Below are 57,671 nucleotides of genomic sequence, written 5' to 3'. Positions count from 1 at the left end.
AATTCCAGATTGAGGTAAGGCGTAGAATGGTGATCGCGGTAAGTTTTATTGTAGCAGTTGACAAAGAAACGCCAGTGATCGTCGCTCGCATCGTATCCGGTCAACCATTGAAAATGGATACCGGCGGCGTGGACTTTCCGTCGCTCCTGCCTGATGTTCTTGCGTTTGCCATGACTCATCCCCTCCAGAAATGCTTCGAAATTCTCGTAATTCTCCCCCATCCGATTTTTCCAGTGGAATTGGATGCCATGCCGCAACGTCATTCCCGCTTCCTCCATTTCGCGCGCTTCATGCTCTCGCGGGAACAGGCAATGGAAAGACGAAATCACCGTCTCCGCGTTTCTGTCTTTCGTCATTTTCAATGCGGCCGAGACAAGCAAGGCGCGATGCTCCGCGGTCTCCGCCATCAGCCGTCGTCCCGTCACAGGGCTGAAAGGGACTGCGCTCAGCAGCTTGGGGTAATAAGGGTAACCGTAGCGCCGGTAGGCGTCCGCCCAAGCCCAATCGAATACGTACTCTCCGTAGGAATGGCTCTTCATATAAAGTGGTAGCGCGCCACGCAGGGCCTGGCCTTCCCACAATGTGATGAATTGCGGTAACCAACCGGTTTTTTTTGAAACACACCCGGTTTCATGCAAGGCGGAAAAGAATTCATGCCGCAGAAACGGATCATCTCCCGCAAGCGCGTTCCATGCCGCAACAGAAATGCTGTCAAGTGTATCGATTATCTTAATTTGAAGTTCTGGAATCATGAAGAATTTTCAGGCACATTTCCGCTCGCATAAAATGCGATGGAATTTCTCCAATAGTAGTAGGGTGTCAATAAGCGGAGCATTGCACGGTATGTCAATTTTCATATTCAAGCACATTTTCATAGCCCTTCGCCAGCTACGATATATCGGGAAGACTCTTGCGGTGCAATGCGCTCTGCTTATTGGCGCCCTACGAGGTCGTACATTGTTAAAGTGGAAAGGATGGCGAGCGGCTGCGAGGCCCGTGAAGGATGGCCATTCTGGTATGATCCGACAGTTTTTCAATGAAAAGATAGCGGAATCTGCCCCAAACCATGAAGCTCGCCATTGCCCAGATCAACTGCATCGTCGGCGACCTTAGCGGTAATACCGGAAAGGTTCTCGATTACGCCCGCCGCGCAAAGAATGCGGGAGCCAAATTGGTCATCACACCCGAGCTGGCTGTGTCAGGGTACCCGCCTGAAGACCTGTTATTGCGCGAGGGATTCCATCTCGCCTGCAGAGATGCGCTTGCTGATCTGGCCAAGGAAATATACGGTATAACGCTGCTGGTGGGACATCCCCATGTTGCCGGCAACAACCTCTACAACGCGGCTTCGGTGATACGCGACGGTAAAATTATCGCCACGTATCTCAAGAATCAGCTTCCCAATGACAGCGTATTCGACGAGCGACGTTATTTCGAACCCGGCTGCGATTCCTGCATATTCAATCTTGAAGGGATAAAATTCGGCGTCAACATTTGTCAGGATATTTGGCAAGAAGACCCGGCCATGCGCGCCAGGGAGGCGGGAGCGGACGTTCTGCTGGTACTGAACGCTTCCCCTTACCACATGCGCAAGCAGGTTCTGCGCTACCAGATCGTGCGCCAATGCATCAGTGAAACAGCAATACCCATCATCTATGCCAACTTGGTGGGTGGTCAGGATGAACTGATATTCGACGGCGCCTCTTTTGCCATGAATGACAAGGGGGAAGTTACGCATCAGTTTGATGAGTTCAGGGAAACCCTGGGCTTGGTCGAATTGCAAAATGGCGCTCCCGTACCAGGGGAAATCGCACCGCCGCAAGCTTTGGAAGCGAGCGTTTACCAGGCGCTGTGTCTCGGCCTCAAGGATTATATTGGAAAGAATGGCATCCGGGGCGTACTGCTGGGGCTTTCCGGCGGGGTGGATTCGGCGCTTACAATGGCAATTGCGGTGGATGCACTGGGCGCCGATACAGTGCAGGCAGTAATGATGCCGTCTCGGTTTACCGCCGACATCAGCTTATCCGATGCGCGCACGATCGCCAAAACATTGAATGTGCGTTACAGCGAGCTCCCCATCGGGCCCATTTTCGGAAAATTCGGGGACACACTGGAGAGGGAGTTCAGGGAGCCGCAGCAGCAAAACACTCCTGACATCACGGAGGAAAACTTGCAAGCGCGTATACGCGGCAGCCTGCTGATGGCATTATCGAACAAATACGGTTCTATTGTTCTTACCACGGGCAATAAATCCGAAATAGCGGTAGGCTACTGTACTCTGTACGGCGATATGGCAGGCGGCTTCGCAGTATTGAAGGATATCAGCAAAACCATGGTGTACCGCCTTTGCCGTTATCGCAATACGCTGGGACATGTTATCCCGGAACGTGTTATCAGCCGTGCTCCTTCGGCGGAATTGCGTCCTGACCAGACCGATCAGGACAGCCTGCCGCCTTACGAGGTACTTGATGCCATTGTCGAAGCTTACGTGGAGCATGACATTTCGTTGCAGGATATTATCGGGATGAATTATGCAGAAGCCGATGTACGGCGGGTGGTACAACTTATCCGCCTGAATGAATATAAACGCCGCCAGTCTCCGCCGGGCATCCGCGTTACCCAGAGAGGCTTCGGTAAGGATTGGCGTTACCCGATTACATCAAAATACCGAGACGAATTTTAGTAGCCGTGAACCGGGATTAAAGCCTTTAGAACCTCGTATAATCACTCGGGCGCACAACTGCGGCACAACCGTGCTTCCGTTTTCCTGGAAAAAATAGATCCGAATTAGAGGAATGCATCATGAAAAAAATCGAGGCCATCATCAAGCCCTTCAAGCTCGACGAAGTATGCGAGGCCCTCAATGAGATCGGTGTAAGCGGATTGACAGTCACTGAAGTCAAAGGGTTCGGCAGGCAGAAGGGCCACACCGAGCTCTATCGGGGCGCAGAGTATGTAGTGGATTTTCTGCCGAAAATAAAGATTGAAATAGTGGCGGCTGAAACACTGGTGGAGAGCATTATCGAGACAATTGTTCACACTGCGCGTACTGGCAAGATAGGCGATGGCAAGATTTTCGTCACCAGTATTGAGCAGGTGGTGAGAATACGTACGGGTGAGACGGATGATACAGCGATCTAGCCGCACATATCTATTTCCCCATACAACAACCGGCCTGAGGTGCGTTCGTAAATCGGCCTCCTTTTTATATCGCGTTGATCGCGTATGGCGCGGCATCGCATCCACAAATAATCCATATTTCCCATTCCAGGGTCTGTCGTCGCACGCACGGTGGAACTTCGCCTGCGAACAGCTATCTTATCCACATGAAATTTCGCTATTTGACGGCTATTCTGCCAATGCTGTTTACGGCAAACGGCTTTGCTGGAGAACTGCCTAATCTGGGCGACGTATCGCAGGCGACCATTTCGCCGCGCCAGGAGCGGGAACTGGGCTTGCAAATCATGTCCGAGATTCGCGCTGATCCGGCATATCTCGACGATGCGGAAATCGCCGGTTATCTCACCAATCTCGGCAATCGGTTGATTCTCAGTTCGGACGAGGCCCATCCCGATCAGGAGTTCGAGTTCTTTGCCCTGCAAGATTCCACGATCAACGCGTTTGCGCTGCCCGGCGGCTTCATGGGCTTCAATAGCGGGCTTATCCTGACTGCGCAAGCGGAATCGGAACTGGCGGGCGTCATGGCGCACGAAATTGCGCACGTCACCCAGAAACATCTCGCGCGCATGATCTCGGGACAAAAATACAGCATGCTGACTTCCCTGGTGGCGGCAGCGTTGGCGATCCTGGCTTCGCGTTCAAACCCCCAGGCGGGACAGGCTATTCTTGTTGGCTCGCAGGCCCATCGAATTCAGTCGCAATTGGATTTTACCCGCGCCCATGAGAAAGAGGCCGATCGTATCGGCTTGAGCATTCTGATGAGTGCCGGTCTTGACCCGCACGGGATGTCGACGTTTTTCGAACGTCTGCAAAGGGCTGGACGATTCCGGGAGAATGGCGCACCTTCATATTTGCGTACCCACCCAATCACTTATGAGCGCATCGCGGATATTGAGAGCCGCATTCATGATATCCCTTACCGGCAAATTCCCGACAGCCTCGATTTCCAATTGGTGCGAGCCAAGCTGCGCGCTTCGCTGGAGAGTCCAAGGGAGGCGGTAGAACATTTTGACTCCGTGTTGCAGGATAAACGTTATAGCAATGAAGCCGTGGAGCGCTACGGACTAATCAATGCCTTGTTGCGGGACCGAAAGTACGTACGCGCGGATAAAGAATTAGCGCAACTGTATGAAGATTTGCAGTCCGACGCCGATGAGGCGTTGGAGCATCCGCACCTGGATGCAACCCCGCGGATTGCACATCGGACCCCCCTGCCAGCCGCCATGATTGAGACTCTTGCGGCGCGTGCGAGGCTCGCTATGGGACAACCTGCTGAAGCTCTCGACATTTACAAAGCTGCGCCACGGCTGGCGCCTCGGCAGCGCCCATTAAAATACAAACCCGCTGACACGGATGAAACAGTGGAAAATCATCGGCTTGGCGCGACGATCCAGATTACGCGTAAAACGCCGCAGCCAAGCGCAATGATTGAGACCCTTGCGGCCCGCGTCAAACTTGCAGTGGGACAATACGCGGAAGCCCTCGATATTTATAAAGCTGCGCTACGAATATATCCACAGCACCGGGCATTAATCTATGACTATGCCGATGCGCTGCTACGCGGCAATAACGCCGATGCGGCGCTCAAATTTGTTAGTCAGCAACTGCAGTTTACGCCCAATGACATACGCCTTTACCGGCTGCAGGCGCAAAGCTATGGAGCGCTTGGGGATATGATGATGCAGCATCGCGCGCAAGCGGAAGTCTACACGCGGCAGGGGAAAATCCACGCTGCCATTGAACAGCTGCAGATTGCTTTGAGAGGCGACGACGGGGACTTCTACCAGAAATCCAGCGCGGAGGCGCGCCTTAAGGAATTACGCGTACTGGCCGCCGATGAGAAAAAAGAGAATTGAAGTTCGGTAACGCATTGATCGCTGTCTTCCGGGAAAGGGGCGACAACAAATGCGATCTGGCCGGTGTCTATCCAGGGCCAGGTTTTCCTACCCTGCAGCATGATTTTATAAACTCCCTTATAAGCTCCCCATATTCAGGTAATATCCGGCTTTCATTTTTTACCGCCCGGCGCCGGATGTCCCCCAGTTCCTTTGGTCAGGTATGACGTTTAACCCGCGCATGAGGCTGTATACGGTAGTCGCAGCGCTGCTGTTGGCCGCGGTTGGCGTGTGGTACTGGAAGGCAGGAACGGAACCCGGGCAGGAACACTACAAAACCCAGGCAGCCGACCACGGAGAGGTTGTACAAAACATTTCGGCCAACGGCACGCTCAACCCCGTCGTGCTGGTGAATGTCGGTACCCAGGTATCAGGCACCGTGTTCAAGCTGCTTGCCGACTTCAATGACCGGGTCGAAGCGGGGCATATACTGGCGGAACTTGATCCGGCGCTGTTTCAGGCCCAATTGCAGCAGGCACAGGCCAATGTGGTAAATGCCCGAACTGCCCTGAAACTGGCAAACAACAAAATGACCCGTAACCGCGCCCTTGTGGAACAGGGTTTTATTTCTCCCGAAGCGCTGGACGCGGTCGAACAACAGCTGGAAACAGCTCGCGCCCAGCTAGCGGTAAGCGAGGCCCAGCTAGCGCGGGACCGTACCAATCTCAATTACAGTGTGATCCGTTCACCCATTTCCGGCGTTGTCATCGCGCGCAACGTTGATATTGGGCAGACTGTGGCCGCCAGCTTCCAGACGCCTACCTTGTTTCAGATTGCAAAGGATTTGCGCCACATGCAGATCGATACCAACGTGGCGGAGGCTGACATCGGCCAGCTGCATCTCGGCCAACCGGTAAGTTTCACGGTGGATGCTTTTCAGGAGCGGGAGTTTACGGGTACGGTAAAACAGGTGCGCCTCAATCCCACAATTCAGCATAATGTCGTTTCATACAATGTCGTGGTTGCAGTGACCAACGACGATGGGGTATTGCTTCCTGGCATGACCGCCAATGTGCGCTTCACCGTCAAGCATAAAAAAGATGTATTGCGGGTTCCCAACGCTGCGCTGCGCTATAAGCCACCGGAGGCCGATACGAATTCAGCAACGACGGCTGCCGGGCAGCCGGGTAAGCGTGTGGTCTACCGGCTGGAAGCGGGCAAGCCCATTCCCATCAGCGTCAAAACTGGCATTGCCGATAACAACTTTACCGAAATCCTGCAAGGTGAAATCAAGGAAGGCGATAAACTGATCACTCGCGAAATCGTCGACAAGGAAAAATCCGGCAGTAAACTCAGATTCAGAATGTTCTAGGAACCTCTGAACAAGTCCTTCGTGGAGCGCGTTGCTGGTAAAATCGGGATGATCAGAAGGCGCACGACGCAGGTCGTAGCTAGTCTACGATGCCAAGGAGTGCCACGCAGTGAGCGCCCGATTTTGCCAGTAACCCAAAGGGACGGCGGCCTTGCGGGCGGTCTGCGTTGTCAGGCTCATAGCGAAGGGAATGGCCATTCACGTCCTCGCCTTTCGCGCATTCCATCCCGCAAACCCGCCGTCGCGCCCATGCAAGACTTATTCAGAGATTCCTCAATGACACCGCTTCGGCATCATGCGTCCAGTGAACCGCTGATCAAGGTAGAGAATCTTTGCAAAATTTATAGCCTGGAGAATGGCGGCAATGGGACGGTCAACAGCCAAGTTCTATTCGATGTCAGCCTCACTATCAATCGCGGCGAATTCGTCGCTATCATGGGACACTCGGGCTCAGGCAAGTCCACTCTGATGAATATACTCGGGTGCCTCGATACGCCCACCAGCGGCAGCTATTGGCTTAACGGCCGCGATATCGCAAAGCTTTCGGACGATGAACTTGCGCGCGTGCGGAATCGAAATATCGGTTTCGTATTTCAGGGGTTCAACCTGCTGAAACGCATGACAGCGCTGGATAACGTTGCGGCGCCGCTACTCTATGCCGGCGTAAGCCGTTCGGAAAGCCGTAAGCGTGCGCTCGAACGATTGCAGCAGACCGGCTTGGGGAAATTCGCCGCGTATCAGCCCAATCAGCTTTCCGGCGGACAGCAGCAGCGCGTCGCCATCAGCCGCGCACTGGTCAATAATCCGCAGCTTATCCTTGCGGATGAGCCTACCGGGAATCTCGACACCCAAACCAGCGGTGAGATCATGACGATTTTTCAGCAACTGAATCGCGAGCAAGGCATCACCATCGTGCTCGTGACGCATGAGGATGATATCGCCGCCTGCACCCGGCGGCTGGTTCGCGTCAAGGATGGGCGAGTGGTGCACGATGACGAAGTACCCGCATGAACTTCTTTGCCATCATCGGCGAAGCGCTACGGGCGTTACGGCTCAATCGCCTGCGCACCGGATTGACCATGCTCGGCATGATCATTGGCGTCGCGGCGGTAGTGTTGATGCTCGCTATCGGTCAAGGCGCCCAGACAACGGTCAACCAGGCTATCGCCTCGATGGGCAGTAATCTGTTTATTGTGTTACCAGGCGCCACTTCTTCCGGCGCTTTGCGTTCCGGCAGCGGCAGCGTGCAAACCCTGACGATCAGCGATGCACAGGCCATCGCCGGCCTGCCCTCCATCAAGACGACCGTCCCGCTTATCACCGGCACCGCGCAACTGAATTATGGCGCCAATAACTGGAGCACCGTGGTTACCGGCGTCACGCCCGATTATTTTGAGGTGCGGGATTGGGCGATGGAAAGCGGCGAGATTTTTTCCGATGCCAATCTGAGGGCTGCCGCTCGCGTGGCAATTCTCGGTTCCACTACCGCAAAAAACCTGTTTGGCGAGGAAGACCCGACGGGCAAAATCGTACGTATCAAGAACAGCCCCTTTCAGGTCGCCGGTGTGCTGGTAGCGAAGGGGCAGAGCCTGGATGGACGCGATCAGGACGATAGCGTTTTCGTTCCCGTTACAACCGGGCAGCGCCAGATTTTCGGCACCCAGTTTCCAGGATCAATACAGTTCATGATGGTACAAGCCCGGTCGGCGGAAGTGATGGAAGAAGCGGAAATCGAGATTAACCGTCTGTTGCTTCAGCGCCATCGTATCGCGGAAGGCATGGAAAACGATTTCACCGTGCGCAACCTGGCGGCACTTGCCGCCGTTGCAACCGGTGCCGCCAAGGTCATGTCGTTGATGCTCGGTGCAATCGCCTCGGTATCGCTGCTGGTCGGGGGCATTGGCATCATGAATATCATGCTGGTATCGGTAACGGAACGTACCCGGGAGATCGGCATCCGCATGGCCATCGGCGCAAACCGCCGCGCCATCCTCACACAATTTTTGCTGGAAGCACTGGTGATCTGCATCCTGGGGGGGCTGGCGGGCATCGCAATCGGCATCGGCGGCGCGTGGGCAGTGAGCCGCGCAGCTGATATGGTGGTGGTAATCACATTTGGCATGGTTGCCCTGGCGTTCGCCTTCGCCTCCGCAGTGGGGATATTTTTCGGGTTTTATCCGGCGAAAAAGGCAGCCGCTTTGAAACCAGTGGAGGCGTTGCGGTATGAATAACGCCATCAGTGCAACTTAACAGCCCACTTTGTATTAGGTAAGATAGTTTTGCCAGACAGTATTAATCTTGGGTTAAGTGCAGGACTTTTTATGCTGGGACAGGCGCTCGATCTCCGGCATAGTTGTAGCAATCGCGGCAAAGAAAATGCGGTTACACGCATGACCTTTACTACACGCTGCTACCCTGCCTTTTCGGGACCGTTTCACGCATCTTGACTCAACCAATAACGAAAGGATCCGCCATGAAAAGAGCGCTAGTCCCTCACACACATGGACGCGCTGCGCTTATTGCTAGCGCTCTGCTGTTTGCCGGATGCGCCACGCAAGACCATGTGTCTGCGCCGGCAGCGCGGTCTTCGTCCCAATCGACGTCCGGGTTGGAGCTGATACACACAGACCGCACTCCACGAACCGCCCGACTGGAACAGCTTGGCGAGCTGAATTTTGCCGTTTCATGCAACGTTGCCGCGCAGCAGGAGTTCAATCGGGCGATGGCATTGTTCCATTCGTTCTGGTTCGATCCGGCCAAGGCATCCTTCGCCAAAGTCCTGCGGCATGATCCCGAGTGCGGCATGGCATACTGGGGCATTTCCATCGTGTCCATGGGCAATCCCTTCACCTGGCCGACGAATCCGAGTGCCTCCAAAGCTGGCGCCCCGGCTGCGGCGGAGGCGAATCGAGCTGGCGCCAAGAGCGAGCGCGAACGCGACTACATCGCTGCCTTGGGCACGTTCTTCAAGGACTGGGAGACCACCGAATTTCGGCCTCGCGCCATCGCCTTCGAGAAGGCGATGGAAGGCGTGGCGGCGAAGTATCCCAAGGACGAGGAGGCACAGATCCTCTACGCGCTGGCGCTCAACATTACGGCGCTGCCCACGGACAAGAGCTTCGCAAATCAGCTCAAGGCGGCGGCAATCCTGGAGCCTCTGTTCAAGAAGTACCCCCATCATCCCGGTGTGGCCCACTACCTGATCCATACCTATGACTATGCGGAACTGGCAGAAAAAGGACTTCCCGCGGCGCGTGCCTACGGCGCCATCGCGCCTACCGTGCCCCATGTACTGCACATGCCCTCGCACATCTTCTCGCGTGTTGGCCTGTGGAAGGAAATGGTGGACGCCAATCGCGCCTCCTATCTCGCCGCCAAGGGTGAGCTGAAGGAAAAGACGCTGGGCATCGGCGCCTATGACGCGCTACATGCAATGGACTACATGGTTTTCGGCCAGCTCCAGCAGGCACAGGACAAGGCGGCGAAGCAACTGGTGGACGAGGCCGGTGCGATCCGCAAGGTGAATGTGGAAAATGTGGTCGCAGCCTATGCCTTCGCCGCCATGCCCGCCCGCTACGCGCTCGAGCGCGGCGACTGGGCGCAAGCCGCGAAGCTGACTCTCTCCCCGTCCGACCTCACCTGGAGCAAGTTCCCTCAAGCGGAGGGTATTCTGGTATTCGCCCGCGGGCTGGGAGCGGCGCGTAGCGGCGACGTCGCGGCCGCCCGTAGGGACGTGGACCGACTGCAGGCGCTCAAGGAGGCGCTGAGCGCGGCTAAGGATGCCTACTGGGCGAGCCAAGCCGACTTCCAGATCAAGGCTGTCAATGGGTGGATTGCGCTTGCCGACAAACGCAACGAGGAGGCGCTACAGCTTATGCGTGCCGCCGCGGAAGCCGAAGAGGCGAGCGACAAGCACCCTGTGACACCGGGGAACGTCGTGCCCTCGCGCGAGTTGCTGGGCGAGATGCTCCTGGCGCTCGGGCGGCCCAAACAGGCGTTCGCCGAATTTGAGCACTCCCTAAAGCGGGATCCGAACCGGTTCCGTGGCATTTATGGCGCTGCCCGCGCCGCGGAAGCCGCCGGCAACCCTCAGGTCGCTCGCGAGTACTACGTCAAACTACAGGCCTTGACCATCGCTCGTGATACGGAGCGTCCTGAGCTCGCCCATGCCAAGGCGTTTCTATCGATGAGATAAAGGCGTCGTATTACGAAGCTAGATGCTCGGACGCTTGACATCTCTATCAAAATCAGATCCAAGTTTATTACTTTTGACTACTCCACTGTCACCGATTTCGCCAGATTCCGTGGCTTATCCACATCGGTGCCTTTTTGCAGCGCAACGTGGTAGGCGAGCAATTGAAGTGGGATAGTATGGAGAATGGGGCTAAGCAGCCCGGCATGTTCCGCCAGGCGAATGACATGAATGCCTTCGCTCTCCTGAATGCGGGAATCGGCATCAGCGAGAACGTAGAGCTCACCGCCGCGAGCGCGGACTTCCTGTAGATTGGATTTGAGTTTTTCCAGCAGGGCGTCGTTGGGAGCAATAGCAACCACCGGCATGTCCTTGTCCACCAGCGCGAGGGGACCATGTTTCAGTTCTCCGGCGGCGTAGGCTTCTGCGTGGATGTAAGAAATCTCCTTGAGCTTGAGCGCGCCTTCCATGGCGATGGGATAATGCATGCCGCGTCCGAGAAACAAGGCGTGGTTTTTTTGAGCAAATCCTTCAGCCCAAGCCTTGACTTGGGGTTCCACCTGCAACGCGTGCTGTAGCGCGACAGGCAAGTGCCGCAGGGCAGCGATCATCTCACGTTCACCCTCGCCCGATAGTTTGCCGCGCAATTTTGCCAATGTCATGGTAAGCAGCATCAGCGCAGCCAGCTGCGTGGTGAATGCCTTGGTCGAGGCCACGCCGATTTCCGGCCCGGCACGGGTGAGGAAGCGTAGATCCGTCTGCCGTACCAGGGCGCTTTCCGCGACATTGCAGATAGCGAGGCTGTAACGATGGCCCAACAACTTGGCATAGCTGAGCGCGGCCAGCGTGTCCGCTGTTTCCCCCGATTGGGATATTCCTACCACTAGCGCGTTGGGATTGGCGACCGGATCACGGTAGCGGTATTCACTGGCGATTTCGACATTGCAAGGTAATCCCGACAACGTTTCCAGCCAGTAGCGGGCAACCAGTCCCGCATGGTAGCTGGTGCCGCAGGCGAGTATCAGAATGCTGTCGGTATCTTTAAAGATATTCTCCGCTTCGCTTCCAAACAATCGTGGAGAAATGGAAGATGCATTAAGCACCATTTCCAGCGTATTCGCCACCACTCCCGGCTGCTCGAATATTTCTTTCTGCATGAAATGGGCATAAGGTCCCATTTCCACCGCTTCGTTGGTCAGTTCACTTTCGTGCACGGGGCGCGCCACTTCCTTGCGCGTACCGTCGCGTAGATTGACAATGCGGTAGCCGTCGCGGCGCAGCTCGGCCACGTCGCCTTCTTCCAGATAGATCATGTGCCGCGTCACCTGCAACAAAGCGGAGGCGTCGGAGGCGGCATAATTGCCGGATTCACCCAGCCCCAGCAATAAAGGCGCACCGTTGCGGGAAACGACGATGCGCTCCGGCCGCGACTCTTCCATGACGGCGATTGCGTAAGCGCCTTGTAATTCAGCTACTGAATGACATACTGCTTCAAATAAATCCGGATTTTCTTTCAGCTTGGATGTAATGAGGTGAGCGATCACTTCGGTATCCGTATCGGAAACGAATGCAAACCCTAAAGCCTGCAGGCGCTGACGCAGCGCCTCATGATTTTCGATGATGCCATTATGCACCACCGCCACTTTCGAAATTTCACCGGAAAAATGTGGATGAGCGTTGCGCTCGGAAGGCGCGCCGTGAGTAGCCCAGCGGGTGTGAGCGATGCCAACTTCACCATGAAAATGCTGCTCGTCCGCCAGTTTGCTGAGTTCCGCAACCCGGCCGGTTGTGCGCAGACGGTGCAGTCCCCCGTTCATCAGCGCCAGCCCCGCTGAATCATAACCACGGTATTCGAGACGGCGCAAACCTTCCAGCAAGGTGGGGACAATGTTACTTCTGGCTACCGCACCGACTATTCCGCACATTGATGGATTTCCTCTCTGCTTCGCTCCAGGGAATGACAAGGTTGAGAAGATTTTGCCACTTCATATTTCATTTCTCGCCCTTCACTTTTTTAACCGGCCGCGTCCATCCGTCGATACTGACTTGCTTGGCGCGTGACAGCGTCAGCGTCTCCGGCGGTGTATCTTTGGTAATTGTCGAGCCCGCGCCAATGGTGGAGCCTTGCGCAACCTTCACCGGCGCAACCAATTGCGTATCGGAACCAACAAAAACGTCATCCTCGATAATCGTCTGGTATTTGTTGGCGCCATCGTAGTTGCAGGTGATCGTTCCGGCGCCGATGTTGACGTTTTTGCCGACTACGGAGTCGCCGATGTAGCTCAGATGATTCGCCTTGCTGCCGACGGCAATGGTGCTATTTTTGACTTCGACGAAATTCCCGACATGCACATCGTCGGCAAGCCTGGTTCCGGGACGGATACGAGCATACGGTCCAATGCGGCAGTTTTTCCCGATTTCGGCGGTGTCGATCAGGCTGAACGGTGCGATTGCCGATCCTGCGGCAATCTTGACATTTTTCAGTATGCTGTGAGCACCCACTTTCACGCCGTCATCCAATTGTACATGACCCTCGAAGATGCAGTTGATATCAATCTCCACATCCCTGCCACACACAAGCTGGCCACGGACATCAATGCGGGACGAATCAGCCAGGGTTACCCCTTGTTCCAATAATTCTTTTGCGCACTCATTCTGATAAATGCGCTCAAGCGCCACCAACTGAGTTTTACTATTGATGCCGATTGTTTCCCATGCGTAATCCGGCTGCGTGGCATCTACCTTGACGCCATCCTTGACCGCCATCGCGACAATGTCGGTCAGGTAATACTCCTTTTGAGCATTCTTGTTTTCCAGCTTGTGCAACCAGCCGTGGAGATACTGGTTTGGAACCGCCATGATGCCGGTATTGATCTCGCGGACCTGCCGCTGTGCGTTACTGGCATCTTTCTCCTCGACAATAGCGGCAATTCCGCCTGTTTTACTGTTCCGCACGATTCTACCGTAGCCGGATGGATCCTCCAGATCCACCGTCAGCAGCGCAAGAGTTTTTGATTCCGCCGCTGCGATCAATTTCTTCAGGGTTTCGATGCCGGTCAACGGCACATCGCCATACAACACCAGCGTCAGGCCGTCGTTGTCCAGATGCGGCAGTGCTTGCATGAGCGCGTGACCGGTGCCCAACTGCGGCACCTGTTTCACCCAGATAAGCGTCTCGTCGCAGATCGCCTGGGGCACGGCCTCGCCGCCATGTCCATAGACAACACAAATTCTCCGTGGCGACAGTGAACGGGCAGTATCGAGGACATGGCCGAGCAAGGGTTTTCCGGCCAGCGGATGTAAAACCTTGGGCAGTGTGGAGTACATGCGCTTGCCGAGCCCGGCAGCCAGGATGACGATATGTAGTTTAGACATTTAATGAAGAGTGATGAAGAACCTCGGCCGCTGAGGCAACCGGGCGCATGGTTATTGCCGCTTATTGTCGCCTATGATCAGGCGGGCGACGGTATGTCTGCCCGGCAAAAACAGACCGAGAAAGCTTCATGCCAGGAAATTGAATAAGGCTAATTTATCACATGGCGCCTTCAAAATCCAAGTTATTGATCTGCGAGCAAGCAGTACAAACGCCATACCGGCAGATGCGGAGGCTGCATCCGTAGCCGGAAGGTTCTCCCTGCGCGGCTTGTTCCGACCAACAAAAAAGGCGGCCACGGCCGCCTTTACGAGAAACCGGATACGGGGGTCAATGCCCGCGTTTTCGCAGTTTCTGAATTGCCGCCAATTGTGCAATAGCCTGGCTGAGTTCGGCCTGCGCTCTGGCATAGTCCATCGCGGAGGATCGGTCTTTCAGCGCTTCTTCCGCCCGTTTCTTGGCTTCAATGGCTTTCAGCTCGTCAAGATTTGCACCGCGCACGGCGGTGTCGGCAAGGATGGTTACCACGTCCGGCTGTATTTCCAGCATGCCGCCCGAAACGTAGACTAATTCCTCGTCCTGCAGCGGCGCCTTGATGCGTACCGAACCCGGCTTGATTCGGGTCAGCATGGGCGTATGCTGCGGATAAATGCCAACCTCGCCCGCTTCCGCCGGAGCCACCAGGAACTCAGCGGGGCCGGAATAGATGGATTCCTCCGCGCTGACAATATCCACGTGAAACACGCCCATTTTTCTTTCCATTACCGATTGATCGATGGCTTATGTATGTTTACAAAGCCAGTTTATGAAACATTTCTATTGTAAGGTTTTGGCTTTCTCGACCGCTTCATCTATCCCGCCGACCATGTAGAATGCCTGCTCCGGCAGGTGATCATAATCACCCGCGACGATGCCTTTAAAACCTTTAATGGTTTCTTTCAGCGACACATATTTGCCCGGCGAGCCGGTGAATACTTCCGCCACATTAAAGGGCTGCGAAAGAAAGCGCTGAATCTTGCGTGCGCGCGCCACCGCCAGCTTATCTTCGGGAGACAGCTCATCCATTCCCAGGATCGCGATGATGTCGCGCAACTCCTTGTAGCGCTGCAGAGTCTGCTGCACATCGCGCGCGGTATTGTAGTGCTCTTCGCCAACCACCAGGGGATCGAGCTGACGCGAGGTGGAATCGAGCGGGTCCACCGCTGGATATATCCCAAGCGAGGCGATGTCGCGCGATAGCACGACGGTCGCATCCAAGTGGCCGAAAGTCGTGGCAGGCGATGGATCGGTCAAATCATCCGCTGGGACATAGACGGCCTGGATCGAGGTGATGGAACCGGATTTGGTCGAAGTGATGCGCTCCTGCAGACGCCCCATTTCCTCTGCCAGCGTCGGCTGGTAACCCACCGCGGACGGCATCCGGCCAAGCAGTGCCGATACCTCGGTACCCGCCAGGGTAAACCGGTAGATATTGTCTACAAACAGCAATACGTCGCGGCCTTCGTCGCGAAAGAATTCCGCCATGGTGAGGCCGGTCAGTGCCACGCGCAACCGGTTACCGGGCGGCTCGTTCATTTGACCATAAACCAGCGCCACTTTGTCCAGCACATTGGATTCTTTCATTTCGTGGTAGAAATCGTTCCCTTCCCGGGTTCGCTCGCCCACACCGGCAAATACCGAAAAGCCACTGTGCTCAATGGCGATGTTACGGATCAATTCCATCATGTTCACGGTCTTGCCCACGCCCGCGCCGCCAAACAGCCCTACCTTGCCGCCCTTGGCAAAGGGACAGACTAAATCGATCACCTTGATACCGGTCTCCAGCAACTCGGTAGACGCGGACAGCTCGTCGAATGCCGGCGCTTTCCGGTGTATGGACATGTTCTTTTCCGCGCCGATGGGGCCCATCTCGTCAATTGGCCTTCCCAGCACGTCCATGATGCGACCCAGCGTCTTGGTGCCGACCGGCACCAGGATCTGGTCGCCGGTGTTGGTGACCATCATGCCGCGGCGGAGTCCATCCGACGATCCAAGCGCAATCGTACGTACCACACCGTCGCCCAACTGCTGCTGCACCTCGAGGGTCAACTCCGTCCCCTCCAGGACCAGTGCGTCATACACTTTTGGCATCGCTTCGCGTGCAAACTCGACGTCCACCACTGCGCCGATACACTGAACAATTTTTCCTTGGCTCATGTTGTTCCCTAATTGCTGAATCAAAATATTTAAACCGCTGCCGCACCGCCCACGATTTCCGACAATTCCTTGGTAATGGAGGCCTGGCGTGATTTATTGTAAATCAACGTCAGTTCGTCTATCACATTACCGGCGTTATCCGACGCGGCCTTCATTGCGACCATTCTCGCCGATTGTTCGGATGCCATATTTTCCGTCAATGCCTGGTAAATCAGCGCCTCCACGTACCGTACCATGATGTCGTCAATCACCGGCTTGGCCTCGGGCTCGTAAATATAGTCCCACACGCCTCGCTGCCCCTTGGGGCCTTCGCCTCCTCTGAGGCGTTCATCGGAGAGCGGGAGCAACTGCTCCATCACTGGTTCCTGTTTCATCGTATTGATAAAGCGGGTGTAAAAAATATACACGCGATCGAAGCGATCCTGCGTGTATCCGTCCAGCATGATCTTTACCGCGCCGATCAGTTTCTCCAGATCCGGCGTATCTCCCAGGCCGATAACATGCGAGACTACATTGGCGCCAAACCGGTTCATAAATCCAAAACCCTTGTTGCCGATACAGCACGACTCGATCTGTTCACCCTCAGCTTCCCACGCTTTCATTTTGCCCACCGCCATGCGCAGCACGTTGGTATTGAGTCCACCGCACAAACCTTTGTCGGACGTCACCACGACAATGCCGATACGCTTGACCGTATCCCGCTCTATCAGAAACGGATGACGGTATTCGGTGTTCGCCCGGCTCATGTGCGCGGCGACGTTCCGTATTTTTTCGCCATAGGGGCGTGCCTTTTTCATGCGCTCCTGCGCCTTGCGCATTTTGGAGGCCGCCACCATTTCCATGGCACGCGTGATCTTCTGCGTGTTTTTTACGCTTTTGATCTTGTTACGTATTTCTCTACTGCCAGCCATCGGTTAGTACGTTCCGTTCTTCTTGAAATCCTGAATCGCGGCATCGAGTTCTTTCTCGGTGGCTGCGTCGAGGTCTTTGGTGGTTTCTATTTTTTCCATGATGGCGCCATACTTGCCGCGTATGTAACCTTTCAACGCCGACTCGAACGCCAGCGCACGCTTGACTTCAACATCGTCCAGATACCCCTTGTTGACGGCGAACAGCGTAAGCGCCATTTCAGATACGCTCAAGGTGGCATACTGCGCCTGCTTCATCAACTCCGTCACCATTTTGCCGCGTTCCAGTTGCTTGCGGGTAGCCTCATCAAGATCAGAGGCGAATTGTGCGAATGCCGCAAGCTCGCGATATTGTGCCAATGCAAGGCGTACCCCGCCGCCAAGTTTTTTGATAACCTTTGTCTGGGCAGCGCCACCCACCCGCGACACCGATACCCCCGCATTGATCGCGGGACGGATACCAGCATTGAACAAATCGGTTTCCAGAAAAATCTGGCCGTCGGTAATCGAAATCACATTGGTGGGAACGAAGGCGGTTACATCGCCTGCTTGAGTCTCGATCACCGGAAGCGCGGTAAGCGAGCCCGTTTTACCTTTAACCGCTCCATTGGTAGCTTTCTCCACGTAGGCCGCGCTGACTCGCGCAGCACGTTCCAGCAACCGTGAGTGCAGGTAAAACACGTCCCCGGGATAAGCTTCCCGCCCGGGAGGGCGTCGCAGGAGTAGTGAAATCTGGCGGTAGGCCCATGCCTGCTTGGTCAGATCGTCATAAATAATGAGGGCATCTTCGCCCTTATCGCGAAAATATTCGCCCATGGTGCATCCGGAATAAGGTGCGATAAATTGCATCGCCGCCGATTCCGAGGCGGTAGCCGCCACCACGATCGTATAGCCCATTGCCCCATGCTCTTCCAGCTTGCGCACTACGTTGGCGATGGATGAGGCTTTCTGCCCGATCGCGACGTAGATGCAAACCATGTTCTCGCCCTTCTGGTTGATGATCGCGTCTATCGCCACCGCCGTCTTGCCTGTCTGGCGATCGCCGATGATTAATTCCCGCTGGCCACGCCCAACGGGAACCATGGCATCAATCGATTTGAGCCCGGTCTGCACCGGCTGGTTCACGGACTGGCGCCATATGACCCCTGGTGCGATTTTTTCGATCGGCTCGGAGCGCTGGGTCGTTATCGGGCCCTTGCCGTCGATCGGTTGCCCAAGCGCATTGACTACCCGGCCCAGCAACTCTTCACCGACTGGAACCTCCAGGATACGCCCCGTACATTTGACGGTATCGCCTTCGGTAATATGCTCGTATGACCCCATAATCACCGCGCCAACTGAGTCGCGCTCGAGATTAAGTGCGAGACCGAATGTATTGCCGGGGAATTCCAGCATTTCTCCCTGCATCACATCGGAAAGGCCATGGACACGCACGATGCCGTCTGTCACGGAAACGATGGTGCCTTGGGTGCGGACTTCCGCGGAGGTGGCAAGTCCCTCAATTCTGCTTTTAATCAGTTCACTGATTTCGGATGGATTTAACTGCATTTATAACTCCTAGCTTTTAAGGGCAACAGCCATGGCTTCCAGTTTGCCGCGCACGGACGCGTCGAGCACTTCGTCGCCGATTTCAACTTTCACTCCACCTATCAATTCCGGATCGATACTTACCTTGGCTTCTATTTTGCGCTTGAACTTGACTTCAAGGTTGGCGACCAGATCTTTCAATTGCGCATCATTCATGGCAAATGCTGAAGTGATCTTGGCTCCCAGAACACCTTCATGCTGGGTCTTGAGCTGCTCGAACAACTCGCTCACTTCAGGCAATACCTGGAGCCGGCCATTTTCCGCCAGCAGCAAAACAAAATTGCGGCCTTCGTCGTTGAGCTTGTCACCGCATATGCCGAGAAGCAACTCGCCCAAGCGCCTGCTTGATACTTTTGGGTTACCGATGAGCGCACGAATGCTTTCATCAGCAGCGATCACCGCCGCAAGTTGCAGCATGCCGGACCACGCGGGCAGCGCATCATTCGCTCGGGCCAACCTGAAGACCGCCTCAGCGTAGGGCCGTGCGATCGTACGGGCTTCAGCCATCGTCTAAAGCTCCGCTTTGATGGATGTGAGCAAATCGGCGTGCGTCTTGGCATCCACTTCGCGATGCAGGATTTTTGCAGCACCTGCCACGGCCAGATCCGCCACGTGTTGACGCAATGTTTCCCTGGCGCGAAATACCTCCTGCTCGACCTCTGCCTTGGCGCCGACGAGAATACGCTTGCCTTCGTCCTGCGCAGCCACTTTCGCTTCCTCGATAATTTGGGAAGCGCGCTTTTCCGCTTGGACGATAATGTCGGCCGCCCGCTGCTTGGCTTCCTTCACCACATCGGCGGAACGATGGCTGGCCAGCTCCAGTTCGTGTTTGCCGCGTTCTCCTGCGGCCAGACCGTCGGCGATCGTTTTCTGCCGGTTTTCTATCGCACGCATCAATGGTGGCCAGACAAACTTGACCGTGAACCAGATAAATATGGCAAACGCCATTGCCTGGGAAATAAGGGTAAAGTTGATATTCATGGCTAGCCTCCGATAATGGCACCGAGAGCAGGCATTATTATTTGATGACAGCCAGGAGCGGATTGCCGAATGCAAAGAGCATCGCCAGGCCAACGCCGATAATAAAGGACGCGTCGATCAACCCGAGTAGCAGGAACACTTTGCCTTGTAGTGTCGGAATCATTTCCGGCTGACGTGCTGCACCTTCAAGGAAGCTGCTGCACATGATACCGATACCGATACAGGCGCCGGCAGCGCCGAGACCGATCATCAGGCCGATGCCAATGCCTGTATATGCCTGAATCATCGCCAAGTATTGCAAATTGTCCATCTCAGTTTCCTCTCGTCGTGGTAATAAATAGTAGCTTTGTCGTAGTTTTGTGACCGGCAGGCAGGCAAAAATCAGTGCGACTCATGCGCCATGGAAAGATAAACCACTGTCAGCATCATGAAAATAAACGCTTGCAATGTGACGATCAAAATATGGAATATGGCCCATCCTGCCCCAAGCATCGTGCCGAATAAGGTGCCAACGAGGCCGGTGGCCGCCCACATGCCGATCAGCAGGAAAATTATCTCGCCGGCGTAGATGTTCCCGTAAAGACGCAAGGAGTGGGAAAGTGGCTTGGAAACGTATTCGACTACATTGAAGAGGATGTTGACTGGCCACAATAGGGGATTCTTGCCGAATGGGGTGCAAACCAGTTCATGGATCCAGCCGCCCAGCCCCTTGACCTTTATGTTGAAAAAAATCATCAGCAACCATATTGAGAGCGCCAGGGCAAAGGTGGTGTTGATGTCAGTGGTCGGCACACTGCGCCAATTGTGGATACCCAGCAGTTCATAGACCGCGGCCATAATATCTATGGGCAGAAGATCCATTGTGTTCATCATCAGTACCCACACAAACACGGTCAGCGCGGCAGGCGCGACAAACGCGTGGCGGTCCCCATGGAAGGTACTTTTGACCTGCTCGTCAATGAATTCGATAGCCAGCTCGACAAATGCCTGGCGCTTGCCGGGAACCCCCGATGTCGCGCCGCGCACCACCCACCACAGGAAGCCGAAACTGATGATACCCAGCAGCACCGACATTGCCAGCGTGTCGATATGCAGCGTCCAGAACGGACCTTCACCCAATGAGCTGGTCAGGTTGGTCAGGTGGTGAGCCATGTATGAGGTTGGGGTGAGTTCCGCGCCTGATGCCATTTTATTGCCTATTCAAACTATTCAATTCAAGTGGTCTTTCGGTCTTTGTATCATCGGTTACAAATAAAGCCATGCCGAAAATCAAGACAGTCACCGCAAATGTTCCGATAAATCCAACCGCGACAACATCTTTATAAAGCGTCAAAACAAGCCACAGCAGGATAATCATGACAATCACCTTTACCGCTTCCGCTTTCAGCGCTGTGATCAGCGCACCGCTCATGGTAGAGCCGTGGTACCGCGAGATAATCGCCGCAAAAGCGGCAGCGGAAATAATACTGACCACGCCTCCCAACAATGCGGAAGCCGCGCCGTGAAATCCCCACAGCAGCCCAAGCGTCGACATCATCGCCAATGTGACGATCAGTTGCCAGCGCATAACGATGCGCACGGGCTTGTTTCGTATCCAGGGCATAATTTTGGCGTTTGTCAGAAGGCGGCCGGGGTTGACACTAGCAGAATATCTAAATTTTCATCCCAGCCGGCGCCCCTCTCCGGGTTCTTCTTTTTAGGCCATGCCGAAACAGTAAAATCCAGCGCTATCCGAGTTAGCGCTGACTGAATTTCAAAACACGCGGATTTTAATCTGCTTGAGCGCGCCAGTCAATGGAAAGTCTTCCCCGGTTTCAAGGAATCCCGGCGGCGGTTATCAACAACGCACGACGGATGGCAGGTATCCGCAATACGGCGGAAAACTATGAGCATGGAAATCAGTCAAACGCGATATAGTAAATTTCGTATTGTCTGTCCAGGCCGCACGGCAATGTCGAGGCGCGACCAGTGTTGGCTGTTAACGTCGTTTTGCAGTGCTGAAAATGATGGAAAATTAGGATGAAAAATGTTCATACCTGGATTTTGCTTGCCGCGTTAATCGCGTGCTTAAGCTTTACTTCGCTGGCACAAACAGCTCCTATCAAGGTATTGTGGTATACCTATGCTGATCCGGCTTCCGAATACCGGCAGAAAATTTCTCAACTGGCCAGCATCGTGCCTACACTTCCGCAAAGCGGCGGATCGAGTTGGAACCTGACTTACTGGGAAGCGGGCAGCGCAGTGCCGGATCTCGCTGCGTTTGATGTCCTGGTAATTGAAAGCGGAGAAGCTTTTCTTACCGGCGCACCGGGTGGCCCACTCGCAATACCGGATTACAGCGGCATTCTGGAGAATAAGGCGGAGATAAAAGCTGCTCGTGGCGATCGAACCTTCATTACCACCGCCGATTCTGATTTTCACGCCATTCGGGGGAATACGGGAAATATTCCATACGATCCGGATGCGCTGGATGGCGGCGGCAAATGCGCTCCCGTGCTAATCTCGCCGGATTGTTGGGATGGCGCTTTGGGACATTTGGTGAACGCCGTCAACTGGGCGGCACGTGGCGATGGGCTTGGAATTGTCTCGTTTCTGGATGGAGAGCATCCGGGATCTTTTTGGTGGACGAATGTCGACTCTTTCCTGCACAGCGAACTCGACGGGGTTGTGAGTTACGCCGGCGCGGAGCAAAACCCCATCATTAATCCACTGCAGGCGAGCCACGCGCTCAATGCCGGACTTACGTCGAAAGGGCTTTCAGGGTGGGGTATTTCATTTCATGCGTTTTTTCTTCCAGTCGACGGCTATGCGCCAATTGTCGACTCAAGTTCAAGACCTGGCATGTCCGTCGCTATTGCCACATCCTCCCCTGTGGTAATCAAACCCGGAAAAATGTTAATTCCTTAACCTAAATTGACCCAATCCCCGCTTTTCGTCAAAAGCGGATACGCAGCATTTTTGCTGATGGGACGCACATAAAACAGCGGACAACTCAGCGCCGCGTTCTCCTTCCAGCCATTGATATCAATATTCTAAACAGGCGCCCTGTAGAATTCGACAAAAAAACGGGTGGAGCCCAAAGGCTCCACATTGTGCGGAACTTCCGGCACGACAACTCCAATCTTTTCCGGGGATAATTCCATGTCCGCTTCCAGAGTCGGGACGCGGTAGCGGACCCTCCCTTCTCCCACGATGATTTTTGCCCAGACACCGCTTCTTGTCGAGTGGTCTTTTCTCAAGGCGACCGGTAACGATTCCTCGGTGAAGTCGGGCGTGCGCTTATACGCCACGAAATGATCAGGCAGCTCGAATTTATCGCATCGCACACAGTTGAGCATCTCCCCGAGCATACTGTTGCGACCCTCCTCGGTAGTCACCCAGGGACGATTGATAAATGGGGGATTATGCCGCACGTGCTGCAAATGCCCACAATTGAGAACCGCTACCGGATCTCCCTCACTATCGAATTCAAATCCTGTAATCGGGCGTTCCATAGCTTGAAGTAAAAAGTCGTTAAAAAATACGGGGCGTCGCTCGGTGATAAGTTGCTAGGGTCATATTGCGATAAAGCCCTGAGTTATCGACAGAATAACATTTTTATCTATTCCCGGAGCCGAGAATTAACCCATCTATTGGCGCTTTCCACCGTAACGGATCGAATTTTCGATGCCTAAACCGTTTCTACGCCCCCAAGCATGTTTTGAGCCATGCGAAGCGTGAAACGTAGCTGCCCTCGATCCCAAGGAGTAAATCGCGGGAGCTGGAATACGTCACTACTCATCCTGGCGGCGCCATGAGCGGTTGAAACCGCCGCGTCAAAACCCAGATCCTTGACCATTTTGACGTGATCCAGCAGGTAGTCGCTTCCCGGTTTTCCGTTTGGGTAAGCGAAAAGCCGCACTGGGGCGCGAATTATCCCCTCCAGCATCTCCTTCCCATCAGCAATTTCGGCGCGAGCCGCATCATTTTCCATACGCGCAAGGATAGGATGATTAGCAGTATGCCCGCCGATCTCCATCCCCGCATTGTGCAGGATGCTGATCTGCTCCGAAGTCATCATGAGATTACTGGGGAGAATCACGGGAATGAGAGCACGCATTGCTTCCACCCGTGATCGCCTTGAATCCAGGGGCAAGTACTTGAGCTTTCCCAGCACGCAATGAAGAGCTTGGCGGCGTTTAGGCATAGTCCCGATCTCGAATTGACCCAGACCTACCTTGGCGAGATCAAGGATATCTCCGGGAGCCCGGCGGATCAATTCGATCACGGTGTCATTCCACATCCGCCCGCCATTAAGGAAACCTGTCGCCACGAAAAACGTTGCAGGTATCCCATATTTTTGCAGGATCGGCAGGGCGATTTCTGCGTTGTCCGCATAGCCGTCATCGAAGGTGATACACGCCGCACGGGGTGGCAGCTTACCTTGGCGCAGGCCCCGCACCGCATCAAGAAGAGGAATTATTCTGAAGCAGGCTGCAAGATTCCTTATTTGAACATGGAAGGTTTCCACATCTCCCTCTCCCGGAAACAAGGGATCCGGCTGCGGCAATACGCGGTGATACATCAATATCGACAGGCGGCTGCGCAACCCCCCTGGGGAACAGAGGTGCAGCAGTGCGAGGCTCGGCAATAAAGTCCAGGCTTCCGCAGGTTTAACCGAGCTTTTCAAATAACCGGATTCATGCCCTGCCATACACACTATCCGGAAGCGCTGCCATACAGTACATGAAGGGATAACCCGTTTTGACGCCCATTCTATTCGCTTGATTTCCTGATAATGGATGCCGGTCCTGGGGGATTTAATTTTCCAAACTGTCGCTGGGATCCTTTGCCCTTTTCATTACTTACAGACACAGCCTTCTCCTTCAGCTCTTTTTCGACGAGAACGCGTGTGGCCACCATTGCCGACATCAGATAATACGGCACGTCGAAATAAAGCAGGCTGAGGAAGGCGCCACCGGTGGCAAAACCCACCAGGCTTACCTGGATCATGGTAGCCAAATTGGAAGCCCACCGGTATTCTTCCATATTGGCTGTATTGCGGATAATCCATGATCCCGTCTTCCATGTGACGATGCCAAGCAAAAGATATAACGCCAAACCAACAAAACCATGCTCTCCAAGTGCTTGGAAATAAATGCTGTGGGCGGCACGGGGAATATCCAGAATATCGGGAGCATAGCGGTTGAAAAGTTCACGTGTCGTGACTTCGAAGCCTCCGCCGGTCAGTGGATAGTCACTAGCCAGATTGAAGGCCATCCACCAGGCATTGAAGCGTCCCTGGACCGAGCCATCCATTTCATAAGTGTTGATACTGTCCATTCTTTCTGACCACTTTTCGGGCATGAACGTAACCAGCAGCGGAATAGCAAGAACGAGCAGCAATCCAAGGGAGACTTTTTGACGGCTTTTTAGCCATAGGAATGCGCTCATTGCTGCAATAGCTAGCAGCGCTCCCCGTGAATGGCTTCCAAAAGCTGCTGCTGCACAAAGAAGCATCGCGATTGTGAGACCGTGGCGTACCCACATATTGCGGTAAATCATTTGCAAATAGTGCATGAGCGGAATGGTCATGATGAGCGCAAGAGCAAGCTCGTTGTTACCCTGGATGAAGGTACCGGCCGGCCCCCAGACTAAATCCACTCCCCCGCTTTTTATAGTGAAAATCCCGCCTTTGACCCCGTAGAACGCGAGAGAAATGATCACTACCACGACCAAAAGGTGTATCTGTTGCTTTGTTTTTATGAGCATGAGGGTGACGAAAGTCATGAGCATGATTTTCATCACCTTCTGCCACTGGATAAATGTTTCTTCCGGATGAAAAGCAAAGACCGTGCTCACATTCATCCACAACACAAAAGCGATGAGAACCAAGGTTACTGGGGTAAGGGGGAGGTTTTTTGACTCCTTGGTAAAAAGAAGGCTCGCCATTGTTACTGCGGCAATAATCGCGGCAAATGGAAATGAAGTGGCGAATCCCCACCCTTGAGTATGAGGATTCATGACGCTGATCCACACCCACATCAGTACACCGATGTACGGCCTCTTGAAAATGAAGGGCAAAGAACCGAAGACAATCAAAGTGACGAGGATGTCTCTCATGGCTCTAATCGGTTTTCATATGGGAAATCGAACCCGCTGTGCAGAGGAAAAAAGCTAACAGAAAAAACGAAGACTCCCGAGGCAAACCGCCTAAAAAACTGCCAAAAATAGCGTCAGCGGGAATTATAGCGCCAACCGCAAATAATCTGCATGAAACGAATAAGCTATTAGCGGATGCTATGTTCGTCGAGTGAGCCGGTGTTGCAGTAGTAGCGCATCGATGAAATACTTGGTTGCCCAGTTCGGGTAACCCGCCCGCATATATCCGCCAAACAGCGGAAACGAACCCGCGATCGCGCCATTGAGTGCAGGGTTCGGTGATTCCAGTATCTGCAATACCTTCAATGCGTCGACCAATGCGTCCGCAGCTTGTTTATATTTGGCCGTACCCGTCAATTCAAAAAGACGGTAGCAGACAATCGCAATCTGGGCGTTGCCGGTAAGGCAGGATGATAATGCCGCCGGCTCCCAGTCCGAATAGAAGCGTCCAGCCAGCAATCCGTGGCGGTCGACGCGCTCAATCAACGGGTCAGCGCCCATTCTTGCAGCCGTCATGAAATCCGGTCGCTGCGACGCTGCACCGACTTCCAGTACACCCTGCAATGTATATCCTATTGTATGCGTGAGCGGTGCGGCTGATTGCGTCAGGCAGTTGTGCGCGAACCAGCCGTTCGAGCGCTGCTGGCTCGATGCCGCCTCGATTACCTTGATTGCAGCGTCCAGACAACGACTCTCGCCCGCAATTTCTCCGAACCGATACATCGCCCACGCGCAAAGACAGGTATACGTCTTGATCTCACCTGCGCTGACATACGCTCCGTTGGTACGGAAATAGCCATTTTCATCCAGATCCGCAACCAGAAAATCGGCGGCACGGCGCCCTGCTTCCAGGAATTCCGCAGCGCCGGTCGCACGGAACGCGGAACACCATCCGTCGAGCACCATACCGGTATTGAATGCCGCAGCCGTCTGCCGGGCCGGCTCGGAAACCGGCCCGCCCTGAACCGCTCCCGATGGCATTTGAATTGTGATCTCCCAGCGGGCCATCGACAGCGCCGCGTCACGCGCAGCAGAGTCAGCGAAACATTCGGCATACGCAAGAAGCGACGTAATGATATAGCCGGTGGTTTCTGGATATGAAGCCGTCCATCCGTTTGGCTCGCCGCGGCATGGAAAATACCCCAGCGGCACGCCGTCGTCCTGCGCCGCCTGCTGCGCACGCAGCAGCCATTGCACTGCTGCATGGGCTCGAAGGGCGGTTTCACCCTGCTTTGGGCAAGTCGTGCGCGTCAGGTAGCGCCAATAGTCCCGTATTGCCAGCTGCTTGAAAACCCGATTGTCCGGGGTGAACAGCCGCGCAATCTCGCTCGCCAATGTTCTGGCGTCCCAGTAGTTCTGGCGCCACCCTACGCCGAAACACTTGTCCCGCGCGATGCGCGCCATCGAGGTGAATTTCATTCTGTCATGTCCATTTGGCGTAAAATCATAACACGGCTTGTTTGCCGCGCATCCCGTACTTTGGTCGCCTTGACACGATATCGCTTGCGATGTACCGTAATCTGGTTCGACTTCTCCACATTTTGTATGCTCGTAACCTGTGGTTAATTCTTGAGGCATTGCAAATCCTTCAAGAACAATAAAAAGCTGAACCTGCTTTTTATTGTTTCCTGCCAACACGAAAATAATATATCCATATGGCACTCTTAGCTTGAGGAGACAAATAAATAATTGAAAAGCAGATCGAACCTAAATCCGGTAGTTGGCTGCTCATTTAATAGATCAATGTTGTGATAAATAACGATGTTCTGGATTATTTGACGCTCACCTTCCGGGGTGAGGCGCTACGGGGCGAATTGCACAGTTTTTGCGGCACATGGCTGCGTTGTTCGCAACGTCTTGGAATGGAACGGCGCCCCGAAGCGTGGCATGAGGGGCACCGCGAAGCGGGGATCGGGCAGCGTAGGGATGCCGCGACCGCCCTCGCATTCAGGGGTGCCCGCATCCCACTTCGGGGTCGCACCTTCCTGCGGAAGGCACTGCTCCGCCCTGCGCAGTCGCATTCCGCGTCGTTGCGCCTTGCCCTGCACCCCAAAAACCGCCCACTTCATCCCGTCCAACTGCCGGATTTAGGTTGAAATGACCGGAATATTCAGAGTTGAACCTGGCATGACATCGGTACTGGTCCGGGAGATTGCCGCTTTAAATCCGGCAAACCCGTTTTATACTCCCGAATATTTTGCCTTTCGACGTGCGCAGGGATTTACGCCATGGATTCTGATCAATGGCGACCCTGCCGGATCAGACGTATACTGCCCCGCATTCATGAAGAGCGGACGGATGAGATGCTCGCTGGAAATCCCCTCCGCGCCAGATCTTCCAGCGAATGGATCCTTCTGGAAAGGGATCATGGATTTCTGCCGTTTGAAAGGTGTCTCTGACTTGTCAGTGAATAGCTTTTGCTCGGAAGGTGGCGTAATTCCGCCACTACATCATGAAGAAAGCCGCAAGGCGCGTTGGGAGTATGTGCTGAAGTTAAGCCATTCCGACTTCTTGAAAAAAATGTCGAAAGGACATGCTTACAGAGTCAAGCGTGCGAAGAAAATGGGGGTGGAAATGCAACGTGTGCGCAACCGGCAAGCGGCCGATGCGCACGCGCGCCTAATCAGCGCCTCCATGCAGCGACGACAGGAGCGCGGAGAGAATGTAACGACGACGGCGCCCGTGGAAAGCCTGCATCAGCTGGTCGATTCCGGCGCAGCAGAGATTTTTCAGGCGGTTCTAGGCGGTCAGGTGGTTTCCTCTAACTTTATACTGTTGGCCGAAAAGGCGGGATACAGTCACACTCAGGGCACCAGCCCGGAGGGTATGGACTGCGGTGCAGCCCATTTTCTTATTCATGAAATTGCCTGTACGCTGCGAGATGAAGGAAAGGAGGTATTCAATCTGGGAGGCACCGACGATCCGGATCCGGAATCGGGGTTGGTCAAATTCAAAACCGGCTTCGGAACGGCAACTGAAAGAATTAATCTTGAGGCTGCAAGGTTCAGGCCGGCAAGTGTTGCTTCCTGCCTGCTGCGGCGGCTTTTTATTTCCGGGAAGGGATAGGTTTGGGTTTGCACTCACTTAAGTCTTTGCTCCGCCCCTTGCACGCCGCTTTGCCGGATAATCTTCGTCGTCAAATAGACATCGGCTCGGTCAGCCTGCAGGACACGCTCAGAAACTGGCGCATGCCTGCATATCGTGTGCGTTCAGAGCTTCCCGACGGTAAAAGTGAAGGCTCAATTCTCTACCTCGGAGACCGGCCTCAGTATGCCTCGTGGACCCACAAATTGTTCGGCCATGCAATAGAGCCTGCCTTCCTGGGCAACTTCTCGCTTTTTCAGATATTGGGAGAACGCACCCCTGCGTTGGCTGCTGATATCACCCTTTGCCCATTAAATCCGTGGACCATGCCTTTATTCGCAAAACGCGGGTGGCATGTTATGCCGTTGTTCGTGAATTGCCTTATCGATTTGCGCAAGCCAATTAATGAGTTGATCACGAGCAAGGGAGCTAATCATCCCATGCGGGTTGCGCGTCGCTTTGACTACCGTTTTGAGAATAAAAAGAGCGATCAGGCGCTTCATGAGTTTTTTCAGCAAATGCTAATCCCAACGGTACAGAATCGGCATGAGGAGCGCGGATTTTTTTCAAAATGGGAAGATATACAACATATCCATCAGAACGGTGTTCTTATTGCCGCTCATCTGGACGACGAGTGGGTTGGAGCCATCCTCCTTGCTATAGAGGGAGCAAATAGTATTCGAATCGCAAATTTAGGCTGGCGGAATGGAGACGACGCGTGGCTAAAGAAGGGGATTGTAGCCGCTCTCTATTATCGATCTCTAACATGGGCGCAGGAGAATGAATTCACGGAATTCAATATGGGCTCAAGCAGCGCCTTTGTTAAGGACGGTCCCCTGAATTTCAAACTCAAGTGGGGAGCGACCATGGTACCTCCTGAAGTAAGATTTGTGGACGGTCAAATAGAGGGATCACGATCTTTCGTCGGTGCAAAGCTCGATCTGGGATCGGCAGCATCGCAATCGTTTCTCGCATCAACTCCACTACTCGAATGTACGGAGGGGAGGCTGAGAGCCATTAGCTGGAATGCCGAAATTCCACCGCAATTTCAGCGGCAAGTAGACCTTGGGTGCTCTTGGGTTAACCTTGATGAGCTTGGCGACAAATCGTTGGTATAATTGAGTAGGCCAATGGCTTCTAGAATGAGTGTTCACAATATAAATCCAATCAGTGGTGCACAGGCCAGTGCATGAACCCAGCCATTCTAAAAAGGGGTATCAGTTTTCCCAGAAGCTTCGCCATATCGTTAAACAACCCTATGCCGACCATACAGGACGTCAGAGAAAAGACCGTTACTCTCGCCAAGGCTAATCTAAAACGCATGATCCCTACTAGTCGAGTCTCTATCGGGTCTTTTATTGACTTTAGCAGGTTTGTATTGTTTGGCTGGAGCCATGAACAAATGCAACCTCTGGAATTTCGGCCAGGCCTCGACATTAGAAAGATGTCTCCAGAGGATCTGTTTACCCTTACTCGTTGCGACGGGAGATTTGGGGAACAAGCAAGGCTATATCATGCGAACCGGGGGATCGACACCGCGTATGGCGTCTACATAGGCGGAGAACTGGCTCACATGAGCTGGATTTATACGGCGGCCCAATATTCGCTGGAGCCTTTCCAGCGGTTAGCCCTGGAAGAGCTTGAAGTAGAAATTGTTAATTGTTTTACATTAGAAAAATTTCGTGGTCTTGGAATTTATCCTTATGCGATCCGATTTCTATCAAATCTTCAGTTCCAGAATGGGGTTGAACGCGTTTACATGATGGCCGACCACAAAAATCACGCTTCTCAACGTGGGATAATCAAGGCTGGGTTGAAACGATTAGGCCACATTACATATATCCGCATCCCCCCATCATCAAACAAGAGTATTTACTATCGCCGTAGTCAAAGCAATATCTGAGTTGAAAAAATGAATGGGCTTAAAGGTTAGAGCAGGTCTCTTCCTACATCGATATCAAGACTTCCACTGATAACCGAAGTGACGAAACCTCGGCTTTAAGATTTCTTCAAGAAACTCTGGACCGTGAATTAAGGAGTGCCTTATGTTGCCGTGGCGCATAAAAAATTTTTTCTCCGAGCATTTCCCGCTGGGTTACCATTTACTGGCTAACGTTCAGGCCCGGCATGAATCGGAAGAGTACTGGAACATGGCTTTCGACATAAGCTGGCAACTGGGAAGCCGCGACTGGCCGACCAAGAATCAGCTGATACGAGCTCTTACCTCGACCACGGACCGAATCCTTGATGTCGGCTGCGGTACGGGTTCGCTGCTTCGATATTTGCAGGAGTACGGCTACGCAAACCTTGAGGGCCTTGAGATTTCCCGCAGGGCTGTGGAGGTTTTGGGCGAGCGCGGAATTACGATGCATCATGCTCGGCTTCCAAATCTTCCTCTACCCGACCAGCAATTCGATGTCGTCATTGCGTCCCAAGTACTTGAGCACATCATTTGGCGCCGGAAGTTTCTATATGGTTTGCGCCGCATCCTCAAGCCCATGGGAACGCTGATAATATTCGTTCCGGACAATTGTCTTGGCCCCATCGACGAGCCGAGTCACGTCATAAAATTTACGAAAGAGACCCTAACGAAGGAGCTTTCGGCATGCTTCAAGTCTGTTTTCGTCGAGACGATGAAGGACGAGAAATTTGAGATGCCAATTCTGTTCGCTTATGCCCAGAATCATGCGCCAACCCGTTCGTCCAAAGAACTTGAGGATGCCCTTGCCATTGCGACGGGTAAAAAAACCACATCGGGTCAACCTGATCCTGACGTTTTAGCGTTCTAGTTGTTTCTAGCCGTGCCACGAGTAGTCTGGGACCAGTAACGTCTTATCAAAGACGGCACATGCATTAGGTAAGAGCGGTCTCCCTTCCCCCATTTCATCAATAGTATGAATAGCCGAATCCACCCATAGCTGAGGTATTCGCGCGAAAAACCTTTATCGCAAAGCAGGGCGCGAGCACCATTCAGGGCACAATGCCGTCTTTCTCGGTCCTGTTCCGGGGAGAGATTACTCTGCCATTGATGAGTCAGGCCTTCGGGGAGTGGAAGCGGGCAAGGCAAATGGCCGGGATATGCCTGCCACGGGATCTCCAGAACCGGCTGGGAAAAGCACTTTAGCCATTCGAGATAAAAACCGTGGCGTAGAAAGGAATCTATTGGTTCCCTCAGTACCCCTGCAATGAATTCGGCATCAAAGAATGGCATTTCGAACTCAATGCGCGTTAGATCCATATTTTCGAAATGGTTGAACATATGTCGGCGCTGGTCGTTCAGCATGAGGAACAAATAAAAAATACGGCCCGGATCCGCAGGATGGACTGACTCCAGTTCCGCATTGATACCGTCGTGGATCATGTCACGCATTGCTTTGGCAATGTTCGGCCTGAGGAGTTTGCCCTGGAGACCCCATCGGTTGTACGCCATGAATTTCGCGATAGCCGCCTGCAAATCACCCGCACGAGCCGCCGCGACAATATCCGCATTGAGATATATATGACCGAGACCGAGACTGCCACCGTCGCCGCCCCACATAACGCGCGGTCGTTGCAGACCGAGGGCGAGTGATTCCGCCGAGTTTAGCCAGTCACTGATAGTGGCTTTACTATACGCGTCGCCTTCGACTAACGGGCGAGACTGGAGATACGAATAGTGGATTCCCAACTTCTCCGCGGCTAGTTTGCCAAATACCTGATCCTGGCTAGCGGGTGCGCCCAAATTCGCCGCGATCACCTCCGCAGGGGCGCCCTTTAACGCCGCTGCTACCGCTCGAGAGTCCAGGCCGCCGCTTATAAACGCGGCAACAACCTTCTGGCCGCGTAGGCGTATCCCGATCGCATCGGTAAAAAGCCGATAAAGCCGCTTAGGCGCATCTACCTCAGACGCCGGCGCCGTCGGGGCTTCGTCCCATCGCCAGTACCGCCGGCGCTGAAGACCGCAAATGTCGATGCTTACGACCTCCCCCGCATGGAGGCAGAAGATATTTTGGTAAGGCGTGCGATCCGAAAGCGGGTAGCCAAAACAAGCAGTTTCCGCCACACCTTGAAGGTTGAGGGATTTTGTACAAAAGGATATGGCTTCCAGGATCCGCAACGCAGTGGCGAATACGATGTAATCCCCCGAAACCCAGCAATAGATTGGTCTGACACCAAGCTTGTCGGTAAACAGGTGCAACCTGTGGTCGGAGCCTTCGTAGACCGTTGCGCAATACGTTCCTCGGCATGAACGCAGGGCATTATCTTGCCCGGTCACCAGCTCGTGTGCGAGAGCCCGCAGACTTTCAGCTCGCGATATCGGAAGCGCGCCAGGATTGCACTGCAAAATAGGGTCGCCCGCAACAAAGGCTGTCAATGCAGAATTGGAATATTCCCCTGGCTCACGCAGCGCCCCAACGTCAATCTTTACAATGAAGATCCCTGCAGCAGCGAACTCAATCCTGGCATTCGCGTCCCCGGGGTAGCGTGATACTTCGGCGCGAAGCTCATCAATAAGCTCTACGGGTATTGCTTTATTGGCTTGATATGCGAAAACTCCGGCGAAAACCGACATGGCCCTTGATACTTTTTTAACTTATAACTTTTATACTGACTAGTTTGGGTCATAAGCGGCTATCGGCCATTCCCTCTTATTCGAAAATAAGTCGAGCCGCCGCCGAAACCACTTTCCCCATCCCCGTAAGGTAACGCAAATTCTGCAGTTCTTTCTTAACTGAATTATACTACTGTTCCCTCTACTACCGCCGTTAACGAGATTAACATTACCGCACTAATTGTGAAAGAATACACTATTTGTTCGCCCTGCCTTCGAGATACCCTTGATTGATCAGCGCTCGGCTTACGTCTGTCCGTAATCTTTGCATGTCGATAGCGCAGAACTAACAATTCCTTGCTAATTGAAGCTCGTAACGCGCCACCCACTTAACACATAGCGTTGTACGACTATATTTTATGAGCTGCTATTCAAGCTTACGCAAAAGCAAGGCACTTAATATTGTGACTATGACGGAAGTGCCGGGGCCGTCTTCGTGACCCAACTACCGGATTGGACAGAATTTCTACTCTTGAGTGAAAAGGTCCATCCGGATTTCCGCGCATGACATTACGCGAGCAAGCCCTGTCTGGCTTTCGCTGGAACGCCAGCGCGAGACTCGCCAGCCAGATGATCACGTGGGCAATCACGCTCATCGTGATTCGGCTCCTGACGCCGGAGGACTATGGGCTACTCGCAATGTCCACCGTCTTTGTTCTGTTTTTCTCGGCGTTCTCCGAGTTCGGCCTTGGCGCGGCGGTCATTCAGAAATCCGAAGTCGACGAATCACTCCTTCGACGAGTATTCGGCACGACCCTTGTCATCCACTTTTCACTGGCCGCCCTTCTAATGCTTGCGGCGCCGCTTATTGCCAGCTTTTACGATGAACCGCGGGTAACCGCAATCATTCGTGTTCTTTCCCTGCAATTCATTCTAACCGCGTTCGTCGTTATGCCGGATACCCAACTGCAGAGGCGGATGGAATTTCGCAGGCGTTCACTATTGGACTTGTCAGCCACAATTATCAGCAGCCTTGCTACGCTAACTATGGCGTTGGCCGGTTGGGGAGTCTGGGCGCTTGTCCTGGGGACGCTTATCAGTCAAGTCTGGAAGGCTATCGGACTCAACTGGCTAGCGCCCTTCTTGCACTGGCCGGAGTTTTCATTGCAAGGAACGCGATCATTGCTGCGCTTCGGTGGTCAAGTCACCGCTTCCCAAGTGCTATGGCTATTTTTCTCCCAGGTCGACACCATCATTTGCGGAAAATGGTTGGGCAAGGAAGCCCTTGGCTTCTATTCGGTTGCCATGCATATCGCCTCGCTGCCGACCCAGCGCGTCCTGGGCATCATCAATCAGGTTGCGTTCCCGACGTTTTCACGCATGCAGGACAATGTCCGCAAGGTAGGAGAAAACGTGCTGCTGGGTATTCGGATCTTGAGCTTCTTTGCCTTCCCCTTGATGTGGGGCATATCCAGCACTGCCCAGGAAATTGTCGAGGTGATCCTTGGCGCTAAATGGACACCATCCGCCATCCCTCTGCAGGTGCTGGGACTGATTATGCCGCTGCGGATGATTGCCAACTTTGTACCGGCCGCCGTCCAGGGAATGGGCCGTTCCGATATCCTGCTACGCAACGCTATCTGGGCATCGGTGATTTTACCCCTGGCATTTCTCATCGGTGTAAACTGGGGGCTACTCGGCATAAGCTTGGCGTGGCTCGTCGCGTCGCCACTCATGTTTCTGCAGAGCATGTGGAGGGTGTTGCCGGCGCTTGGCCTACGCATGAGTCAGCTCTTCAAGGCAATGATGCCTGCAGCGGGTGCCGGTTTCATCATGTATGCCGCCGTTACCGCAACGCGCTACATTTTTGCGGACGGCCAAGGAGGAGCGTTGCGCCTGTGTGTTCTGGTTGCGGTAGGCGCGCTGGCGTACTGCGCTATCTCATTCGGGCTCAACCGTAAAGGAACCCACGAAGTGCTTGAGATGCTACGGAGTATTGCAACGCTCAAACCGACGAAATCAGTTGCGGGATGAAGCATGGCTCGCCTCCTACATTTAACTATTATTATTAATAGAGTTTTCTATGAATAAGCCGATCATTGCAATCCAGGAAGATTATTTACAGCTTTCGAGTGGTCGTTACCAGTCTTTCTCAACACGCTGGCATGAGCTAGCTTCTAAGCAAGGCATTGCAACACGTAAAATAGATATTTACTCGAACCCACAAAACTACTTCGAACAGCTTAGTGGTTGCGATGCACTGATGTGGTGGTTTGGGCAGCCACTTCCCGCAATCAGGCCCGGTCGCCGAGTTATTGCGTCACTTGCGCACGTTAGCAAGATACCGACATTTCCTAACCTCAATACTATCTGGCATTTCGATGATAAAGTAGCTCAGTATTATTTGCTAAGCGCGACTCGTGTTCCTATCCCAGAAACATACGTGCTTTGGTGGCAACGCCAAGCAGAAGAATTCATAGCTTCAGCTAAATATCCGTTGGTTCTGAAGCTCGCTTCTGGGATAGTCTCAAGAAATGTGGAATTGATACATAACGCCTCAGAAGCACGGCGATACGCCAAAGAACTTTTCGGTTCTGGTATGCATACTCTGCCACCTCCCAACCTTCCTTTCCGATGGTTTGCGGGGAGGTGCCGTGAAGCACGCCGTATCCTGCTTTCCGAAAAAAATAATGACGAATTTCATAAAGGGTATTTACTGTTTCAAGAGTTTTTACCAGGAAATGAGTTTGATATTCGTATCACTGTAATTGGTAATCGCGCATTTGCATTCAGACGGCACAATCGCCCCAACGACTTCCGGGCAAGCGGTAGCGGTCGTATCGATTGGGACCCAGCGCAGATCCCGGAAGATGCTATTTTTCTTGCTTTTGAAACAGCTAGGATACTCGAGACCCAATCATTGGCGGTCGACGTGCTGCGCCGGGATGAGGAGCCTGTAATTGCGGAAATCAGTTATTACTATGAAGGATGGGCCATCGCGGCTTGTCCGGGACACTGGGAACTATATGATGACTCGCAACAGCTTGTTTGGATTGCCGGCTCAATGAGACCGGAAGATGCTATTTGGAAAGATTTTGTTAGTCGCCTTGGTATTTTAGAAGACTAATGATTAATAGTAACCAAGCGTATATGTCGAAGTGCTTCTAAACTGTTGATAACACCGGTTAAACGAGTAACAGAATTTATTGATTATTTGCGATACTTGGACGATAGCCCCATCAATAGGGTCTTCCAGCAGAAATGCTTTGAGGTTGCCGATGGCGATATTTATGCCTCCTACTTTCCTTTCATCCCGGATTAGTATTTCTAATGAATCTATCCTTTGCCTTGGTTCCTGCCTGGCCCCCGCTAGCTTGGCTGGCCCGCTGTGAACCCGACACGGAGGCAGTTGTCATCAGTCATGGGCCAAATGTTGAAGTTATGGATGACTGGTTTTGTGAAGCAGCATGGGACGGGGAATTCAATGATGGCGGGTTTGACCGTACGGATATTGTGGCCGGTAGCGGTGGACGGAAGCGGAGTGGGCAACTGGTTTTCGTTTCGGCGGGAAATACCGTCGACCGGTTGGTCTCATTAAACCTAGCGGGGACTATACTGGTATCAAACTCCCTCGCCTGTCTTGCCGCTACTGCCGACCTCGATTTCTTGCTTGACCACGACTGGCACGCGGCTTTTCACAGTATCGTGAAAGGGATCGAACACTATCAGTCCGAGATCCCGAGTTCACGCGGAAATATACTGCTGACTTATTACCGCAATCTTGTTTGGAACGGACATACCCTCAGGCGAGTCGAAAAACCAAGGATTCATCGGAACTTGTCAAGCTTTGAATGCTACTACGACTTCCTCGTTGAAACGCTGCATTGTGTTCACCTCAACAGTGCTGACAACAGCCGCCGATACCCTTTCCAGCTCTTAACGACACTTTCTACGGGCTATGACTCGCCAACAGTCACTGCGGTAGCAAAGACGGTCGCTCCGAAAGTAAGAGGATTTACGTTCGGAGGTATGGAGGAGCCATCAACCGATTCGGGTAGTGAAATCGCTGGTTACCTGGGGGTCGATCTTGATATCATTGATATAGGCAAGTGGCGAGACAGCGCGAACCCAGAAGTACCCCATATAGCAGCCGATTGCTTGGGTGAGGAAGTCCAATATACCGCAGCTGCCTCAATACTGAGTTCTCGGATTCTCCTGACAGGATTCCACGGTGATGTCGTGTGGGGTAAGGATATAGATCATGCGTCGGAGAATTTTGTCAGGGGAGATCCATCCGGGCTTTCTCTTACCGAGTATCGGCTCTGGGCAAATTTCCTCCATTGCCCAATTCCGTTCTGGGGAGCTCGGCAATCAGCGGACATCGTCCGGCTTTCAAATCAGCAAACCATGCACAAATGGGATGTCAGCGGTGGTTACAGCCGTCCGATATGCCGACGGATCGTAGAGAGTTCTGGCGTACCACGAGAATTGTTCGGCAGAAAAAAAAAGGCCGCCTCAAGCTGGCCTAACAGTTCAGCCCAGTTTCTTACACCGCAGTCTATGGAAAACTACCTGCAGTGGCTAGAATACAATCGCCCAAGTCTGATTCATGGCCCGTTCTCCACAATTTTAACCAGCCGAAATGCTGACCGGATATTCTTCAAAATGTTTAAGTCCACTCAGCGTGCTGCCGGGAAATTAGGTTCTATTGGCCACTCATTTGCGACGTTGGACCTCGTGCGAAGACCTCTGCATTGGTTCGAAACTGTAGATTGGGCTAATAATCCTAAACCACCATGGGTGCTGCCGCTCCGGCGTTTCCTCTTCCCTTGGGCAATTGACATGGCCAAGCGCAAGTACATTGGGGACAAGTGAGAAATTCTCTTAGCAGTAGCCAAATATGAGCATTTGAAAGCGGCCGTGATGTGCAAATAGAATACTACTGCATCAAACAATGGGCTCCGCTTGCTTGGATTACACGCTGTCGCGTGAACGGGGCGATCACGGTGTGGCACGGCAGCCAGGTTGAGACCCGTCCCGACTGGTTTTGCGAGGCTGTGTGGCCAGGCTCCTTTGACGCAGGGGATTTTGATCGGACCGACCTCGTGGCGGGAACAGGCGGCCGCTGCCGCGATAACATCGTAACTTTTGTGGCGCCTGGCAATACGGTAGATCGTATCCTATCGCTGCAAACGGGCAACGGATTGCTGGTCTCCAATTCGCTGCCATGCCTACTGGCTATATCCGGCGCAACGACTGATCCTACCTACCCGCGCTACTACGAGGACTTTACCAGTATTATTCATGGTCTTTCTGCATACAAGCGCACGCTGGCGACTTCGCTGGGCGATATCCATATCACGATGTTCGGATTCGTTACATGGGATGGCCGTGAAGCGGCATATGCATCCAGGGATGTAATTTGGAGGGATTTCAGTAGCTTCGCTCGCTACCAGCAATTTATCGAGGAAAATCTCATGGCGATGTCGGGCAATATAACCGATCGCACCAGAAAGCGGAGCTACCGATTTCTCGCTACCGCATCGTCGGGCTACGATTCTCCGGCAATTGCCGCGCTTGCTCGCGCGGCCGGGTGCGAAGAAGCGCTGTGCATCGATAAGGACCGATTTGGAGATACGGAGAACGGAGAGCAAGTGGCGGCTTATCTTGGTTTGCGCCCTATCCGCGTAGCGCGCAATGCATGGCGCGAGCTTGGCGGGTCGGAGGTTCTCTTTATCGCAGCCGATGGCACGTCCGAAGCAGTGCCACTTGCTAGTGCCGCCACGGCCTTGGCAGGGCGGGTGTTGCTTACAGGTTATCATGGCGACAAGGTATGGGCAAAAGACACCAGGGACCTGAGCGAAAATATTGTACGGGGCGACTCTTCCGGGCTTTCGCTATCCGAGTATCGGCTTTGGGCGGGATTCATCCATTGTCCGGTTACTTTCTGGGGAGTACGGCAAATCGGGGCTATCAACTCTCTGAGCAATTCAGAGGAAATGCGCCCTTGGGACGTACCCGGCGACTATAGCCGGCCTATTCCGCGCCGCATTGTCGAATCAGCCGATGTCCCACGCGAGGTCTTCGGTATGGTTAAAAGAGCCAGTGCGGTGGCATTTACCGAATTCCTGAGCCCTCCATCGCTAAAGGCTTATCGCGCGTGGCTCGCGCAACATCGAGTCGAATGGCTGAAGCGCGGGAGACTGCCGCCACCACTCAGCGAAGGCTATGAGCGATTCGCCGGCCGAGCCTTGGACATCTTAGGATCTGCACTGCACAAAACCCCTCTGCTGTGGCGGCTGGGGCCTCAAACTTCGCTTGACAGTCCGAGCCGGCTGCGCCGTTATGCGTTTGCCTGGGCGGTAAGCGAGGTCAGCCTTCGCTATCGTCAGTACTTTAAAGACGATTCAATCTAGCGCTAGCTGTTTTGTTCATCGCTCTCATACATGAGTTGCCGGGACCTTGCTAATAACATAGCGAAATTTTCCCGATTTTTCAGCGGGGATTTCCGCCACCTCCTCAACCGCTATCTGTACCCCTTGTCCAAGCCTTGCCTTGAATCCTGATTCGATTTTCTCGACAAATTTCGAGTTGAGCCGATCCGCGGATACCACTAATACGCGAGTGAAGTCCAAGCTTTCCTGGATGATCTTGAAGTTGCGTACTTGGGGCAAGTCGCGCAGGATGTAAATCAGCGCCAAACCATGCATGACTGTTCCATTCTGAGCAACCAGAAAATCCGTACTGCGGCCCTGTATCTCCTTGAGCAGGGGAAGCCCTCGCCCGCAGCTACAAGACTTGTTGTCCAACACACCGATGTCGCCAGTACGATAGCGGATGAAAGGGAAGTCCTGCGTGGCGAGATGGGTTATCACAATCTCCCCGGCTTCGCCGGGAAGCAGCGGAACACCTTGAGGGTCCAAGATCTCGACGATGATATCTTCGGCGGTGATGTGCATGCCGCCATGAGGGCATTCGTGGGCGATGAAGCCGGCATCGCGGCCACCGTAACCATTTGCCACCGGGCAGCCGAAGACTTTGCTGATTTTTTGGCGCTGCTCATCGTAGAGCCGTTCCGACGTGACGAAAGCAACCCGGATACCGAGATTATCCATGCGCAGCTCCTTTGCTTCAGCATGGCGAGCGATATGCGCCAGCGCGGAGGGGTAGCCAAAGAGCATCTTGGGCCGCGTTGCACGTAATGCATCGAGGAACAGGTCGAGTTTCTGTTCCGACATTTCGAAGGCGGAGAGCAGCCGGGTCCTAAGCAGGCGGTCGCGCAGGGCACGAACGCCATCCTGCGCGCCAAGCTCAATTGGAGACCCCCAGACGACGATCTCCGGATCGCCGATATCCACTCCCCACCAGCGTGTGGCGCGCCATTTCGCGCCCACATCGTGGCTAATACGCTCCCTGCCGATGTAGAAGATCAATGGATTTCCGCCAGAGCCGCCCGTGTTGAAGCGGGCAAGGTGCCGGGCTTTTTCGGATTTCAGTGCTTCCAGATTGGAACGGATCCTGGATTTATCGAGCAAGGGCAACAATGCAAGATCGGCAAGGGAGTTGAAACCTTCCGCCTTGAAGCCAACCTCCGCGAATAGCCGGCGGTAATAGGGGACATGCGCCTGGGCATGCGCAAGCAACTGGCGCAGCCTCGAAAGCCGGAGCTCCTCCAGGCGCTTCTCATCCCACCATTGGGAGAGCTCCATCTCTTTACGCACCGTCACGCTATTGTGCTTCTTGAGCCGCTCATGGAGAGGGAAAAGCAGGCCGGAGATAAGTAACGTGTATAAGTCCGTTCCCGCAGGCGAACTAGCCTTCACTTAATACCCACTGCGGATGTGCGTGGTCTTGTCAGCACCTGTTCGTAAACACACAGCAAACGGTCACGCACTTCCGACCAGGCATACTGCTGGACGGACTCTTTGCCCGCTTTACTGATTTGCCTGGCCTGAACAGGTTCGTTGAGTAGCGTAAGAATAGCATCCGCCATCGCCGCCGGGTCTTGTGCGGGCACCAGCAATGCAGTTTTTCCATGTTCCACCATATAAGGCACCCCGCCGACGTCGGTGCTCACCACGGGAACGCCGCTCGCCAATGCTTCCAATATGGAGATGGGCATATTATCGGCCAAGCTGGGATTCACCATGACGTCAGCGCCACGGTAGAGGGCGGCCATGCCATCGGTATCCATACGGCCGGTAAAAGTGACCGCATCCGTCATGCCAAGCACGGCTGCGAGCTTCTCCAGCGCTTCCCGCTCCGGACCGGAGCCGGCAATAATGAGTGTTGCCCCGGGAAATGTATGCTTGACAATACTGAAAGCGCGCAAGGCCGTAGCATTATCATAAATTAGCTCCAGATTGCGGGTAACAATTATATGTGGCGAATTTGTTTTCGACGAAGCTTCAACATCGGTTTCAGCCGAAAAGCGGCTGAGGTCGATGATGTTTGGCACGATGCTGGTAGAGAAACCACGCTTTTCAAACACCGCTTCAAGAAAGCTCGAAGGAACGATGATCGCATCTGCCCGGTACAGGCTGGGCTTGATCCAGAAAAAGGCGTTGTCAAAGAAGGCATCCGCCTCCCCGCCGTGATAATTGACAACGACCGGTATTCCCGTGAGCCTGGCTATCCAGATTGCCGGAGCGGCGAAGAGGTGCCACGACCAACCGGAATTGGCCATTACGTGGAATACCTGAACCTTGCCCGCGGATTGCCATAGGCGGGCCAGGTAGGGCAGAAGCCGAAAGATCGCCCTTATTCCTTTGAGCCTGCCGATCCAGTAGGGGCGGTAGGCGCGATTAACCTGGATCAACTCCACTGCGGCCCCCTCTTCACGCAGCAACTTTGCGAGTTGTAGTGTTTGATTCGCCATTCCTCCCGAAGGAGGAGGTAAAGGTCCAACCAGCCCGATCCGCATGCCCGACGCTTTCACTCGGGTACGCTCCTGCGTGCAAGCGGACCATAGACGTCCTTGTAGCGGGCCACACTACCTGGCCAGTTGCGTTGTGTCTCCACGAAGTTTCGGGCCGCGGCGCGTAGCGAGGGCCATAGGTCAGGCCGGGAAAGGAGGTTTAACACCTTGGCCGCCAAAGCATCCGCAGCGCCTGCCTTGAAAAGGATGCCGTTTTTTTCGTCCTGAATAAGCTCCAGATGCCCCCCGACATCCGAGGCTACGACCAGCCTGCCTTGCGCCATGGCTTCAAGCGGCTTGAGCGGCGTTACGAGGTCCGTAAGCCGCATTTTCAGGCGCGGGTAGATGAGCACATCGATCAAATTGTAATAGCGCCGCACCTGGTCATGAGGAACGCGACCAGTGAAGATCACCTTGTCCTCGATCCCGAGTTGCTTAGCAAGAGCTTTCAGTTCTTTTGCCTGCGGGCCCCCGCCGACCAGCAGGATACGAATGTCACGGTTTTTCGACAACATTTCCGGTAAGGCCTGCAGTAGAACGCGCAAGCCTTCGTAAGCGTAGAAAGAGCCGATAAAGCCTAGCGAGAGCTTGCCCTCAAGGCCGAGATCCTTGGAGAGTTGCGCATCGGGAGTCTCCCCCATGCTGAAATTTTCGATATTTACCGCGTTCGGGATAACGGTCACTTTCCCGGGCGCAATGCCTCGTTCGAGAATGTCGCTCCTTAGCCCTTCACAGATGGTGGTGATAGCATCAGCGCGTTGTAGCGCATAACTCTCCAATCCCCGGGTGAGACGATATCGAATTCCCCATTCACTGCTGGTGCCATGGTCTACCGCGGCATCTTCCCAGAATGCCCTGACCTCGTAGACGACCGGGATGCCTAGCCTCCGGCCCACGCGCAAAGCAGGCAGAGCATTCAGAACCGGCGAATGGGCGTGCAGGATATCCGGCTTGACGAGCTTAGCCACCTCACTCAAGCGGTGGGTCAGGCTATTAATGACATCGATCTGATTCAAGACAGGCAGTTTCGACGCCAGACTACCTCTCGGCGGAGTGCGATAGAAATGCCACTCGTCGACATCTTCCTGGAACAGATTGCAATTCTCCTGCTTTGGCCCGGTCAGGTGGAAGGTTTCCCATCCCAGGGCGCGCTGTTCCTTGAGGATGGAGAGGGTGCGAAAAGTGTAACCGCTATGCAGTGGAATGGAGTGGTCAAGGATATGCAGGATTCGCATTAATATTTCCGGTTCCTTGTTTTTCTGAGCCGTAGCCGCATCTTGTTATCAAGCCCCATTAAACGCTTGTCATCATTTACAGTCCCAGTCAGGGCCGGAATGCCAGAATAAAGTATTCTGCGGAACCAGCAGCATGATTTCGCGTAACAAAACTACTGTATGTGTGCAGAAACCGTGGAAGCATGAATACCTATAGCGTTGCCACCACGATTGCGTTCGTCGTACCCAGTTGGCGTAACTTGAGAGCCACTGGATAGAAGATTTCCGCATGAGTCCTTCCAGTAACTTTATACGCCGCCAGAAGTCGGTAAAGCTGGAGGCTAACAGCTTTCGGTTTTAGACTCCAACGGGAGAAACCGGGGATCGGCGGCATGGTAGGATACTGCTGTGGGCAGCCCTGCGAATCGCACGGGATAAGCGGTTTGTGGAGTATAACGACTGGGCCATAGACTACAATAAAACTTCCTTCAAAGTAAAGAACCTACCTCGTTGCTTACTGGACGTAAAGCTGTGTCTGGAATGCCCCTGGAGACCATTGGGCAGGTGCCTCGATCGCGCGTATACCAATGGGCAGTTTGAATTCGGCATGAGGGACGAGAGCAGGACCGGGGTCAATGCCTCGACCACGCAGAATCGAATCGGATGAGAGCGTGAAGTCGAGCATCTCCGGCGCGTTCAGCATCGACGAGATGGCGGGGAAATTGGCTTTGAATGCGCCGCTGACGCCCTGCGTGAAGACACCCAGCCCTACAGTCAGGTTATTGATGCCCTTGACCGCAATGCCATTCGGAAATTTTTCCGACCAGGTACGAAGGAACCACGCGCCAACTTGATCGCTGAGCAACGTATTGTTTGAGAGATAAAGGATGTTCTCTGGCCATGCCTGCCCTTCTGCTCCATACGAGATAAGTACCCGGTTGTCGGTTTTGGCGCTTTGCCCAATAACGTTACCGACAACGTAGGCGATACCGCCGTTGGGAAATTCCAGTTCATAAGATGCGCTACCGGTTGGGCCGTCGTAAATGAGGTTATAGCGGATGTTATTTTCGCGGGCTCGTGATTTGATGAGATGACCGCTATAACCCTGGTGAAAGCGGCTTCCCGTCACCTGCAGTTTTGCAATTTTGCCGACGTAGAGCAAATGGGGATGTGGCCGTTCCTGTTTAGGAGCTTGTATAAACATACTGTCTTCTATGGTAAGTTCAGCGCCGTCAAAATTGGCGGTCAGCAGCCCCGTTTGGTTGTCGACAAAAACACAATCCTTTACCTGAAGCGTGCCGCGTTCAAAGCGGATGCCGGCACCATTACCATCGGCGGCGCGCGCGTTACGGAATTCAATATTTTCGATCAGGAAGTTGCCATTGCGGATGACCCAAATGGCTTTACCTTCCGCATCTTTACCATCGGCCATCAGTACGGGCCGTTCCCCGCGGCCGCGAATAGTGAGTTGCTTCTGCATCCATACGGCAACATCGCCGCGGTATTCTCCGGGCATGATGAGTACGGTATCACCGTCCTTGGCTATGCGTGCGGCATCGGCAATACGAGTAATGTTCTCATTCGGACCGACAAGGATGATTGCAGCCATGGCAGCTTGCGAGAGAAGCAGAAGTACGATGCACAGGATGCTTTTGATCATGGTGGACCACTATGGGTTAGCTCTTTAGTTTGGAATTGCCGCCAATGAAAGTCATAATTCCAAAGAATGATCAGCCTGAGCCTGCTTAGCTAATTCATCCTCTGCCACCTCAACTCGAAGAACTGGCCTTTCATATCTTTTCTCCCCGCATTAGACAAAATCGAAATTAGACCGTGGAGCGCCAGATATCGCTTCGTCATGAAGTCCGCAACGGACGAATTGTACCGGCATGGCGGATTGTAATGGCCGCAGTCGGCAAGCTAGCTTATATAAGATGACCGCTAAACGCTAGTAGATTTAATTATTGGCAAAACTATAAAAATCTCTGGGATGTGGACATGATGTTTTCGGTTCACAAGGCCTGCTTGACGAAGTCGTACATACCCCCAAAATATGACATCGTTGACAACATTGTCGCTAAACATAGCACGCTGCCTCCCCACCTCTAGTCACTCCATCACGGCGAAGCGGTTCTGTCACAAAATGCCATGACGTCAGCAAGGGTCACGGCATAGATTCGATCGATAAATATCGATGGTTTCCAGCCTTCCAGGTCGTATTGCCATCGAGAAAGCAGGAAATACAGTAACCACCAGGCGGCGAAATCGCGGGTTGGCTGACTATTGTCACCATAAGTTTCCAGGAATACATCCAGAATAGGTGCCACCTCGTGATCGCCTGCTATCGCCGGCATGCTGCGCCGGTTGACAAGCACATTGGCAATAAATTGGCCGGCATCCATAAGCCCCGGGTTCTTGAAGCGCAAGCCGACATCGATGCCGTGAACACCCTCCGCCGCGCATATCAGGTTCGATGGCTTGAAGTCTCCATGCAGCAGCACGTGTTCCACCGGCAGGTCTTTAATTTTGCTTAAATTTCTTCGCAGGCGCGCTAGTACTTGCGCCGCCGTAGTGTTTCGGTCTGCTAAAGGCCCGCAATCCGGCTCAAGCTGTTGCAGTAGTGTTTCACAATCGTTTCCGGTCTTGTCGTAGATGGAGGGCGCCGCGTGCAACCCCCGCAGCCAGGCAGCGGAAAGTCGTAAACACTCCTCGAATTCCTTTCTATCTCGCGCACGCCGCATCCTCTCGTCCATGGACTCACCCTGAAGATACTCCATGGAGAGCGAGCAGGTGGTGCCGGCAAAATGGTAGACCCGCGGCAGCAAAAAGGAAGGCTCGCTCCCGACGCCCCCATCCATATGCCGTAGCACTTCATATTCACTTTGGGCTATGGATTTAGTGCCATTACCGGGCCGGCGGTATTTCTTGAGAAACTGTTCCGCCCCGCACAGACGGCAGGCCGCGACAGCGATATATGAATTACTGCGCCAGCTACAAAATGATGTGCGCCAGCCTCCGCGACCGCCACATGCGTGACATGCCAGATCCCAGAACGAATAATTCTCGTAGATCCAACGCAGTACAACTGTCCTCATTAATCAGCGAATTTTTTCGGCCACAATATATACGGCCTCGCTAATCAGCGCATTGATACGCCTTCGCTTAACCTCGGCGAGCCCTGATTCGCCCAACAGTCTTTTAATTTCGCTGTTGGTAATAGGATAACCCGCCGATTTCTGATGACCCAGCAGGACCTTAACCCAGCGCCTGAAGCGCTGATAAGGAGAACTCAGGGAATGGTTGATCACAATTCTTTTCCGGGTAACCGCTGCTACACCGCGCAAAAATTTGATCTGCGTTTCGAGTGGAAAATGCATTAGTACCCGGGCGCATAATGCTGCCTCAAACTGTCTCTCGCTTCCAGTCAGCTTGAATGCATCCATCACTTCGGTAGTAAAGCGGCCACCATAACCGGCGAGCCTCTCGTTCGCTACGTCAAGCATCTCTGCCGAGATATCCGCGCCATATACCCTCAATCCGGATCCAAGAAGTGCCTCGGCAAGGCGGCCTGTGCCGCATGGTATGTCCAGGATAACGGTATCGCGCGGTATATCCTGAAAACACTCCCTGATGACGCGCTTCTCCTGGTTATTGAATACCCGGCCCGCCGTGCTCGAAAAACGCACCCGGTCGTAGTCTTTTGCCACAGCAGCATTCTTGTAATGCTGAGTAGCGTCCCAATTACGGTCATTCGATCTATTCGCCATTCAAACTCCTTTCGTAAATATTCCGCTGAAGAAGACCGCTATGAAAAAGACCGCTGATTTCCAACGAGGGTGACGGATAAGAATGCCGAGCAGTACTCGCGGCTTTTGCACCCGGTCGGATGCTGCTAAGCGCTTGATGGCTTTCTGGCAATTACACAGTATGCCCCAAATACCCAGGACTGACTCAACGCTTCACCGTCCACCCTTATACCGCCCCAGCGCTTCCGGTCCGGCGTCTTGTTCGATCGGAGTGCACAACGGCATGACAAAACTGAGTTTATACTTGTTATTAGAAAGATCCCACATAGGTTTCTACGCGCCGGAATGAGACTGCGTAGGCAATGGGTAAGATTGTCTCTGCACCTTCTTGGAGCACGAGACGTACCAGATCTTATAAATGGAATAGTAACGAATGTTTCCGTTGGCCCTCCGATACAATTTCTGAGTATGACAACCTGCTTCGTCAAATAGAATTGTTGGAGACGACTCGTACAACCTGTTAATAATCCAGAGTGTCAAAATGAGCGGCGAAATGCCATGAAAATGATCTGAACTTCAGCTTCACCTCATCGATCCTGGATTGTATCTTCGCATCCACAGACTCGCTTGGGAAAGGTTCCTCTTCTTCAATTGTGATCAGGCTACCGGTCTTCACGGGACCGGCGGCGAGCAACCCATCCAATAAGACCCAACCCTGCGAGCATGAGCGCATATGTCTCCGGCTCCGGAACGACGGTGGTCGGCTTATACAACCAAATACTTGCATCCCACGCTCCTCCGCCCGCACTGGCAAGCTCGTCCAGGGCGATGAAGGCACCTAATGACTCGTCATAGTGCCACTTGCCAAGAACTCCAGTAGCAAAATTGCCGTGAGGATGGTCCAAGGTTGAGCTTTCATGTTCGATAACCGTCCAGGTGGTGTTGGAACCGATATTGCCGGCTTCGTCAGTGATAACACTGGCCGACCAGACTGTCCCGCCATCGCCTTTGCCATCCCATAGGAGGATCTGGTTATTAGCTTTGTCGTAATCAATGCCGAACGCGCGTGTCATGACAAAGTCGCTACCGTCCTCTTTAACCAGATTGATTCCGATATCGGGATTGCTGCGAGGATCAGCGGCATTAGCCTTGTCCAGGTCCCATATCGTCAGATCGGATGTGTAAGAACCGGTAACAAGGGCTGTTTTAATGTAAAGATTATTTTCTGTATCGATCGTTCCAGTGCTTTGAGAACCGACCGAGTTAACCGTCACGCCAACTTGCTCCCATTTATCTTGACCGCCGTTTCTTACATCGCCGAGAGTATAGCGATAAAGCGACGGGAACCCTGAAGAATTCCGGTCTGCGGTCAGATAGACCACGTCCTGGCCGTTCTCTGTGGCGTAGGCGGTAGTGCTGTTTATGTAGCCAGAAGGCTCGGAGCCCGTCCAATTATCGTGCCGGTCAATCCACATATTCCCGTTTTGCGCCGCATTATCGGGATTCCAGCCAGAATCGTTGCTACCCCCGACCTTGTTTGGGTCCGCTTTGGCCGGATCCCACAAATAAGGCCCCGCACGTCTTATGGTTGCGTCCTCCATCGTCTGAAAATTGCCGCCAGTCCTAATAGCCGCACCGCCAAACGTCAAAAACATGTCGTTGACAGGAAGATAGATATTATTGTCGTAGGTATGCGCGGATTGCGGCGCAGTGCCGCCAATAACCATTCCGTCCATATCTGTCTTGCTCGGCAGGGAACCCCGGCCCCATGCACCAGTAGCGCCATCCCAGACATACATTTCGTTACCCGCATAATTTGCGTGGCCGCCACCCCAGAGCATCAGCTTTCCATCGGCGGGATCCCAGGCGAAAGAACTCCACGCGCGCACAATTGACCCGGGGAATTGGACACTCGCCAACTGTACCCCATCAGCACCGGTTGGCCACGCATCGGAATAGAAATTTGTGCTCGCCTTGACCCAACCACCTTCCGGCGTTGCAGCCAGCAAAGACGATAAACGTTCAAAGGATGTTACTGCGTGCGCTTGCGCGACGAATCCGGGGAATGAATTCGCGATCAGGAGGGAAGCAAGCGCTAGATATGATGTCTGAAGCCTATCTTTATTGAAAACAGACTTCGAATTTCCCTGTTTGTTCTGTACACTCATTGTATTCATGCCCTCTTCCTCCTTAAATGAAAGAAACAAGAATCGTCTTAACGCGAATTCCTCATCCGCGTCCAATTCCGAATCGTGCAGCGCTTGGGTTTACGCAACGTCATCACTCTGCTTTTTCCGGCTTTTCGGCCGGTTCTATGGTAAACCCTTCGAAAGGAAATCCTGAGGGCAGCTATAGGTGAAGGGTACAAGGAAACATGCTGAAAAGTAAAGTCACTTCTCACTTTTGATGAATCATTTTCGTAGACCTATAGTACTATTGAACGCGTTTTTGACAGTGGCTCAAAGCGGAGCATGGGAAAGTCTTATTCTCAGGGCAAAATAAGCGCGTGCTGCGAGCGCTTCTAAAAACATTATTATTCCTCTTGCAAGCTTACTCTCCGCAGCGGAATTTACCGGAACGCTGCGGGAAAGATTCAAAGAGGTTCAGATAATCGTCGCTCGGTCCTCCCGTTCGGCTAACAATATTTGGGCGGCTGGACAAGTTCGGATTAAACTACGCCTCGGTGGCCGCGGTATTAAAGCCGGGGGCTAATCTATGTGTACGAGCATAATGGTATCAATAAGAAGACGCAAAAAAGCTTTCTATGTAATGTTGGAGCAATGGGGCTGGTTCAATCTGAGCCTTTACCTGCTAAACAGATTTCTGGTCATGATGTCAAAAGGAGACCTGAAATTGGACAGGTATTATCTAGTCGCTCAGCCAGTAGCGGAAGCGTCCCTGCTCCCGCCGGGGAGGGGTAAGAAAATTGAGGTGCGCCTGATTCATGAAGAGGGCGAAATTGCCGAGCAGAGCCCCAGACCAGCTGCGGTGATCCAGGCTCGATTCGAGCAAGGAGCAAAGTGCCTGGCCGCATTTAAAGAGGAGCGGTTTATTGGTTTTCTGTGGCTATTGATCGGTGGCTACCAGGAAGATGAAGTGAGGGCGCGTTATATCCCACTACCTGCTGGACGAACGGCCTGGGATTTTGACGTCTATGTTGCACCTGATTTCCGTTTAGGCTTAACCTTTCCGCGGCTCTGGGACGAGGCGAACCGCATGCTGAACAAGAAAGGTGTTCGGTGGACATGTAGCCGGATTTCCGCATTTAATGCTGGCTCGCTGGAATCCCATGCGCGCCTTGGAACCGTGTCCCTGGGCAGTGCCATCTTTTTTTGCGCGGGCCGATTGCAAATAACGGTCGCTTCCATAGCCCCTTTCTTTCATCTATCCACCCACTCCGGTTCATTTCCAGAGTTCCGCCTCGATACGCAGGGCCTCGGCGGGGTCCTATCCGCCTCGCAAGACAAATCAACTATGGAGTAATCATGGAGCACCTTGAAGAAGTGAAAAACATCCTATCCGATGTATTGAGTCTCCGTGAGCAGAAGGATTCTCTCAAGGAGGATTCAACCTTGCTGGGAAACATTCCTGAACTGGATTCCATGGCGGTTGTTAACGTGATCACTGCTTTGGAAGACCACTTTGGCATTACAGTGGACGATGACGAGATAAGCGCAAGGACCTTCGAAACCCTCGGCAGTCTGACCCGTTTTGTCGAACAGAAATTGGCTGGATGAAGGAAATCCCATCGGGCAGTCCGTCCGAGCCTTTTTTCCTGGAGGCGGACTCCGGAAAGCGTTTCTGTCTTTACCATCCCCCCCGTCCCGATCGGAAATGCCGCGGGGGAATAATCTATGTTCCTCCCTTTGGCGACGAAATGAACAAAGCCCGCCGAATGGCTGCGATGCAGTCAAGGGCACTTGCCACAATGGGATTTGGCGTGCTGCAAATGGATCTTTTTGCCTGCGGGGATAGCAGCGGCGAGTTCGCGGATGCACGCTGGGATATCTGGAAACAGGATCTGACCATTGCGAGACGTTGGCTGGAGAATAGGGCCACTGTCCCAATCAGCCTTTGGGGTCTGCGACTGGGCGCGTTGCTCGCGCTGGATTTCGCCAGAAATTTAGAAAACACTATTGCGCAAATCATTCTGTGGCAGCCGGTGATTAGCGGAGAATCCTTTCTGACCCAGTTTTTGCGGTTCCGGCTAGCGAATGAAATGCTCGGTGGCACCGGAAAGGCGACAGGAACAAATACGATGCGCGATTGCCTGGCAAACGGGGAAACGATTGAAGTGGCCGGGTATGAACTTGCGCCAGAACTGGCTGCCGCTATCGATAGTTTGAGAGCGTCTGAACTTGTCGTTGCAGGGAGTCGCGTTCACTGGTTCGAAATCGTGGCCGAAGCGGGGCGCTCCATTACGCCCGCGGGGGCGAAGGTAGTGGATGCATGGAAGCGGAGCGGGGTCGATCTGCATTTACACGTTGTACCGTGCTTACCATTTTGGGCGACTCAGGAAATTTCGGAATGTGCTGAACTGGTGTCGGCTACGGCAAATATTTTCGCTGAAGAGTCCCTATGAGCTTCGAGGAACGTCCCATCACCTTTCCCTGCAAAGACTCCTGGTTGTATGGCATTTTGAGCTTACCCGAGTCAACCGTTTCCAAAGGTGTGCTGATCGTGGTCGGCGGTCCTCAGTATCGGGTTGGAAGCCACCGCCAGTTTACCTTGCTCGCTCGCCATCTTGCCGCTCATGGTGTGCCGGTTCTGCGTTTTGATTGCAGGGGAATGGGAGACAGCGAAGGAGATATGAGGACTTTTGAAGATCTTGAGGATGATTTCCGTTGCGCGATAGACAAGTTTTTCGAAGAGGTGCCGGCTCTCAACGGCTTAGTAATTTGGGGATTATGCGATGCGGCCTCAGCTGCGCTTTTTTATGCATACCGGGATCGGCGGGTGACAGGATTAGTATTGGTGAATCCATGGGTAAGAACGCATCAAGGGGCGGCCAAGGCCTATCTGAAGCACTATTACATCACCCGTATTTTTGCGCCGGAATTCTGGAGCAAGGTTTGGCGCGGTAATTTCAATTATGCTGCCGCGGCCCGGTCATTTTCAGAAATTGTCGGCAATGCCCTCGCGGGAAAAGAAAAAATTGCCGCCATCGAGAATGCGGCTAGCGACAACTCTTGCAATCTTGCTCCCTTGCCGGAACGGATGTTTTACGGACTTAATCATTTCACGGGGAAAATACTTCTGATTATCAGCGGCAATGACCTTACGGCTCAGGAGTTTTCAGATCTGGCTCAAGGTTCACGCGAGTGGAAAAAATTGCTGGCCTCCTCGCGAGTCTCCCGATTCGACTTAGCAGAGGCGAACCATACATTTTCCCGGCGAGAGTGGCGTGATCAGGTTGCTGTTTGGACAAAGGATTGGATTCGATCGTGGTGAAACGTGTTCTCATGATCGCATTTCATTATCCGCCAATGCGCGGAAGCAGCAGCATCCAGCGCACCCTCAAATTTTCTCAGTATCTGCCGGAATTTAACTGGAAGCCGATCGTCCTGACAGCGCATCCCAGAGCATATTCGAGCGTGAGTAATGATCAAATTGCGGAAATTTCAAATCAGGTGAGCGTCTATCGCGCCTTTGCCCTGGATGCTTCAAAACACATGTCTGCCATGGGGCGTTATCCAGGCATACTGGCCCTCCCCGACCGCTGGGTTTCCTGGTGGCTCGGTGCCGTTCCCATGGGTTTGTACCTGATCAAAAAATATCGGCCCGATGTCATCTGGTCAACATATCCGATCGCAACGGCGCATTTGATAGGATTCAGTTTGTGCCGTTTGACCGGACTTCCCTGGGTAGCCGACCTCAGGGATCCGATGACCGATGTGGATTATCCGCCCAACCCGCGCACCCGCCGCCTATATGAATGGATAGAAGAAAAAACGATTGCCCATTGCACTCGCGCAGTGCTCACCACCCCGGGAGCAATAGATGCCTATAGAACAAAGTTCCCGAAGGCCGCCCCTTCGCGATTCCATCTCATTGAGAATGGGTATGATGAAGAGAATTTTACGGTAGCCGAGGCAAAGATCATGAAGGAACAAAAAAAGAACCAGCCCTTCATTCTGGTTCATAGCGGAGTAATCTATCCTTCAGAGCGTGACCCGGCGCAATTCTTCGAAGCTTTGGCGGCCCTATCCCGACAGGAGGTGATTTCTGGCGCGCGCCTCAACGTCATCCTACGGGCCACGGCTCACGATGAGCACCTGCGCCAACTCATAGATCAATATAAGATTGGCGATATTGTTTCGCTTGCGCCACCCATATCCTACCGGGAGGCGTTATCGGAGATGCTGGCTGCGGACGGCCTGTTGATTCTTCAGGCATCCAATTGCAATAACCAGATTCCGGCAAAGCTCTATAAATATCTGCGTGCTCGCCGCCCCATCCTGGCTCTGACAGACCCCACCGGAAATACCGCTGCGGCACTAAAAAAAATGGGGGTTGACACAATAGCCCCCCTGGATTCCAAGAATGATATTATGCGGGAACTGGTACGTTTTCTGGCGTTAGTCGAGGGAAAGACGGCACAGATTGCATCGATGGAGAAGGTACTAGCAGCCTCCCGCAGATCAAGGACCAGAGAGTTAAGCAATCTCCTTGACAGGGTAGTCCAGGAATCGTGATTTTGGGCCTTCTCCCCAATGCTCTGTGGACCATACAGGAACAGGAGAAACCTTCTGATCCGTATAAGATTCGAAATTCAAACCAAGCTAAGCATCCACGCGAACTGGACGCGGACGCGCGCTGTAATGATAAGAATGGATTGTAACCAATAAACTTCCCACGTTTCCAAAGTACTGCGTATGACTTGGATTGGAATTTTATAGAGGTGCTCTTATGAAAGTTATATCTGGTATTGCAGCGCTAATAATCCTGGCGGCATCAAATCTTCATGCGGCCCCCCATTGCGGGGAAGTGGATCGACCAGGCGGCTATGGTCCCTACGATTACACCAATCCCGACGATAAGGCTACCAAACTGCCCGTCGTCGAAGCGCATCACTTTGGGCCAGACGTTGAGAAACTGATCAGGGGGAGTACGGGGCTGCTCGGAGCGGATTTGAACTATACGCTTATGGCTTTTCCAAATCATCATCGGGCACTGACAGCAATGGGAAAGCTCTCAATCAAAGAAAAGATCCCGAAACCAAGAGGCGCAAGGTATTCTGTTGACTGCTATTTTGATCGCGCTATTCGATTCAGGCCGAGGGACAGCGCAGTTCGCGTGATATATAGTAACCACTTGCTGAAAATGGGAAAATCCAATGAAGCCCTTGAGCAACTCAAGGAAGCAATTAATCTTCAACCGGAAAATCCTGCCATTAACTACAATCTCGGCTTGCTCTACATACAGAAAAAAGATTACGAGCAGGCAAGAACTTATGCGAAGAAGGCTTATGAACTGGGATTTCCCCTGCCTGGCCTCAAGAATAAGTTGGTCGAAGCGGGAAAATGGGATGACTAGGCTCCGCAAGCCAGAGTGAATCAATTCTTCAAGTCATTTGGATGATTGAAAAGAACTGTTATAGCGATAGACTACAAGACCAGCTTGATTCGTTGGTCTTCTCTTTCTCAGGATTCAGGACTGAGATGGGTAACGTACCAGTCCATGGCCTGCTTAAGTCCTTCATTAATTCGATGGGTCGGCTCGAATCCCAACAATTCGCGAGCCTTGGAAATATCAGCTTGAGAATGCCGTACATCACCCTGGCGAAAATCCACATATTCAGGTTTATGATTCTGCAGGCTCGGAAACTTCTCCAAAAGCAACGCCCGCATCATCTCATAAAGTTGATTCAAGCTGGTGCGTTCATTAATCGCCACGTTGTAAACCTGATTAACCGCCGCGGGATTTTCAGCCAAGGCTGCAAGAAAATTGGCTTGGACGACGTTCCCGATAAAACAGAAATCCCGGCTGGTTTCGCCGTCTCCATTGATAAACAAAGGCTTGTTCCGGATAAGCGCGGCGACCCATTGGGGAATCACTGCCGCATAAGCGCCATTCGTGTCCTGCCTGGCGCCAAAGACATTAAAATAGCGCAATCCGACGGATTGTGTGCCATAACAACGAAAAAATACGTCGGCATACAATTCGTTAACATACTTCGTGACAGCATATGGCGAAAGTGGCCGGCCAATTACCGATTCCACCTTGGGTAAATCAGGATGATCGCCGTAAGTGGAGCTGGAAGCGGCGTAAATAAAGCGCCTCACAGGGGCGTCTCGGGATGCCACCAGTAAATTCAGGAAACCCGAAACATTGCTTTCGTTTGTTTGGATAGGGTCTTGAATGGAACGCGGTACCGACCCCAGGGCTGCTTCATGTAATACATAATCCACGTCTCGGCATGCATTCCTGCAAACTTCCAGTTGACGGATATCGCCCTCAATAAATTTGAAATTAAGCCACGCTTCTTCCCCGACAAGCTCTTTTATCTGCTCAAGATTATGCTGATAGCCAGTCGAGAAATTGTCCAGTCCAACCACCTTCTGATTCAGCTTGAGCAAGGCTTCCAGCAGATTAGATCCGACAAACCCCGCAACACCCGTGATCAGCCAATGATATTGATGGTTCTCCAGGTGCTGCAGGACACTTTGATATTTTGTCATATCCGGCTAACTTTTTTTAAAGTCGCCAGACGTTCAAACCGGCCTCGCGCAGCGCTGTTTGATCGAACTGCGATTTAACGTCAATAAAGCATCCTTTATCGGTAACTTTAGACTGGAAATCGGTCAATGGCCTGCCCATAAATTCCCGATGCGAAACCGCCACTATTATCGCATCAGCGCAGGGAAGATTTTCCCACGACTCAAGTTCCAGTCCATATTCCTGCCGAGCTTCTTCATGGCTTGCCACAGGATCATGGACATGAATCTCAATTCCGTAGGATTGGAGTTCAAAAATCAAGTCAGCAACTTTAGAGTTTCTCAGATCAGAGCAATTTTCTTTGAAAGATAATCCGAGAATATTTACCCGGGCGCCTCTGACGTTAATGTTAGCCTTGATGATCTGCTTTATCGTTTGTTCTGCAACAAACTTTGCCATGCTGTCATTGATGCGCCGGCCGGCCAGAATGACCTGGGGTATATAGCCGATCATCTCCGCCTTGTGGGTAAGATAATATGGATCCACACCAATACAATGCCCCCCCACCAGACCGGGACGGAAGGGAAGAAAATTCCACTTGGTGCCTGCGGCCTGAAGGACTTCCAGCGTGTCAATTCCCAGTTTTTCGAAAATGATGGCTAACTCGTTCATCAATGCGATGTTCAGGTCACGCTGGGTATTTTCAATTACCTTCGCGGCTTCTGCGACCTTGATACTGGATGCCCGGTGTACCCCAGCGGTAATTATGCTCTCATAAAGTACAGCTATTTTCTCCAGCGTGTCCTCGTCGTCTCCCGCTACTACCTTTAAAATAGTTGTAAGCGTATGTAGTTTATCGCCAGGATTGATTCGCTCGGGAGAAAAGCCAACGTGAAAATCGGCTTTCCATTTCATACCCGAATGCCGTTCCAGAACCGGAACGCAGATATCTTCCGTTGCCCCTGGGTAAACGGTAGATTCATAGATAACGATGGCTCCCGGCTTCATATTTCTTGCAACGACTTCGCTAGCGCCAATGAGCGATGCAAAATCAGGCTGATGAGCAGGATCTACCGGCGTCGGAACCGCAATCACTATATAATCGGCCCGCAACAGCTCGGCCGGATCGGTGGTGACAAGGAGATGGCTTGCGGCTTTCATGTCATCAATCGACACTTCGCCAGTCGGGTCTATGTGTCTTTTATAGCTTTCGACTTTACTGGCTGAAAGATCGTAGCCTATGGTCTGCCGCTTCTTCCCGAACTCCACCGCCAAGGGTAATCCTACATAACCTAATCCAACCACAGCCACCACACTCATAAGTTATCTCCGTTCTGTTTATAATTCATACCGGCGCAGGTAATGCCGTGACCGCCGCCCTCATCCAGAATTATCGGGGCGAATTCCAATAAAAGAACCTGTACTAAAGGCCAGTTCTCACGCGGTTTGCATGAGCATATCATACCGGAGAGTGATGGTGAGAAAGATGGCCGGCAAATGCGTGGGCGGGTTTCTGACGGCAAAAAGTCAGGCCCCGAGCATCATCAGAGAAAACGCAAAGGAGTTCAATTTAACCAGCGCCAAACGCCTTACTGGGGCTTGATACTTGTCATATGATCTCGGCTGGCGGCGTTATGCCAAGCTCACGCGAACCGGCTTTTCCGAGAAGCCTCGTGGTTGAGCGGCCACGATGGGAGCCGCTACTGGAGAGGAAGGAACAGATGTGTAATTTAAGGCATGGCGGAGCAAACGAGAC

Annotated in this window: 49 protein-coding genes (1 of these 49 running past the window's edge); 22 read left to right on the top strand and 27 right to left on the bottom strand. The window is 53.2% G+C overall.

Going from position 1 to position 57,671, the window contains the following annotated elements; genetic code table 11:
* Positions 1–752, bottom strand: partial view of a GNAT family N-acetyltransferase gene (locus BLP45_RS04325; RefSeq protein WP_090370171.1) — the 5' portion only. 427 nt of this gene lie to the left of the window's left edge; the window shows 752 of its 1,179 coding nt (coding positions 1–752); the start codon lies at positions 750–752; its stop codon lies beyond the left edge, outside the window.
* 314 nt (positions 753–1,066) lie between these two features.
* On the opposite strand from BLP45_RS04325, the gene BLP45_RS04320 reads away from it, so the two are divergent.
* The 7 genes from BLP45_RS04320 to BLP45_RS04290 all read left to right on the top strand — a co-directional run bounded on the left by BLP45_RS04320 (position 1,067) and on the right by BLP45_RS04290 (position 10,582).
* Positions 1,067–2,683 carry an NAD+ synthase gene (locus BLP45_RS04320; RefSeq protein WP_090370169.1) on the top strand — a complete coding sequence of 539 codons (1,617 nt, stop codon included), beginning with the start codon at positions 1,067–1,069 and terminating at the stop codon, positions 2,681–2,683.
* 119 nt (positions 2,684–2,802) lie between these two features.
* The gene (locus BLP45_RS04315) at positions 2,803–3,141 is read left to right on the top strand and encodes a P-II family nitrogen regulator (RefSeq protein WP_090370167.1); all 339 of its coding nucleotides are present in this window, start codon (positions 2,803–2,805) and stop codon (positions 3,139–3,141) included.
* A 185-nt stretch (positions 3,142–3,326) separates the two neighbouring features.
* Positions 3,327–5,036, top strand: a complete 1,710-nt coding sequence (locus BLP45_RS04310) for a M48 family metalloprotease (RefSeq protein ID WP_090370166.1) — start codon at positions 3,327–3,329, stop codon at positions 5,034–5,036.
* Between the two features lie 202 nt (positions 5,037–5,238).
* Positions 5,239–6,387, top strand: a complete 1,149-nt coding sequence (locus BLP45_RS04305; RefSeq protein WP_090370164.1) for an efflux RND transporter periplasmic adaptor subunit — start codon at positions 5,239–5,241, stop codon at positions 6,385–6,387.
* 276 nt (positions 6,388–6,663) lie between these two features.
* Positions 6,664–7,398 (top strand): ABC transporter ATP-binding protein, encoded by a 735-nt coding sequence (locus tag BLP45_RS04300; protein WP_090370470.1) that lies wholly within the window; start codon positions 6,664–6,666, stop codon positions 7,396–7,398.
* Positions 7,395–8,618: an ABC transporter permease gene (locus BLP45_RS04295; RefSeq protein WP_090370162.1), complete on the top strand. Its 1,224-nt coding sequence runs from the start codon at positions 7,395–7,397 to the stop codon at positions 8,616–8,618. The genes BLP45_RS04300 and BLP45_RS04295 overlap by 4 nt, the downstream gene beginning before the upstream one ends.
* A gap of 377 nt (positions 8,619–8,995) precedes the next feature.
* On the top strand, positions 8,996–10,582 hold the full coding sequence (locus BLP45_RS04290) for a tetratricopeptide repeat protein (protein WP_143002394.1): 1,587 nt from the start codon (positions 8,996–8,998) through the stop codon (positions 10,580–10,582).
* Positions 10,583–10,659: 77 nt separating this feature from the next.
* Here BLP45_RS04290 and glmS read toward each other — a convergent pair whose 3' ends face one another.
* From glmS to BLP45_RS04235, 11 genes are all read right to left on the bottom strand, one after another.
* Positions 10,660–12,504 carry a glutamine--fructose-6-phosphate transaminase (isomerizing) gene (glmS, locus tag BLP45_RS04285; RefSeq protein ID WP_090370157.1) on the bottom strand — a complete coding sequence of 615 codons (1,845 nt, stop codon included), beginning with the start codon at positions 12,502–12,504 and terminating at the stop codon, positions 10,660–10,662.
* 67 nt (positions 12,505–12,571) lie between these two features.
* A complete protein-coding gene (gene glmU, locus BLP45_RS04280; RefSeq protein WP_090370154.1) occupies positions 12,572–13,954 on the bottom strand; it encodes a bifunctional UDP-N-acetylglucosamine diphosphorylase/glucosamine-1-phosphate N-acetyltransferase GlmU in 1,383 nt (460 codons plus the stop codon).
* A gap of 328 nt (positions 13,955–14,282) precedes the next feature.
* A complete protein-coding gene (locus BLP45_RS04275; RefSeq protein WP_090370152.1) occupies positions 14,283–14,702 on the bottom strand; it encodes a F0F1 ATP synthase subunit epsilon in 420 nt (139 codons plus the stop codon).
* Between the two features lie 66 nt (positions 14,703–14,768).
* Positions 14,769–16,148 (bottom strand): F0F1 ATP synthase subunit beta, encoded by a 1,380-nt coding sequence (atpD, locus tag BLP45_RS04270; RefSeq protein WP_090370149.1) that lies wholly within the window; start codon positions 16,146–16,148, stop codon positions 14,769–14,771.
* Positions 16,149–16,177: 29 nt separating this feature from the next.
* A complete protein-coding gene (gene atpG, locus BLP45_RS04265) occupies positions 16,178–17,059 on the bottom strand; it encodes a F0F1 ATP synthase subunit gamma (RefSeq protein ID WP_090370147.1) in 882 nt (293 codons plus the stop codon).
* A 3-nt stretch (positions 17,060–17,062) separates the two neighbouring features.
* Entirely contained in the window at positions 17,063–18,604 is a 1,542-nt protein-coding gene (gene atpA, locus BLP45_RS04260) for a F0F1 ATP synthase subunit alpha (protein ID WP_090370145.1), read from the bottom strand.
* Between the two features lie 9 nt (positions 18,605–18,613).
* Positions 18,614–19,150 (bottom strand): F0F1 ATP synthase subunit delta, encoded by a 537-nt coding sequence (locus tag BLP45_RS04255; RefSeq protein WP_090370143.1) that lies wholly within the window; start codon positions 19,148–19,150, stop codon positions 18,614–18,616.
* Between the two features lie 3 nt (positions 19,151–19,153).
* Positions 19,154–19,624 carry a F0F1 ATP synthase subunit B gene (locus BLP45_RS04250; RefSeq protein ID WP_090370140.1) on the bottom strand — a complete coding sequence of 157 codons (471 nt, stop codon included), beginning with the start codon at positions 19,622–19,624 and terminating at the stop codon, positions 19,154–19,156.
* A gap of 37 nt (positions 19,625–19,661) precedes the next feature.
* A complete protein-coding gene (atpE, locus tag BLP45_RS04245; protein ID WP_004180856.1) occupies positions 19,662–19,934 on the bottom strand; it encodes a F0F1 ATP synthase subunit C in 273 nt (90 codons plus the stop codon).
* A 71-nt stretch (positions 19,935–20,005) separates the two neighbouring features.
* The gene (gene atpB, locus BLP45_RS04240; protein WP_090370138.1) at positions 20,006–20,812 is read right to left on the bottom strand and encodes a F0F1 ATP synthase subunit A; all 807 of its coding nucleotides are present in this window, start codon (positions 20,810–20,812) and stop codon (positions 20,006–20,008) included.
* A gap of 1 nt (position 20,813) precedes the next feature.
* Positions 20,814–21,227 carry an ATP synthase subunit I gene (locus tag BLP45_RS04235; RefSeq protein WP_090370136.1) on the bottom strand — a complete coding sequence of 138 codons (414 nt, stop codon included), beginning with the start codon at positions 21,225–21,227 and terminating at the stop codon, positions 20,814–20,816.
* Between the two features lie 416 nt (positions 21,228–21,643).
* Between BLP45_RS04235 and BLP45_RS04230 the strand changes: the two genes are divergently transcribed.
* Entirely contained in the window at positions 21,644–22,531 is an 888-nt protein-coding gene (locus BLP45_RS04230; RefSeq protein ID WP_090370134.1) for a PEP-CTERM sorting domain-containing protein, read from the top strand.
* A 125-nt stretch (positions 22,532–22,656) separates the two neighbouring features.
* On the opposite strand, the gene BLP45_RS04225 is transcribed toward BLP45_RS04230, so the two are convergent.
* The 5 genes from BLP45_RS04225 to BLP45_RS04205 all read right to left on the bottom strand — a co-directional run bounded on the left by BLP45_RS04225 (position 22,657) and on the right by BLP45_RS04205 (position 27,834).
* Positions 22,657–23,118 carry a DUF3565 domain-containing protein gene (locus BLP45_RS04225; RefSeq protein ID WP_090370132.1) on the bottom strand — a complete coding sequence of 154 codons (462 nt, stop codon included), beginning with the start codon at positions 23,116–23,118 and terminating at the stop codon, positions 22,657–22,659.
* A 176-nt stretch (positions 23,119–23,294) separates the two neighbouring features.
* On the bottom strand, positions 23,295–24,317 hold the full coding sequence (locus tag BLP45_RS04220; RefSeq protein ID WP_090370130.1) for a polysaccharide deacetylase family protein: 1,023 nt from the start codon (positions 24,315–24,317) through the stop codon (positions 23,295–23,297).
* Positions 24,318–24,379: 62 nt separating this feature from the next.
* Positions 24,380–25,726 (bottom strand): putative O-glycosylation ligase, exosortase A system-associated, encoded by a 1,347-nt coding sequence (locus tag BLP45_RS04215; RefSeq protein WP_090370129.1) that lies wholly within the window; start codon positions 25,724–25,726, stop codon positions 24,380–24,382.
* 177 nt (positions 25,727–25,903) lie between these two features.
* Positions 25,904–27,184 (bottom strand): hypothetical protein, encoded by a 1,281-nt coding sequence (locus BLP45_RS04210; protein ID WP_143002393.1) that lies wholly within the window; start codon positions 27,182–27,184, stop codon positions 25,904–25,906.
* Between the two features lie 383 nt (positions 27,185–27,567).
* Entirely contained in the window at positions 27,568–27,834 is a 267-nt protein-coding gene (locus BLP45_RS04205; protein ID WP_090370122.1) for a hypothetical protein, read from the bottom strand.
* Positions 27,835–27,862: 28 nt separating this feature from the next.
* On the opposite strand from BLP45_RS04205, the gene BLP45_RS04200 reads away from it, so the two are divergent.
* The 4 genes from BLP45_RS04200 (at position 27,863) to BLP45_RS04185 (ending at position 31,638) form a co-directional block, all read left to right on the top strand.
* A complete protein-coding gene (locus BLP45_RS04200; protein ID WP_090370120.1) occupies positions 27,863–28,831 on the top strand; it encodes a GNAT family N-acetyltransferase in 969 nt (322 codons plus the stop codon).
* A gap of 122 nt (positions 28,832–28,953) precedes the next feature.
* Positions 28,954–29,967 (top strand): hypothetical protein, encoded by a 1,014-nt coding sequence (locus BLP45_RS04195; protein WP_143002392.1) that lies wholly within the window; start codon positions 28,954–28,956, stop codon positions 29,965–29,967.
* A 71-nt stretch (positions 29,968–30,038) separates the two neighbouring features.
* Complete coding sequence (locus BLP45_RS04190; RefSeq protein WP_090370116.1) at positions 30,039–30,752, top strand: hypothetical protein; 714 nt, start codon at positions 30,039–30,041, stop codon at positions 30,750–30,752.
* Between the two features lie 142 nt (positions 30,753–30,894).
* Positions 30,895–31,638 carry a class I SAM-dependent methyltransferase gene (locus BLP45_RS04185; RefSeq protein ID WP_090370115.1) on the top strand — a complete coding sequence of 248 codons (744 nt, stop codon included), beginning with the start codon at positions 30,895–30,897 and terminating at the stop codon, positions 31,636–31,638.
* On the opposite strand, the gene BLP45_RS04180 is transcribed toward BLP45_RS04185, so the two are convergent.
* Positions 31,635–33,401, bottom strand: coding sequence for an asparagine synthase-related protein (locus BLP45_RS04180; RefSeq protein ID WP_090370112.1), 1,767 nt, complete (start codon positions 33,399–33,401; stop codon positions 31,635–31,637). The two genes, BLP45_RS04185 and BLP45_RS04180, sit on opposite strands and share 4 nt — an antisense overlap.
* A gap of 543 nt (positions 33,402–33,944) precedes the next feature.
* On the opposite strand from BLP45_RS04180, the gene BLP45_RS04175 reads away from it, so the two are divergent.
* The 4 genes from BLP45_RS04175 (at position 33,945) to BLP45_RS04160 (ending at position 39,796) form a co-directional block, all read left to right on the top strand.
* Positions 33,945–35,414 carry a lipopolysaccharide biosynthesis protein gene (locus tag BLP45_RS04175; RefSeq protein ID WP_090370110.1) on the top strand — a complete coding sequence of 490 codons (1,470 nt, stop codon included), beginning with the start codon at positions 33,945–33,947 and terminating at the stop codon, positions 35,412–35,414.
* A 49-nt stretch (positions 35,415–35,463) separates the two neighbouring features.
* Entirely contained in the window at positions 35,464–36,507 is a 1,044-nt protein-coding gene (locus tag BLP45_RS04170) for an ATP-grasp domain-containing protein (RefSeq protein WP_090370108.1), read from the top strand.
* A 314-nt stretch (positions 36,508–36,821) separates the two neighbouring features.
* The gene (locus tag BLP45_RS04165; protein WP_143002391.1) at positions 36,822–38,255 is read left to right on the top strand and encodes a hypothetical protein; all 1,434 of its coding nucleotides are present in this window, start codon (positions 36,822–36,824) and stop codon (positions 38,253–38,255) included.
* A gap of 113 nt (positions 38,256–38,368) precedes the next feature.
* Positions 38,369–39,796 (top strand): acyl-CoA synthetase family protein, encoded by a 1,428-nt coding sequence (locus BLP45_RS04160; protein WP_090370103.1) that lies wholly within the window; start codon positions 38,369–38,371, stop codon positions 39,794–39,796.
* A 24-nt stretch (positions 39,797–39,820) separates the two neighbouring features.
* Here BLP45_RS04160 and BLP45_RS04155 read toward each other — a convergent pair whose 3' ends face one another.
* The 7 genes from BLP45_RS04155 to BLP45_RS04125 form a co-directional block, all read right to left on the bottom strand.
* Positions 39,821–41,203 carry a phenylacetate--CoA ligase family protein gene (locus tag BLP45_RS04155; protein WP_256327675.1) on the bottom strand — a complete coding sequence of 461 codons (1,383 nt, stop codon included), beginning with the start codon at positions 41,201–41,203 and terminating at the stop codon, positions 39,821–39,823.
* Complete coding sequence (locus BLP45_RS04150) at positions 41,200–42,258, bottom strand: glycosyltransferase family 4 protein (RefSeq protein WP_256327674.1); 1,059 nt, start codon at positions 42,256–42,258, stop codon at positions 41,200–41,202. The genes BLP45_RS04155 and BLP45_RS04150 overlap by 4 nt, the downstream gene beginning before the upstream one ends.
* A 56-nt stretch (positions 42,259–42,314) precedes the next feature.
* Complete coding sequence (locus BLP45_RS04145; RefSeq protein WP_090370102.1) at positions 42,315–43,532, bottom strand: TIGR04063 family PEP-CTERM/XrtA system glycosyltransferase; 1,218 nt, start codon at positions 43,530–43,532, stop codon at positions 42,315–42,317.
* 493 nt (positions 43,533–44,025) lie between these two features.
* Positions 44,026–45,171: a right-handed parallel beta-helix repeat-containing protein gene (locus tag BLP45_RS04140; RefSeq protein ID WP_090370100.1), complete on the bottom strand. Its 1,146-nt coding sequence runs from the start codon at positions 45,169–45,171 to the stop codon at positions 44,026–44,028.
* Positions 45,172–45,628: 457 nt separating this feature from the next.
* Entirely contained in the window at positions 45,629–46,606 is a 978-nt protein-coding gene (locus BLP45_RS04135) for a phosphotransferase family protein (protein WP_090370098.1), read from the bottom strand.
* A 3-nt stretch (positions 46,607–46,609) separates the two neighbouring features.
* On the bottom strand, positions 46,610–47,278 hold the full coding sequence (locus BLP45_RS04130; protein ID WP_090370096.1) for a methyltransferase domain-containing protein: 669 nt from the start codon (positions 47,276–47,278) through the stop codon (positions 46,610–46,612).
* 641 nt (positions 47,279–47,919) lie between these two features.
* Entirely contained in the window at positions 47,920–49,434 is a 1,515-nt protein-coding gene (locus BLP45_RS04125) for a PEP-CTERM sorting domain-containing protein (protein ID WP_090370094.1), read from the bottom strand.
* A 754-nt stretch (positions 49,435–50,188) separates the two neighbouring features.
* Here BLP45_RS04125 and BLP45_RS04120 point away from each other — a divergent pair.
* The 6 genes from BLP45_RS04120 to BLP45_RS04095 all read left to right on the top strand — a co-directional run bounded on the left by BLP45_RS04120 (position 50,189) and on the right by BLP45_RS04095 (position 54,793).
* Complete coding sequence (locus tag BLP45_RS04120; protein WP_176754660.1) at positions 50,189–50,740, top strand: GNAT family N-acetyltransferase; 552 nt, start codon at positions 50,189–50,191, stop codon at positions 50,738–50,740.
* A 2-nt stretch (positions 50,741–50,742) separates the two neighbouring features.
* Positions 50,743–50,994, top strand: coding sequence for an acyl carrier protein (locus BLP45_RS04115; RefSeq protein WP_090370092.1), 252 nt, complete (start codon positions 50,743–50,745; stop codon positions 50,992–50,994).
* A complete protein-coding gene (locus BLP45_RS04110; RefSeq protein ID WP_090370090.1) occupies positions 50,991–51,839 on the top strand; it encodes a hydrolase 2, exosortase A system-associated in 849 nt (282 codons plus the stop codon). Before BLP45_RS04115 ends, BLP45_RS04110 begins: the two co-directional genes overlap by 4 nt.
* Positions 51,836–52,708 carry a hydrolase 1, exosortase A system-associated gene (locus BLP45_RS04105; RefSeq protein ID WP_090370088.1) on the top strand — a complete coding sequence of 291 codons (873 nt, stop codon included), beginning with the start codon at positions 51,836–51,838 and terminating at the stop codon, positions 52,706–52,708. The genes BLP45_RS04110 and BLP45_RS04105 overlap by 4 nt, the downstream gene beginning before the upstream one ends.
* Entirely contained in the window at positions 52,702–53,952 is a 1,251-nt protein-coding gene (locus BLP45_RS04100) for a glycosyltransferase (RefSeq protein WP_090370086.1), read from the top strand. The genes BLP45_RS04105 and BLP45_RS04100 overlap by 7 nt, the downstream gene beginning before the upstream one ends.
* A 214-nt stretch (positions 53,953–54,166) precedes the next feature.
* A complete protein-coding gene (locus BLP45_RS04095) occupies positions 54,167–54,793 on the top strand; it encodes a tetratricopeptide repeat protein (RefSeq protein WP_090370084.1) in 627 nt (208 codons plus the stop codon).
* Positions 54,794–54,900: 107 nt separating this feature from the next.
* Here BLP45_RS04095 and BLP45_RS04090 read toward each other — a convergent pair whose 3' ends face one another.
* On the bottom strand, positions 54,901–55,938 hold the full coding sequence (locus BLP45_RS04090; RefSeq protein ID WP_090370083.1) for an NAD-dependent epimerase/dehydratase family protein: 1,038 nt from the start codon (positions 55,936–55,938) through the stop codon (positions 54,901–54,903).
* A gap of 16 nt (positions 55,939–55,954) precedes the next feature.
* A complete protein-coding gene (locus tag BLP45_RS04085) occupies positions 55,955–57,235 on the bottom strand; it encodes a nucleotide sugar dehydrogenase (protein WP_090370081.1) in 1,281 nt (426 codons plus the stop codon).
* Positions 57,236–57,671 lie beyond the last annotated feature (436 nt).

It is taken from the genome of Nitrosospira sp. Nl5 (assembly GCF_900102495.1).
Classification (GTDB): Bacteria; Pseudomonadota; Gammaproteobacteria; order Burkholderiales; family Nitrosomonadaceae; genus Nitrosospira.
The sequence above is the reverse complement of the archived record's forward strand: the minus strand, read 5'-3'. Positions and strand labels throughout refer to the sequence as shown.

What these genes read in the sequence shown, in the direction of transcription:
- BLP45_RS04320 (WP_090370169.1), top strand. Translation starts at nt 1,067, where the DNA reads ATGAAGCTCGCCATTGCCCAGATCAACTGCATCGTCGGCGACCTTAGC.
- BLP45_RS04315 (WP_090370167.1), top strand. Translation starts at nt 2,803, where the DNA reads ATGAAAAAAATCGAGGCCATCATCAAGCCCTTCAAGCTCGACGAAGTA.
- BLP45_RS04310 (WP_090370166.1), top strand. Translation starts at nt 3,327, where the DNA reads ATGAAATTTCGCTATTTGACGGCTATTCTGCCAATGCTGTTTACGGCA.
- BLP45_RS04305 (WP_090370164.1), top strand. Translation starts at nt 5,239, where the DNA reads ATGACGTTTAACCCGCGCATGAGGCTGTATACGGTAGTCGCAGCGCTG.
- BLP45_RS04300 (WP_090370470.1), top strand. Translation starts at nt 6,664, where the DNA reads ATGACACCGCTTCGGCATCATGCGTCCAGTGAACCGCTGATCAAGGTA.
- BLP45_RS04295 (WP_090370162.1), top strand. Translation starts at nt 7,395, where the DNA reads ATGAACTTCTTTGCCATCATCGGCGAAGCGCTACGGGCGTTACGGCTC.
- glmS (WP_090370157.1), bottom strand. Translation starts at nt 12,504, where the DNA reads ATGTGCGGAATAGTCGGTGCGGTAGCCAGAAGTAACATTGTCCCCACC.
- glmU (WP_090370154.1), bottom strand. Translation starts at nt 13,954, where the DNA reads ATGTCTAAACTACATATCGTCATCCTGGCTGCCGGGCTCGGCAAGCGC.
- BLP45_RS04275 (WP_090370152.1), bottom strand. Translation starts at nt 14,702, where the DNA reads ATGGGCGTGTTTCACGTGGATATTGTCAGCGCGGAGGAATCCATCTAT.
- atpD (WP_090370149.1), bottom strand. Translation starts at nt 16,148, where the DNA reads ATGAGCCAAGGAAAAATTGTTCAGTGTATCGGCGCAGTGGTGGACGTC.
- atpG (WP_090370147.1), bottom strand. Translation starts at nt 17,059, where the DNA reads ATGGCTGGCAGTAGAGAAATACGTAACAAGATCAAAAGCGTAAAAAAC.
- atpA (WP_090370145.1), bottom strand. Translation starts at nt 18,604, where the DNA reads ATGCAGTTAAATCCATCCGAAATCAGTGAACTGATTAAAAGCAGAATT.
- BLP45_RS04255 (WP_090370143.1), bottom strand. Translation starts at nt 19,150, where the DNA reads ATGGCTGAAGCCCGTACGATCGCACGGCCCTACGCTGAGGCGGTCTTC.
- BLP45_RS04250 (WP_090370140.1), bottom strand. Translation starts at nt 19,624, where the DNA reads ATGAATATCAACTTTACCCTTATTTCCCAGGCAATGGCGTTTGCCATA.
- atpE (WP_004180856.1), bottom strand. Translation starts at nt 19,934, where the DNA reads ATGGACAATTTGCAATACTTGGCGATGATTCAGGCATATACAGGCATT.
- atpB (WP_090370138.1), bottom strand. Translation starts at nt 20,812, where the DNA reads ATGGCATCAGGCGCGGAACTCACCCCAACCTCATACATGGCTCACCAC.
- BLP45_RS04235 (WP_090370136.1), bottom strand. Translation starts at nt 21,227, where the DNA reads ATGCCCTGGATACGAAACAAGCCCGTGCGCATCGTTATGCGCTGGCAA.
- BLP45_RS04230 (WP_090370134.1), top strand. Translation starts at nt 21,644, where the DNA reads ATGAAAAATGTTCATACCTGGATTTTGCTTGCCGCGTTAATCGCGTGC.
- BLP45_RS04225 (WP_090370132.1), bottom strand. Translation starts at nt 23,118, where the DNA reads ATGGAACGCCCGATTACAGGATTTGAATTCGATAGTGAGGGAGATCCG.
- BLP45_RS04220 (WP_090370130.1), bottom strand. Translation starts at nt 24,317, where the DNA reads ATGGCAGGGCATGAATCCGGTTATTTGAAAAGCTCGGTTAAACCTGCG.
- BLP45_RS04215 (WP_090370129.1), bottom strand. Translation starts at nt 25,726, where the DNA reads ATGAGAGACATCCTCGTCACTTTGATTGTCTTCGGTTCTTTGCCCTTC.
- BLP45_RS04210 (WP_143002393.1), bottom strand. Translation starts at nt 27,184, where the DNA reads ATGAAATTCACCTCGATGGCGCGCATCGCGCGGGACAAGTGTTTCGGC.
- BLP45_RS04205 (WP_090370122.1), bottom strand. Translation starts at nt 27,834, where the DNA reads ATGAAGTGGGCGGTTTTTGGGGTGCAGGGCAAGGCGCAACGACGCGGA.
- BLP45_RS04200 (WP_090370120.1), top strand. Translation starts at nt 27,863, where the DNA reads ATGACCGGAATATTCAGAGTTGAACCTGGCATGACATCGGTACTGGTC.
- BLP45_RS04195 (WP_143002392.1), top strand. Translation starts at nt 28,954, where the DNA reads ATGCCTGCATATCGTGTGCGTTCAGAGCTTCCCGACGGTAAAAGTGAA.
- BLP45_RS04190 (WP_090370116.1), top strand. Translation starts at nt 30,039, where the DNA reads ATGAACCCAGCCATTCTAAAAAGGGGTATCAGTTTTCCCAGAAGCTTC.
- BLP45_RS04185 (WP_090370115.1), top strand. Translation starts at nt 30,895, where the DNA reads ATGTTGCCGTGGCGCATAAAAAATTTTTTCTCCGAGCATTTCCCGCTG.
- BLP45_RS04180 (WP_090370112.1), bottom strand. Translation starts at nt 33,401, where the DNA reads ATGTCGGTTTTCGCCGGAGTTTTCGCATATCAAGCCAATAAAGCAATA.
- BLP45_RS04175 (WP_090370110.1), top strand. Translation starts at nt 33,945, where the DNA reads ATGACATTACGCGAGCAAGCCCTGTCTGGCTTTCGCTGGAACGCCAGC.
- BLP45_RS04170 (WP_090370108.1), top strand. Translation starts at nt 35,464, where the DNA reads ATGAATAAGCCGATCATTGCAATCCAGGAAGATTATTTACAGCTTTCG.
- BLP45_RS04165 (WP_143002391.1), top strand. Translation starts at nt 36,822, where the DNA reads ATGGATGACTGGTTTTGTGAAGCAGCATGGGACGGGGAATTCAATGAT.
- BLP45_RS04150 (WP_256327674.1), bottom strand. Translation starts at nt 42,258, where the DNA reads ATGGCGAATCAAACACTACAACTCGCAAAGTTGCTGCGTGAAGAGGGG.
- BLP45_RS04145 (WP_090370102.1), bottom strand. Translation starts at nt 43,532, where the DNA reads ATGCGAATCCTGCATATCCTTGACCACTCCATTCCACTGCATAGCGGT.
- BLP45_RS04140 (WP_090370100.1), bottom strand. Translation starts at nt 45,171, where the DNA reads ATGATCAAAAGCATCCTGTGCATCGTACTTCTGCTTCTCTCGCAAGCT.
- BLP45_RS04135 (WP_090370098.1), bottom strand. Translation starts at nt 46,606, where the DNA reads ATGAGGACAGTTGTACTGCGTTGGATCTACGAGAATTATTCGTTCTGG.
- BLP45_RS04130 (WP_090370096.1), bottom strand. Translation starts at nt 47,278, where the DNA reads ATGGCGAATAGATCGAATGACCGTAATTGGGACGCTACTCAGCATTAC.
- BLP45_RS04125 (WP_090370094.1), bottom strand. Translation starts at nt 49,434, where the DNA reads ATGAATACAATGAGTGTACAGAACAAACAGGGAAATTCGAAGTCTGTT.
- BLP45_RS04115 (WP_090370092.1), top strand. Translation starts at nt 50,743, where the DNA reads ATGGAGCACCTTGAAGAAGTGAAAAACATCCTATCCGATGTATTGAGT.
- BLP45_RS04110 (WP_090370090.1), top strand. Translation starts at nt 50,991, where the DNA reads ATGAAGGAAATCCCATCGGGCAGTCCGTCCGAGCCTTTTTTCCTGGAG.
- BLP45_RS04105 (WP_090370088.1), top strand. Translation starts at nt 51,836, where the DNA reads ATGAGCTTCGAGGAACGTCCCATCACCTTTCCCTGCAAAGACTCCTGG.
- BLP45_RS04095 (WP_090370084.1), top strand. Translation starts at nt 54,167, where the DNA reads ATGAAAGTTATATCTGGTATTGCAGCGCTAATAATCCTGGCGGCATCA.
- BLP45_RS04090 (WP_090370083.1), bottom strand. Translation starts at nt 55,938, where the DNA reads ATGACAAAATATCAAAGTGTCCTGCAGCACCTGGAGAACCATCAATAT.
- BLP45_RS04085 (WP_090370081.1), bottom strand. Translation starts at nt 57,235, where the DNA reads ATGAGTGTGGTGGCTGTGGTTGGATTAGGTTATGTAGGATTACCCTTG.